Raw genomic sequence first — 55,345 nt, 5'->3', positions numbered from 1 at the left:
GGAGATCGCGACGTACCGGACCTTGCCGTCCTGGATCAGCGAATCGAACGCTGCGAGCGTGTCCACGAGTGGGGCGTCGCCGGAATCGGTATGGGCGAAGTAGACGTCGATGTGATCGCTTTGTAGCCGCCTCAACGACGCCTCGGCCGCGGCGGCTATGTTCTTCGGTGTCAGTCCCTTGAACTCGGGATGTTGGGCGACCTTGGTGGCGATGACGACGTCGTCGCGGTTGCCTCGGGCGGCAGTCCAGTTCCCGATGACGGATTCGGATTCGCCACCCGAGTTGCCGTCGACGAACGCGGTATACGAGTCGGCCGTGTCGATGAAGTTTCCACCACCAGCGGTGAATGCGTCGAGAATCTCGAAAGACGTGCTTTCGTCGCTGGTCCAGCCGAAGGTATTGCCACCGAGAGCCAGTGGGAAAATATCGAGGTTCGAATGTCCGATTGCTACCACCAAATACTCCTTCAGTCGTCCAGAACCAATCGTGCCGGTGACACCGATCAGGTATTACTTACTCCGCTCGGGCGACAACCGGGCTGGAGATACCGATGCCGCTGGCGGTGTCGCTACCGTAGCGCTCGATCTCGGCGTCGAGATCCAGCGGCCGAATCGAAGCGCTCGCCTCGATGGTGTACGCGTCGAGCAGGTTCAGTGGAACCAACCAGACGATCTCGAACTCGAGACCGTCGGGATCCTTGCCGTAGAGGCTCTTGGTGGTGCCATGGTCGGACGCGCCTACGAGTCCGCCTGCAGCCGAGAGCTTCTGGGCGATGTCGGCCAAGTCTGCCAATGTCTGCACTTCCCACGCCAAGTGGTACAGGCCGGCCGTGCTCCCGGTTTTGTGTGCGACTGGTCCACCGGTTGCTTGGAAGAGTCCGAGGTCGTGGTCGTTGGAACTGGCATTCGCCTGCATGAAGGCGGCGGAGGCACCTATCCGCATTGTGGTCCGGAAACCGAGGACGTCGGTATAGAACGTAACCGACCTCTCGACGTTGCCGACGTAGAGGACGGCGTGATTGAGACGTTGGATTGGCATGGGGACCTCGATTACTAGTGAACTTGAAGCTTCAACTAACTGTACGCCACAATGCGGATGATGTCAGTTGCCGGTGTGGTCGACGAGCGGCGTGCGAGGTCCGAACTTCGGTTTGACGGCCTTGCCGCTCACTGCAAGAAGTCGCACCGCCCGAAATCTGTGCGGTGCAAGAGGTTCGAGGTACTGGACCATGCCGGCATCATCGAGAGGGTGTCCCAGTAGCGACCAACCCACGACGGCAGCCAAGTGATAGTCACCCACGGACAACGCGTCGGGATCTCCGAATGCGCGTTGCGCGACCTCGGCGGCAGTCCAGACGCCTACCCCCGGAATCGCCCGCAGCCGACGCGTCCCGTCCGCAGCGGACATCGTCGCAGTCTCTTCGAGCCGGCCTGCCGACTGGGCGCAGCGAACGATGGTCTTCGACCTGGCCGGATCGACGTTTGCCAGATGAAACTCCCACGACGGGATCATGCGCCACACCTCCGCCGCGGGTGGCACGAACATCGGCTTCGGCGTCGGCCCAGGGGCGCGCTCACCGAACTTGGTGACGAGTCGACGCCAAGACGCGAACGCGGAAATTCCGTGCACACGCTGTTCCAGAATGGCCGGCACCAAAGCTTCCATGACGAGGCCGGTACGGCCGAGTCGGAGGTGTGGAAACTCCCGATGCGCCTGAATCAGCGTCGGATGCTCGGGCGCGAAATCGGACGCGTCGTCGTCGATGCCAAGCAGAGCGGGCAGCATGCCCGTGAACTCTGCAGCGCCGGGTCCCCAGGCCTCGCTTCGAACGCTGAACCGTGAAATTTGCGTCAAGCGGTATGTGAGAAGGCCTGTTTTCAGACGTGAGGTTCGCCACACCGAGCCGGCTGAGTCGCGCTCGAAAGTGGGGTCACCTTTGCCTCGACGAAGCGGAGAGAGCGTCATCGCCACGTCCATCGGGTGCTCCGAAACGAACTCGGTCACGACCGAGTTCGAGGCGGCGTGGAGATCGGACGACAACATGTCCGATCGAGCCTAGCGCTAGAACCGACCGGCGACCGAAACGACAGTTCGACCGGTGATCTGTCCCTCTCGGATCTTGTCGAGAGCGGATTGGACGTCGGTAACGGGAATCTCCGTCGTGAGTGCGGCGAGGTGTCTCGGACGCATGTCGGTTTCGAGTTGCTGCCAGATTGCCCGCCTGCGCTCGATCGGCAACTGCACCGAGTCGATGCCGAGCAGTGTGATCCCTCGCGGAGTAACCACCATGTTGCGCGGTGCCGATGTCGTACCCGTGAGCGACCACGGATTGCCCGACAGTGAAGTCACTGCTCGTGGAATATCCGATCATTCCCGCGATATCGATTCCGGGAATGATCGGATATTCGCGTACGACGCCACCTTTCGGAGTGATCGCCAAAGCGTCCTTGAAGTTGACGGACGAATACTCCACAGCGATGGTGACAACGCCCGATCGGTCGGCGTGCGTCGGTAGAAACGACTCGTCCACCGGTTCCTGAGCGAGCACGATCCCGTCGGATTCCCGGGCGACAAGAGCTTTGAAGGACGAGGGCACGGAGTTGCTCACAAGAGACGATCATTCCGATTTCGGTTGCGTACCGACCATATCCAATCCAGCGCGGCGCCTGTTGTTTGTCGGAGGACCGAAGTAGGGTCCTGCTTCGTGATCATTGTGAGTACGGATGGCTCGTGTCTGCGTAATCCGGGAGGCGCAATCGGGTGGGCTTGGGTCGATCACACCGGTCCCAGCAACTCCGGCGGCGAGCCGTCGGGAACCAATCAGATCGCCGAGTTACGGGCTCTCCTCGAAGCAATTCTGGCTCATCCCGGCGATGAGCCATTGTCCATCGAATCGGACTCCCAGTACGCCATCAAGTGTGCATCCGAATGGCTTCCCGGGTGGAAGCGCAAAGGGTGGATAACCTCTTCCGGTTCCCCGGTCAGCAACATCGAGCTCATCAAGAGCATCGATGCCGCGATCACCGAGCGCACCGGGCCGGTCCGGTTTCGTTGGGTGCGCGGACACGTCGGGAATCATTTCAACGAAGCCGCCGACGCGCTGGCCGGCGAAGCTGCGCGCGCAGTTGCTGCTTCCGGAGCAGTTGCGACGCCCGCGAAAGCTGTACCTGCAAAAGCTGCGCCCGCAAAGGTCGCACCGAGCAAGCCGGTTACGAGTAGGCAAGCCAAGCTCGCGCAACCTGCCGACGAGGTCGCGACTCTCTTCTAGTTCACTCCCCGATGTCGACCTGCGCGAGTCTGAGTTTGGTGCACAGTCTTTCGAGAAGGGTCAGTTCTTCGTCGTCGAGTGCCTCGCCGACGTACCGCCGTATTCGGGCAGCGTGTTTGAGGCCGATGGACCGTTGTACCGCAAGCCCTTCGTCGGTGAGTGCGATGACAGTTCCACGCTTGTCGTCCGGATCCTGTTGGCGGGCTACATAACCCAGCTTTTCGAGCCGCTCGCACATCCGGCTCAGCGAGGGCTGGCTGAGTAGAATCTCGTGATTCAGATCGTGCAGCCGAAGCCCCGATTCGGGACACTTGCTCAATGTGAACAGGACGTCGTATTCGCGCAGGCTGATCGGATCCCAGATGTCGTCGGCGGTGAACCGACGCATCAGAGATACCTGGGAGCGAAACAAGGCCTCCCAGGCATCGACTGCCAGCTCGGTGCTAGACGGAGACACTGACGGCATTCTTTTCCGCAAGCATCGTCGAGTGCGTTGGCGGGTTCTCCGGGACTCCTTCGGGGCGACGTGCAGCGAATTCCTTGCGCAGTGTCGGCACCACTTCCTCGCCGAGAAGGTCGAGCTGCTCGAGTACGGTCTTCAGCGGCAGCCCAGCGTGATCCATCAGGAACAACTGCCGTTGGTAGTCACCGAAGAAGTCTGCGAACGCCAACGTCTTCTCGATCACCTGCTGCGGTGAACCGACCGTCAGTGGGGTCTGCTCGGTGAACTCCTCCATGGTCGGGCCGTGTCCGTACACGGGCGCGTTGTCGAAGTAGGGACGGAACTCGTTCACCGCATCCTGACTGTTCTTCCTCATGAACGCCTGGCCACCGAGGCCGACGATCGCCTGGTCTGCGCGGCCGTGTCCGTAATGCTCGTAGCGTTCGCGGTAGAGGTTGATGAGCGCAATGTAGTGCTCCTTCGGCCAGAAGATGTTGTTCGCGAAGAATCCGTCGCCGTGGTACGCCGCGATCTCGGCGATCTCCGGGCTCCGAATCGAACCGTGCCAGACGAACGGCGGAATGTCGTCGAGTGGGCGGGGCGTAGAGGTGAAGTTGTCGAGCGGGGTGCGAAAGTTGCCCTTCCAGGTGACGACATCCTCGGTCCACAGGCGTCGGAGCAGCTGGTAGTTCTCGAGGGCCAGCGGAATGCCCTGACGGATGTCCTGACCGAACCATGGATACACCGGTGCCGAGTTGCCGCGGCCCATGATGAGGTCGACGCGTCCTTCGGAGAGATGCTGAAGCATTGCGTAATCCTCGGCGATCTTCACCGGGTCGTTGGTGGTGATCAGCGTCGTGGACGTGGAAAGAATCAGCTTCTCGGTCTGGGCAGCGATGTATCCGAGCATCGTCGTCGGTGAGGACGGTACGAATGGACGGTTGTGATGTTCTCCCGTCGCGAAGACGTCGAGGCCGACGTCCTCGGCGTGCTTGGCGATGGTGACCATCGCCTTGATGCGCTCATGCTCGGTGGGCGCCTGCCCTGTGGTCGGGTCGACCGTGACGTCGCCGACGGTGAAGATTCCGAATTGCATGTCTGCTCCTAGCACCGAGTTGTCGAAACGAAGTTCATGCGTTTGCATTGACCTCTGCGGTAACCAGGTACCCGTGAGAACTATTCCGTTCGCCAGGTAAAAGAAATTTTCAACCCTGACCCATCCGCCTTCCTACCTGTGGCGAATGAACAATGAGACACCCGCTGCTGCTGTCGCCCCCGACCGCCGTCAGCAGTGGGTGTCTCTCTTACTTTGTTCAGTTGACCTCACTCGACCGGCCCACCGCCGTCGCTGGAAGGTGGGCCAATCTGTCGCCCAGGGTCTACTTCTGGTCCGTCCGCTGGTTGCGGGGAATGCCCCACTGCTTGATAACAGCCCCACCGCATAAAGCGCCGAGAGCGCATTGCCCAACAGGCGCGTCTGGATCACCGCGCCCAATCCCGATAACTCGCTCCTCGAAACTATGTCGTTGGATCACCCATCCACCGTGCCAACAGCGGCGAATGAACAATGAGACACCCGCTGCTGCTGTCGCCCCCGACCGCCGTCAGCAGTGGGTGTCTCTCTGACCTTCTGCAGGCAGCTCGCACAGTCTGCTCGAGATCCTCGCCATGTCGAGGCCGCTACATCCCGCTGTGAAACTCGCCAGCGGGACCATGGCGTGAAAATGCGTCGGAACATCCGCGTCGTACAGCACGTCGATCAGGTTGCAGAAACGCTGGACGGCATTGTCGTCTGCATCCTTCAGCGCCGGAATGCCGCGGACTGTCAGGGATTCGATTCCGTCGATCATCGCCAAATAGTCACCCGTCGATCTGGGTTCGACACAGAGTTCGGTGAACGACCACCCGAACGACGCATCCGCCGTCGACCATGTGCCCGTCGGGAATCTGGTCGAGGAGATTCCATTGACTCGATAGTCGAGCGGTCCATCGACTGCGAGCACATGCATCCGAGATTCCAGCAGCGCGATCGTGGGCGCAAACGCCTCGTGGAACAGTGGATTCGGCAACAAGCCTGCGGGCGGGTAGTTCGACGTCGCCACCAACGTGACCCCGCGAGCGAACAGTTCGTCGAGCGTGCGGGCGAGGAGCCTCGCGTCTCCGATATCGTGCACGTGGAATTCGTCGAAGCACAACACTGCTATGTCTCCCAGCAGTTCGTCCAGAGCCCGCTTCAGCGAGAATCCATGCCGAAAGTACGACGCGTGGAGGTCACGAAAGAAGCTGTGGAAGTGCACTCGCTTCGTGGCGACACCGGTGATGGACGCGGCGCTCGAATTGCCTTCCGGCTCAACCTCGTACTACTTCCGTACCAAGCAGGACCTGATCGATGCGGTGGTCGCACGAATCACGGAGTCATCACGTGCAGCTTTCGAACAAGTGACCTCAGGCGACCCCGTGGAAGTGACGGTTAGCTATCTGGCAGATCTCCTGACCGAACGTGCGGATCAGCTGAGGGCACGGCATGCGCTGACCATCGATCCGACCGTCGAACCCGCGGCGCGCGATCGACTGGCGCGGTGTCTGTTCTCAGCCGAGGGTGCCACTGAACTGCTCGGTGAGGTCCGGCAAGGAGAGGGATTTGTTGCCCTGTGCGAAGGGCTCATCGCCGTTGCGTTGATGCGTGGTTACGACAGAGCGCTGGGTTACGACGTCGAGTCCCTACGTGCCCCGGTAGCCAGATATCTCGACGGCCCCCGGGGCGTAGCGCGGACAGAAACTATTTGGTGAATGCCAACGATTGGACGATCTGCAGGCCGAGTGACTCGTCGCCGAGATATTCGATCCGGTCTACCGCAGCGGAAGCGTCGATCCGGCCACCGCACAGGCGGGTGAAATCTCCGGTCGGAAGCGCGATCGTGACCGTCGCGGGGCCTGCCAGTTCTTCGACGACCTGTGCTCGCCCGGTGACGTCGACGTGTGCTCGGCGGGGCCGGTTACCGGTCAGGTCGAAGGTGACCGACGAGCCTTCGGGTGCTTTGCCTAGTTTGCCGACGATGTATCCGAGTCCTTGGACGATTTCGTCGACGGAATAGTCGGCAGCGACGGTGTCCATTCCTCCGGGCGTTCCGATGGCGTCGCGGATGTCCTGCTCGTGCATCCAGCAGTCGAACACTCGGATACGCATGAATCGTCCGTACGTCGCTTGTCCGGCAGGGGTCCATGATGGCGCTGCGAAGTCCTCGTCCGACATTGCCTCGAGCGTGCGAGCTCGATCGCTCGTGACCGTCCGGAACCGTTCGATCAACTCGGCGGGGCTCAGATGACTGAACGCCTGAATCCACTTTTCGTTGAGCACGCCCATGTCGTTGTGTACGTGCGCGAGTGTGCTGACGTCGATGTCGGATTCCGGAGGCGTTTGCCCGGCGAGCGAGAGTTCGGTGCCGACGATATGCGCGATCACATTGTGGACGCTCCAGCCCGGGCAGGGCGTGGAGGAGGCCCACTGGTCTTCGTCCAGTTCGCGCACCAGCGCGTCGATGGATGCCCACTCCTCGATCAGTGCCTTTACGATGCTGTCCTTGTCGATCACTGTGTGCTCCCGTTCGTTCGAGATTGTCCGGTCGGCCGGTTGTCGCGGTAGAAGTAATTGCTGCACAAGAGCGTTCAGCTACTTCCCGAAGTCGTACGTGATCCCGGTGAGTCTTTCGCTTGCGTGCCAAAGCTTTTCGGCAAGGTCTGCGTCCTGAGCTTTGGACGACATTTTGGCCGGACCGGGGACGCCCCTGGATTCGAACAACGAGGTAGGTCCGCTGTACGAGCCCGGCCCGCCGCTTTCGAGGGCGTACAGCGTAGGAAGAGCACCTGCGCGTGCGGACTGGGATATGAACTTGAGCCCGATCGAAGCGGCGAGGGCGGCGATCTTCGAACTCCCCAAACCGTCCGGGCTGGTGTAGAGCGCAGTCTCGGAAATACCAGGGTGCGCTGCATTGCTGGTGATCGGGATTCCCGCCCTGTCCAGCCTGCGTTGAAGTTCGAGCGCGAACAGTAGATTCGCGAGCTTCGAATTGGCATACATCCGCTGCGGTTGATAGCCCTTGGTCGCTTGCAGGTCTTCGAAGTCCAACTTCGGTCCCTGCTTGTGCGCAACCGAGGAGACGGTCACGACCGTTGCGTGATCTGCTGCACGCAGATTCGGCAGCAGGTGGCCGGTCAAGGCGAAGTGTCCCAGATGGTTCGTTCCGAATTGGAGCTCGAAACCATCCTTGGTTTCCGCTCTCCTCGCAGGCATCATCACGCCCGCATTGTTGATCAGAACGTCGAGAGTCTTCGGGGCGGACTCGGCGAACTCGCGGACCGAACCGAGGTCGGCGAGGTCGAGGTGGGCGGTGTCGACAGTACCTTCGGGTGCCTCCGCGGCGATTTTCTCTGCTGCCCTGTTCGCCTTGTCCAAGTTTCGGCAGGCCAACGTGACGTGGTCGCCCTGCTTGACCAGTTCGAGTGCTGTGAAGTAACCGATACCGGTGTTTCCGCCGGTGAGAATGACATTTCGCTGCTTGTTGTCTGGCACGGGCAAAGGTTACCTTCGGCGAATCGGATCTGCCTATGACCGAAATAGGCGCAGGGTCGACGCAGCGTCGGTCGATTTAGCGCCCGCTAGTTCCAGAGCACAGCGACAAACACATTTACGATCGCCAGTCCACCGGCAGCATGGACCAGGTTAACCACTGGCTCGGAGCGCTTCTGCCGGGCGCGGGCGATCTCGGCACAGGCGACGACGGCCAGGCCGACGAGCAACTTCACGCCGATCTTCCCCATGTTGTAGTCCTTGCCCAGAGAATCCACGCTCTCGCCCAATCCGACGAGGACGATGCCTGCCAAGAACGCGATCCGCGCGCCCCACACCATCACCTCGGTGATGCGCGGTGCCTTGATCACTGTGAGATACCCGCCCACGATGGCAGCCATTGCGACAAGGTGGACAAGAACCACGACGTTGTATATGAATTCCATGCCGTCACCCTATCGGTCACCACCAGCAATAATGAGCAGCCGACGCAATGTCGCACCACGAGGAGTTGCCACTTCGATCAGGCCCGCAGTCGTTCTCGCTGGCTAGTGTGGAGAGATGTTCGTCAACTCAGCCGACACGTTCGTTGCCGACGCCCTCCGCGGCCTGGTGGCTTCCACCGACGACATTGCCTGGCAGCCCGATCCAGGATTCCTTTCCCGACGCGACCGAATCCCGCAGGGTCAGGTCGCGTTGCTGTCGGGCGGTGGATCAGGCCACGAACCGATGCACGCAGGCTTCATCGGCGAAGGGATGCTCACGGCAGTCTGCCCCGGGTTGGTATTCACCTCGCCGAACTCTCTCCAGGTGCATGAAGCGTCCAAGGCGATCAGTGCAGGCGGCGGCGTGTTGCACATCGTCAAGAACTACACCGGTGACGTGATGAACTTCCGCATCGCGCGGGATTTGTTGCGCGAGGACGGTATCGAAACGGATTTCGTTCTGGTCGACGACGACGTCGCGACCGAACGCTCCGATGGGGACGGTCCCGGTCGGCGTGGGACTGCAGCGACGGTCGTCGTCGAAAAGGTATGTGGTGCTGCGGCGCAACGGGGTGACTCGCTCGATGAGGTTGTATCGCTGGGTCGACGGGTGGCATCGAACTCGCGCAGTATGGCGGTGGCCCTGGGGCCGTGCACTCTTCCCGGTTCGGCTGCGCCGTCATTCGACCTGCCCGAAGACGAGATCGAATTGGGCATCGGTATCCACGGCGAGCGCGGAACGTCTCGTGTTCCGACGATGTCGGCGCGAGACATCGTCGCCGAGTTGGCGGGCGCCGTGGTGGCTTCGCTCGCGCTCGAACGCGGCGACACCGTGCTCGCATTCGTCAACGGTCTGGGCGGCACCCATCCGTTGGAACTGCATCTACTGTTCGGTGAGCTGGCAGAGTACTTGTCGGACAAGGGAATAGCTATTGCCCGCACCCTCGTCGGAAGCTTCGTGACGGCTTTGGACATGGCAGGCGCTTCGATCACGCTCGTCCGTGTCGACGAGGAGATCCTCCAACTGTGGGATGCTCCGACATCCGCGCCTGGGTGGCCCAATGCCGCGCAATCGGAGTTCCGCGGCGTCGGCGAACGAGGCGGCTTCGGTCCGAGCTTCACCCCTAGCGTAACGAGCAGTGACACAAGCGTATTCGTTGGCAAGTGGGTGTCGAGTTGGGTGCGGCGGGTGCTCGACGAAGAGCCGGCCTTGACAGATCTTGACCGGAAAGCCGGGGATGGGGACTTCGGAACCAACATGGTGGCCGCGCTCCATCGGCTCGATCTCGCCAACATCCGCGAAGAACTGCCGGCAGCAACGGTATTCGAGGCAGTGTCCGAGGCGTACCTGGGTCACGCGGGCGGAACATCCGGTGCACTGTTCGGGTTATGGTTTCGGCAGTTCTACCGTGAACTCGGTGAGACCGTAGACCTCGACGCCATCGCGCGCGCCGCACGGCACGGGCTGGACAGCATCACCGAACTCGGCGGCGCACAGGTTGGCGACAAGACCATGGTCGACGCCATTGCTCCTGCCGTGGCAGCGTTGGAAGAGGCAACGTCACTGGTGGCCGGACTCCATGCGGCCGCCGTAGCTGCCACGGAAGGTGCCGAATCCACCAGCGAAATGACGGCGAACCGCGGTCGCGCGTCGTACGTCGGCGAGGCGGCCCGCGGTGTCACCGACCCAGGCGCACTGGTGATGGCGTGGTACTTCGAGGCAGCGTCGGATGCTGCAGAGTCAGTGCTCGCCCAGTGAGGAGAGAAACACTAGCGCCAGTGCTTCGAGACCGGCTTGATCGTCGGCATCGAATCGATTCGGTCTCGGGCTGTCGAGGTCGAAGACTCCGATCAACTTTCCATCGCTGCTGAGCGGAACCACCAACTCCGATCGCGTGGCAGCATCACAGGCGATATGTCCGGGGAAGGCATGGACGTCTTCGACACGCTGTGTCTCCAGTGTCGTCGCTGCGGCCCCGCACACTCCTTTGTCGAGTGCGATGCGCACACACGCAGGCTGCCCCTGAAACGGTCCGACGACCAGCTCGACGCCGTCGTACAGGTAGAAACCGACCCAGTTGACCTCGGGGAGCGCGTGATAGACCAGAGCAGAAATGTTGGCGGCATTGGCGATTCGATCCGATTCTCCGGACACCAGCGCTCGAGCCTGCTGTACCAATTGGGCGTACTGCTCGGTCTTGGTACCGGCAAGTGAGGTGGCGGTGAACGACATAGGCCCGAGTCTATTTCTTCGGAACCTTGCGCCCGGCACTGAGGCGACCTGCCGCGAACCCGACAGCGAAGAGCACCAGCAGTATCAACCACAGTGGTGAGGTGACGTTCAGCCAGAACAGCTCGATGGTGGTGCTGTACCGGTTCTGGGCGATGAATACCGCCGCGAGGATCACCAGGATGACGGTGGCCCAATGAGTTCGGACGACGCCCAGTGCTCGATCTTTTCCCGACATACACCGGAAAGCTACCTTCTCAGAGCGACTCTCGGAGGCGAACCGCACACAACTCTCATGTCCACCGAACCCCGTCGCGGCCTACGCTCGCGCCGAGGACGACGAGGTACAGCGACATTCCCCCGACCTGAATTCGCTGCGCGATACCGAGTCCGTACTCACCGGGCAGGTTGTCGGCGATCATCAACCAGGCAGTCGCCACCGACGTGATGATCAGAACTGCGGTGCCGGCAGTGCGCAGAAGCGGCATCGACCGGTACCGAAACGACGCTATCGTGAACGCGAGCATGGCGGTGAACACGGCAAACACTGCGATCGTGCTGGTGAGCGCATGAATGTGGTGTAACTGCGGAAAGAGACCGCTCGGCTCGACAGGGCAGCTGGGGTCGTTCTCGGCCACACACTCGATCGGCAATTGGGAATCTGCGATCGTGGCAATCCCGAAAATGCCGAGGGCGATCCAGCCGAGTGTCGTGAGGCGATGTCGTCGAATCCACCACAGCCCCAGGACCGCGGCGAGAACAAGAAGCAGCCCGGTAATCAGATCGGCTGTGCCGAAGAACTCCTTGTAAGGCTGATCCGCAGCATCGAGCTCACTGAGAAACGAGTGCGCCGGATCCAATCCTGTATCGAGGAAGAACTCTGCCACCCATGCCGAGTACAACAGCCCGGCGACTATCGAAATCACCATCAGCGTGGTGGCTCTCCGTCGCGTCACTCCCGCCACTCTAGTTCTCCGGCGGCGCCGAGCCGTCTTCGTCGAGCACCCGAGCGACCTTGTCGGCTGCGTCTCGGGCCGCCTCGTGCTCCCATACTCGTACTACGGTCCACCCCGCAGCATCCAATCGGGCATCGGTATCACGGTCGCGGATCACGTTGGCGGCAAGTTTGTCGGTCCACCACTGCGCGTTGTTGCGCGGCGAGGTGGCGTGAACAGGGCAGCTGTGCCAGAAACAACCGTCGACGTACACGGCTACTTTGCGTCGCGGGAACACGACGTCGGCGCGCCGACGCAAACCTTTCAGTGGAGCTCGATCGACGAAGTACCGCAGGCCACGGCGATGAAGTTCACGACGCAGCGCCAGTTCGGGGCCTGTATCGCGCCGACGCTGCTTGCTCAGACGCGCGCTGGTTGCGGCATCGGTGCGCGGGCGATCGGCCACGAGTACTAGCTGTCTTCGCTGTCTTCGGGTTCGGACCAGTTGGGCGCAAATCGGTTTCTGCGCTCGACCTCACCGTGCACAAGAGCGACGAACTCCTCGAAAGACAATGTCTGGGCGTCGGAAGGACGTCCATTCCGCGGTGGCGACTCGTCGACGTCGAAGAACCGGACCTCACCGCGATCTGGGCCGTCCGGCTCGTAGAGGCCGATGAACACCTTCTCGAACAGGTCGTAACGAGTGTCCTCGGCGCCCAGATCGACCCACATTTTCCCGGTCCCGCCGACGACCGGACGCTTTCCGCGACCGGACCGCTTGGACAGCGTCGTCACATGATGCGCGAACGAGGACTTGCCGATGTCGCTCGCTTTCGCCGGATCTCCGTCATCACACGTCGACAGGGGCTCGAACATGACCGCGATCAGGACGCTGTAAGGCTGGCGCTGATGCAACACCATCGCCTCACCGCGCAGTTCGTGGTCGTTTCGGACAATGTTCTTGGTCCAACGCCCCAACTTGCCGGTCCTCGGGCTGTAGTCCTGGAAGCTGTACGTCTTGATCGACACACACAAAATCAGGCCCAGCGTCGGGTCGAGCGCCTTGACGTCGAGTCTTTTGCGGCCCTTCGCGACGTCGACCTGCGCTTCCTGGCCCATCCCCATCGCGTCGGGAGTGATTCCCGGATAGTGGGGCCGCAAAGCGTCGGCCACCGTCTGCGCGAGATGGTTCGACAAGCGTTGGGCGTAGTTCTTCTTGTCGCTGCGGTCTGCGCTCGGAGACGGCTTGTCTCCGGCCAACGTCAATGGCCGCGCCAGCGCAGGGGGGTCCGGAAACAAGTGATCGCTCATGCGGCGCGAGGTGTGGGGTGCCCGCCCATGCGGTCGAGGTGGCTCTCCACGTCGTCGAGGAAACCCGGAACGAATCGAAGGTTGCCCATCTTCGCGCGCTTGAGGAAGCCCGCGGTGGCCCGAGCGGACAACAGCCGGGAGTCGTCGAGGAAGTCGCTGAGGTCCTCGTACGGCTCGTGCACTGGCCAGGTGGACCGATGGACTCGGAACGAAGAGCCGTTGCGTCCCCATGCGGCCGTCGGCCAGGCCTGCCCAGGTAGAAGCGGGGTGTCCTCGGAGTCGTCGTGCGGCTGCGGCCGATCCAGCTGCGAGGCGACCCACGACGCCATCCGCACACTGACCGCATTGCCGACGAGCTTCCACCGATGGCCGGCCCGTACCCCGGGCAGCGACAGCGCGGGCGCCGTCCAATCGGGGTCGAAGCCCTGCAGGCGTTCTGCACCGATGATGCCCGGCGTCACGATCTCCCCGGACGGCAAACGGATGGCAGGTGGGCTGGCGATACCGATCGACGATCCGCCCTTGAGCGTCGGGACGGCATTGATCGCCCAACCGAGCCCACGGGTGCCCTCGGTCCAGTAGAAACCACACGGCTGCTCACTCGGGTCGCCCTCGGGCACGGGACCTGCGTCCTGCCCGAACAGAACCTCTCGCGGATCCTCGGTGCGCGAGGCCAGCATCAAAACCCGCTGGCGCCGCTGCGGAAGCCCGAACGATCTGGCGTCGACGACGCGGTAAGCCCACATGTAGCCGAGATCGGACAACGCGTCGGTGATGTGACGCATTGCCGCGCCCCGGCTCAGTTGCAGCATGAAGGGGACGTTCTCGATTAGGAGCCAGCGCGGCCCCTTACGTCGTTTGACGAGGCGAAATACTTCGTCGACGAGCCCGGAACGAGATCCGGTGATACCCGCAGTGAGGCCGGCCTGAGACAGATCCTGGCAAGGGAACCCCGCCGCGACCAACTCGGTGCTCGAAGGCAACGATCGCAACTTCGTCACGTCACCGTGCACGGGAGTATCGGGGAATCGAGCGCCGAGAACGGCCTGTGCTCCCGGGTCGATCTCGCACAGCAGTTCGGTGGACCAGCCTTGCTCCGAAAGCCCCAACTCGAGCCCGCCGATCCCGGCGAACAGCCCGACCATCGATCGTGAACTCACGGGCACCCTTCTGTAACGGATCGAGAACGAAATTCATACAGAAGGTTACTCGAGAACTACGACATGTTCGGCCACCACACCGCAGATGCCTGGTGAGGTCGGTCGGTACGGTCTCACTGGTCCAACCCAGTGACCTCGAACGTAGCGCTGCAACGAAACCTCGGGCAGCTGCGGGCCGGGCTCACCGGCGAGCGACGACGTCGAAGGCGATCATCGGCAGTCGGGTTCCATCCTCATGGATGCTCTTGCCCAGTGTCGTTTCCAGGACGGGTCTCAGATTCGCCCAGGCCCGAGGGAGACGCCCAACCCCCGCATGGGCTCCTCGATGCTGTCCAGCGACACCCTAGGGAGCCACTCGTGACTTCCCGTCTCCAATTTCGCAAAGGAATGCAACGGCAGGAAATTCGGTTGGCTCAGAAGCTGCCGGGTGACAGCATTTCCCACAGGCGAAGGGAAGAATCACGTGTCGACAAGTGTGCTGGAACCGCAGCAGACGGTCGAGGATTTCTCGTCCTCGAATCCTGAGGAACGCAGTTCGTTGGCCCGCTTTCTGCCGTTCATCGCACCGTATCGGTGGTATTTTTTCGTCTCGATCGCCGTGTCGTTGGTGGCGACTCTCACTGGGTTGGCGATTCCACTCGTGATCCAGGGCGTCATCGACGGCCCCATCACCGAGGGCAACGTCGCGGGCGTGTGGTGGCCAGCAGCACTGATCCTGCTGCTGGGCACCATCGATGCCGTGGGTATCTGGATTCGACGCTATCTGGTGTCGGGGCCGTCGAGTCAGTTCGAAATTTCGGCGCGGGCAACCGTCTTCGAGAAGTTGCAGCGGCTGTCGGTGTCCGCGCACGAAGGCTGGGAGTCCGGCCAGCTGCTCTCACGCGCGATAGCGGACCTGTCGGCGCTACGACGGTTCGTCGCTTTCATCGGACCCTTCCTGATCATCAACACGGTGACGCTGGTGGTCGGGCTGGGCGTTCTGTTCGTCCAGTCCTGGCAGCTCGGTCTCATCATGGCCGTGACATCGGTTCCGCTCGTGATCATCTGCGCTCGGTTCGAGTCGCTCTATCGCGTTCTCGCGCGGGATGCGCAGGATCAGGCAGGCGACGTCACGACGACCGTCGAGGAATCCATTCAGGGAATCCGGGTGCTCAAGGCCTTCGGCCGGAGCGCGCATCTTGGCCGTAGATTCCTTTCCGAAGCGTCGACGCTGCGTGGCACCGAACTGCGGAAGGTTCGATATCTCGCGATCCTGTGGTCGTTGATCGTCGGCATCCCGCCGGTCGGAATCGGGCTGATGCTCGCCTTCGGGACCTACTCGATCGTGTCGGGCACGATGACAGCAGGAATGTTGGTCGCGTCGATGGCCATCGTGTCTTTCCTGCTGTGGCCGATCGAATCGTTCGGATTTCTGCTCGCCGAGCTGAACAATGCACGCACGGCCGCAGATCGTTACTGGGAAATCATGGACACACCCGAGACGATCAGCGAACCTGTTGCGCCGGTGCCGCTTCCGAAGGACGTGCATGGGACGTTGGCATTCCATGGCGTCAGCTTCACGTTTCCCGACGCGTCGGCGCCGCTGCTGACCGATGTCGAATTCCGGATCGAACCGGGTGAGACGGTCGCGCTCGTCGGGGTGACGGGTAGTGGGAAGACCGCGCTGACCAATCTGGTGCCGCGACTGTACGACGTGACGGTAGGTGCGATCACGATCGACGGTATCGACATCAGGACATTGGCGCTCGAGGACCTGCGCTCCGTGGTGTCGGTGGCGTTCGAGGATCCGGTCCTGTTCTCGGCGAGCGTGCGCGAGAACATCGCGCTCGGCCGGCCGGGTGCATCGGATGCCGACGTCGAGGAAGCGTTGCAGGTCGCTCACGCCGTCGAGTTCGTGGATCAGCTGCCCTGGGGGCTGAACACCCGCATCGGGGAACAGGGAATGAGCCTGTCCGGTGGGCAGCGTCAGCGATTGGCACTGGCGCGGGCGGTGCTCGGCAAGCCGCGAATTCTGGTGCTCGACGACCCGCTTTCGGCCCTGGACGTCAACACCGAGGCTTTGGTTCAACACGATCTACGACGCGTCCTGACTCATTCGACGACGTTGCTGGTCGCGCACCGGCCGTCGACTGCTGCGCTCGCGGATCGAGTGCTGTATCTGGAGAACGGAAGAATTGTGGAACAGGGAACGCACGAGCGCCTTCTGGCGTCGTCGCCGAAGTACCGCCACGTCATGGGTTCGATCGAAGCAGGATCAGTCGATGGCTGAGCAGCAGCAAGTCGGTGACTGGCGCGGCGTCGGCAATGAGGATTCCGATGTCGATTCGACGGGAAACCTGGTTCTGGCGGCGAGGTCTCGTCGACTGCTGGCGTCGTTGGTTCGGCCGTACAAGAAGCAGGCATTGCTGGCGCTGGCGGTGATCATCGTGGACAACCTGGCGTTCGTCGCCGGTCCATTGTTCATCGCGTACGCGCTCGACAACGGGATCTCCGCTGCACAGGACGGCCGCTGGATGCCGCTGTTGTGGACGGTGCTGGGCTACATCGGATTCGGTGTTCTCGGTGCGATCACCACGTACACGTTTCTGATCGTGTCCGGGCGGCTCAGTCAATCGATCCTGTTCGATCTGCGTAAACGTGTATTCGTGCACGCGCAACAGTTGAGCTTGTCGTTCCACGAGAAGTACACCTCGGGCCGGCTCATATCGCGATTGACCAGCGATGTGGAATCGCTACAGACGTTGCTCGAAAGTGCCTTGAACGACGCCTTGTCCGCGGTTCTGTCGATCGTCACCATCGCGGTCATTCTGGTGTATCTCGATGTGCCGCTTGCGCTTGTGGTGCTGGCAGGCTTCGTTCCGCTGGTTCTGGTGACGCGGTGGTCGCAGCGCAGGCAGCGCACCGGATATCGACGCACACGGGTGGCCATTGCAAAGGTCGTCGTTCATTTCGTCGAGTCGATGGGTGGCATTCGCGCGGTGCAGGTCTTCCGCCGGGAGCAGCGCAACGACGCGATCCTCGAGGTCGAGGACAGTGAATACCGAGACGCGACGACGTCTGCGTTGCGCGGAATGGCGAGCTACACCGGCATTGTTCGGTGGATCGGCAATCTCACGCTCGTGATTATCGTGGTGTTCGGCAGCTATCGAGTGATCAACGGACACATGGAGATCGGCGTGCTCGCAGCATACGTGCTGTATCTGCGCCGCTTCTACGGACCGTTGGACGAATTGGCGCAGGTGTTCAACTCGTATCAGTCCGCAGCGGCCGCACTCGAGAAGATCTCCGGGGTGCTCGAGGAGGAGCCGTCGGTGCCGACGCCGGAAGATCCGGTGTTGCTCCGCTCTGCCCAGGGAGACATCGACTTCGACCATGTTCGGTTCGCGTACAACACGGACCGCATGGTGCTGCCGGAATTCTCGTTGCACGTACCGGCCGGTCAGGTCGTGGCGATGGTCGGCGCAACCGGTGCAGGAAAGTCTACTCTCGCAAAGCTTCTCGCACGGTTCTACGATCCGACAGAGGGCACGGTCAGTCTCGACGGAGTGGACCTACGCAGACTCGACGACGAGAACATGCGTCAGCACATCGTCATGGTGACCCAGGAGTCGTTCCTGTTCTCCGGCTCGGTCGCCGACAACATCAGACTCGGCAGGCCCACCGCCACCGACGAGGACGTGCGGGCAGCAGCAGATGCCGTCGGGCTCACCGAGTTCATCGCCACACTTCCCGACGGAATCGACACCGACGTCCGTAAACGAGGGGGCAGGCTCAGTTCGGGGCAGCGGCAACTGGTCGCGTTCGCCCGTGTGTTCCTGGCCGCGCCAGCGGTGATCGTCCTCGACGAGGCGACCTCGAGCCTCGACATACCGAGCGAGCGATTGGTGCAGCGCGCCCTCGAAACAATTCTGCGGGGGCGGACCGCGTTGATCATCGCGCATCGCTTGTCGACAGTCGCGATCGCCGATCGTGTCCTGGTGATGGAGAACGGCGAAATCGTCGAGGATGGGGCTCCGAATCAACTCATCGCCCAACACGGCAGGTTCGCCGAACTACACGAAGCGTGGGAAACCAGCCTCGTCTAGTCCGCGAAGCGCCCCAGGTCCATGGAGTGATGGGTGAGATAGCTTGGCTGCGTGCAATTCAGTGCGTTCGAGGCCTATGCAGCCGAGGTGGGGTTGACCGCCGCGGTGACTCCGGGGATGCACAACAGTGACTACGAATCGGGCATTGCCCGGATATGCGACGAGGCGTGGCATATCCGGACTGCACGAAACACTCCGACCAAGCCGGGGGCTTTCGTAGCCTTCTGGCAGCGAGACACGGACGGAACGACGATGCCGTTCGGTGATGACGATCTCGCCGCGGGCCTGTTTGTCTTCGTGGAACAACGGGGCCGACGCGGCGTGTTTCGGTTCACCCGCGCGCATCTTGCCGAACTCGTCATCACTTCAGGGAAGCAGCCGGGCAAGCGGGGGTTCCGGGTGTATCCGAGTTGGTGCACAGGGCTGAATACTCAGGCCACGGCTACGCAACGTGCTCAGGTGTCCGCGTTCGAGGAGTATTGAGCTCCGGCCCGACCTAGGACCACGGGGTGATCGGCGGTTTCACCCACATGATCTTCTCGTCGGCATGCTTCGGCTCGGCCGCGGGATGGTTCGGGTTCGCGAGCGCCCACGCGCACTTGCTGTCCACCAACTCGGCCGCGATGGTCCACGTCTCCATCGTGCTCGGCGGAGAAATGTCGGCTGCTCGGGCGAGCTTGCGTCGAGCGGCGTCGGTCAGCCCGAGAAGCTCCCCGGCATCGATGCCGCGTTCCCAGACGAAACGTGCGAGAGCCGTCGCCTTGTCCCGTCTACTTTTCGCGGCCTGCTCGGAGTGCGCGAAATCGAAGTCACCTGCAGTCACGACGACAACCCTAGTGAAGGTGAGCAGTTTCGAACATCCGGTTCGATGTAATCGACACCACCACGAATATGCCCGAAATGTAGGATTACGACGCCTGAAACCGGGTGAAGTGGGAGTCCATCAGGCGGACTCGGAGGAGAAAAATCGCCACCGCTTGTTCTACAGGAGTCCCTGTCGCTTACCGTAGTCGGGTGAGCACTCCAGCCCCGGGTGAACAACGCGTTTCCCCCCAAGCAAACACAGGTCCCTCCGCGGGCTCCACTCCCGAACACACTGCTGTCCCGAGGGGCTCTTCGGCGCAGGCATTCCCTGCCATCCTGACGTGGCGTGCACACGATGCCCCCCGCATGGAGTCGGTACGCGTCCAACTGAACGGCAATCGCATCAAGGCAGCCGGCCGGATCATCGGCGGCGCCTGCGCGGAGCATCCCGCATTCAGCGCGTCGTACGACCTGGTGACCGACGAAAACGGCATCACTCGCAGGCTCTCGTTGCGAACATTCGTTGCGGGCGGCGAGAAGCAGGCTTCGGTGAGTCGCGACGACGAGGGCTACTGGATGATCGAGAACTCGTCCAACCATCAGCGGTCCACCTACAACGGTGCGCTCGATGTCGACGTCGTGTTCAGCCCGTTCTTCAATACGCTGCCGATCCGTCGGCTCGAGTTGCATACCGATGCCTCCGACGTGCAGGTTCCCGTGATCTACGTCAACTTGCTCGACTTGTCCATCCAGCAAGCCGAACTCACCTACAGCAGTGGCGCCGACGGCATCCACGTTCTTTCACCGGTCTCGACATCCACACTGAAGGTCGATTCCGACGGGTTCGTACTCGACTACCCGGGGCTTGCCGAGCGGATCTGACGGATCACGCCGCCTTTTCTTCCCGCGGAGCCGAATTTTTCGCGCCACAGATCATCACCCGGTTCGATGCCGGTGATGTCGAATCGCTCGTGCTCTTCGTAGAGGGTGCGCGCGCGATGCCCGGCTGTCACGAGCGTGCGCGTCGACCCGTCCGTCGCCAGTTCCGCGCGGGCCCGGGTCAGCACGGCGAGCGCTTCGTCGAGTGCGTCGGTGAGGGCGGCGGAGTTCGCCTCGCACATCGCACTGACCAGAGCCGGTGCCGTCGATGCGACGCGCGTCCCGTCACGAAACGAACCTGCTGCCAGACCCAACGCCAGCGGGCTGCCGGAGGCCCCGACGAGAGCGAGAGTCTCGGCCAGGAGATGCGGAAGGTGTGAGATCCGGGCGACAGCGCGGTCGTGCTCGCCGCTTTCGACGGGTACGACGACCGAACCGCAGTCGAGTGCCAGCGATGCCACCTCACGCCACACCTGCGGATCGACGCCGTCGTCGACGCCGACAGCCCAGACCGCGTCGCGAAACAGTTCCGGATCGGCAGCGGACCAACCCGACTGGTCGGTGCCGGCCATCGGATGCCCGCCTACGTACCGATCCGACAAACCCCGTCGTGACACCGCCGCTGCTACCTCGGCTTTGACGCTGACGACGTCGGTGAGCGGATTGTTCGGCGCATGCTCTGCAATGGCAGCGAGGATTGCATCGACGGCGGGCATCGGGACCGCGATGACGATCAATGCACCTGCCTCGGCGGCGCGGGTGAGCACCGCCGTCAGATCGGTATCGGTGTCGTAGCCTGCCTCGACAGAGCCGGCGATTGCGTCAGCGGACCGGTTGTATCCCCATGCGATCCGACCACCTCGAACGGCAGCTTGCAGAACCGATCCACCGATCAGGCCGAGCCCGAGAACGCACACAGGAGCAGTAGTCACCCGAACAGATTGACACATGTCTCGAAACGGCGTCTTGACGGCGGACTTCAGTTTCGGTGGTCCTCACGACTACCGTTGCGCGCATGGCTGAACAGCGCGGGAGCAACAACTCCGCCAAGGCGAAGAACGACGACGGTCCGGATAGCAACAGTTACGACGACCTGGACGGCTTTGGCGTTGCCGTCGTCCGGGAAGACGGCAAGTGGAGAGTGACGCCGCTACCGATGTCGGCACTGACGTCCTTGTCGGCGGCGGAGACCGAACTACGGGAGATGCGCAGCTCGGGCGCCGTATTTGGGTTACTCGACATCGACGACGAGTTCTTCGTCATTCTCCGGCCCGCGCCGTCGGGCACGCATCTGCTGATCTCCGATGCCACCGCCGCGATCGACTACGACATCGCCGCCGAGGTACTCGACGCACTCAACGTCGACATCCCAGATATCGACCCGGACGACCTCGATGACGTCGAGCCCTGGGAAGAGGGCAATCTTGCGTTGCTGGCCGATCTAGGCCTGCCTGAGGCGGTCCTGGGCGTCATCGTGGCAGAAACCGATCTCTATCCGGACGAGCAGCTCGGTTCGATCGCAGAGCGACTCGGCTTCCCCGACGAACTCGCAGCCGTTCTGGACAAGTTTCACCGGTAGTCGGCGTGATCGACGAAGATCTGATCCGGGCGGCACTGGCCGCTGCGGGTGATGCGTCCGACCGTGACGTTCCGGTCGGCGCAGTGATCTTCGACGCCGATGGACGCGAACTTGCACGTGCCGCGAATGCGCGCGAGTCCACCGGCGACCCGACGGCTCATGCCGAGATTCTGGCGTTGCGGGCGGCCGCTGCTGTGCACGGCGACGGGTGGCGGCTCGAAGGGTGCACGCTGGCCGTGACCCTGGAACCCTGCACGATGTGCGCCGGCGCGCTGGTCCTGGCTCGTGTCGAAAGGGTTGTCTTCGGGGCGTGGGAACCGAAGACGGGCGCCGTCGGATCGCTGTGGGATGTCGTTCGAGACCGGCGGCTCACACACCGACCGAAAGTCCGTGGTGGGATTCTCGAGGAGGAGTGCGCTCTCACGCTGCGTAGTTTCTTCGCCCACGAACGCTTATGAAATTCCTATGTTTGACGTCCGCACCCAAGGGATAATCCCTTCATGCAAGGGGCGCGGTACCCGCGCTCAGTAACTCCATTGCCTAGGAGGCACTAATGGGACTCGACGACAAGATCTCGAACAAGACCGAGGATCTGGGCGGCAAGGCAAAGGAAGCTGCCGGTTCGGCCACCGGAAACAAGGACCTCGAGAACGAGGGCAAGGGCGACCAGGTCTCTTCCGCAGTCAAGGACGGCGCGGAAAAGGTCAAGGACGCAGCCTCCAACATCAAGGACAAGCTCACCGGACACTGATCCACCAACGCTGAGCTGGCGATTTAGTGTCGCGCCGTCACTGCGGTACAGTTTTCCGCGGTGGCGTGTCCGAGCGGCCTAAGGAGCGCGCCTCGAAAGCGCGTGACGGGTAACCCCCGTCCGAGGGTTCAAATCCCTCCGCCACCGCCAAAACTCCCCACCTGCTTCATGCAGGTGGGGAGTTTTTTGTGTGTGTAACGCGGCCTTCGAGTCCCTGTCTGACCAATTTTGGCTTGCTGATCCGTAAGCGTCGTTCATGCCTACCGCAACAGCATCAAGGTCGGTATCGAACAGCTCAGCGTATGTATTTAGGGTGACCTTCGCGGACGTGTGCCCGAGCATCCTGGCGAGCGCAAGAACGTTGACTCCCAGTAGTCACCGTGCCAGCTCAGGCCGCAGACTTAGTCGACGGAGTTGAGTCTGAACAGCACGGTGCCACAGCAGTATCGAGTCTTCCCGGATGGACGAAAACCTCGACAACGGCCTACTCGCCGAGCCAGCCGTGTGGACCAGTATCGATCTCTACCTCGCGGACTCCGAGTGGCCACTGAGCGACGTCGCACGCCACCTTGAGTTCCACACCTCGGCGGTGTCGCGGCACATCAAGACCTGGACTCAGATAGAGCAGAACATCGCCAGCGAACGCAGCACCGCCGCCCCCGCTAGTCGACCAGCTGACCGCGACCGACCCCGCAGTCGTCCAAAACACCGACGACGCGGAGACCGACGGAGACTTTCGCGTCCAGTGTCGCCACGCCCCGATGGGCGCCGATCGTGACTTCGTGGGTTCCAGACGGCGACCTAGCAGCGATGGCACGGTTACACCGCGTCCTCAGTACCCAGGCTCACACCGGCGTTATCAGTCGGTAAGCTCTTCGCGAGTCCGGTCACGTTCCGGCATAAATCTGGGAGCTGCGGGCATGACAACGGACACCGAAATCACCTACGAGACTAAGACAGTCCGCGCGGTTCGAGGCATGGAGTCGCGGACGATAGAGAAGCAGGAAGGCGAAGGCTGGGAGGTTGTTTCTCAAGCACCCGGGAAGATCCGGACGGAAATCACGTTCCGACGCCCAGCGCCCAGGTCTCGCCGACTTCTTTGGATCGTTGGTGGCGGCGTGTTGACGCTTGCGCTCGCGACCATCATCACCATCGGTGTGATCGGCGAAAAAAACACAGCTCCAGCAGAATCCGCGAGCCCTGTGACCACCGATGCAGCTGAACCGAGCGAGCAACCGTCCTCTAAAGCGACAGGAACTGCGCAGGCCCCAGCACCGGCGCCTAATGATGACTTTGTTCTCACGCCGGAGAACAACCCGGAGTTCGCGGCCTTGCTCGCATTGACTGACACCTGTTCCCCTGACATCGCAGCGTTCGCTGCGGCTCACCGCGGTCAGACAATCTCGTTCCCTGGCAGCATCGTCGCGATGGGACCCCACGAGGGCGCGAGAACCAGATACGACATCCTCATCAACGCGGGCGACTTCAGTGAAACATTCTCGCAGCCCGGGCCAAGTTTCCAGTTCCGTGATGAGAACACCGTTTCCGATCTGCACTTTGTCGGCTCGGTACCGGACACGATCGGCGTCGGGACGAACCTGGGCGTTACGGCGGAGGTCGATCGCTACGTGGATAAGCAGTGCCTGTTCCTCCTTAACCCGGTTAGCACTGCCGTCCGTTAGCTCCATTCAAACCAACATCAGAGAGTCTTGCGCGCGCAGAACAGGACCCGAGCGCCGCGGCGGAGAAGTGTCAATGCGGGCAACATTTGCACTCGTGCAGCCGTCTTCTGAGAGAAGAGAGAGGCTCACCGACCAGTATGTTTCTGCGGGCAGAGCATTGCTGTGCATGCCTGCGTGCGAGGTATGGGGAGCTCCGCTCGTCGAAGGCCTAGGCGAAACCGAAGGTGGATCCTACGCTCCGACCGACTGTGCCACTGAAGTAATCGTCGGTAGGTGTGTCGTTCAAAAACCTCCGGCGGACACCTCACGGGTCCGTCTGCGCACCGGTTCATTCGGCTTTTGAGGGTCGGCCGTAACCACGATTGTGCGAGGCAACGGTGGGGTGCGCGCCATTTGCGCGAGTGTCGAGGTGTTTGAGGGAGTCGGCGGGATGACGCCGGCCGCACACGCGCTAACACCTCTGGGCCTGGGCTCGATAAAAGTGACAGCACAACCGAAAATCGGCTGGAGCGCCGCTGGAACTGAAGAATCGAGGCATCGATGCCTACCAGGGTGTACACCGCATGCAGGGACTGCAAGAACTGCACCAGTTCAGATCTCGCGCACTTCGGCCGACAGACGGGCCGCAAGACCGCTGCGATTGTGACGATCGGTGTTTCCGAAGCCGCGATGGCGACCAAGAAAAAGTGCCGTCAATGCGGGCATCAGATGAGTCTGCACGGCAGTCTCGACTCTCTTCCCCCGACTTCGGCGACTCCGGTCTATCCGATGGGTCAGTGGCCCCCGCAACCCCAGTACGGCACACCTTCGCCCGGTTGGCAGCAACCCCCACCCTCGACCGTCAACCCGACTGCAGGTGCTTCAGGGCACGTGCCGGCTGGTGGCGGTCAAAAAAAGGAAGGGGTGTTCAAACGCATTCACGCGTTCTACACACACTCTGATCCGGTCACCCGCGGCAAACGTCGGTATGTCACGGCCCTGGTCCTTGTCGTATTCGGTGCTATCGGCGGTGTTGCGAACCTGTTCGATGGCGAGATTGGAGCGGGCTTGTTCGGACTCGCGATCATGGTGGCAGCGGGTATGTGGGTGTTCCGCGAGCGATCGTCTGCAATGCTTCGCGCCGAAAGTAATTCGGACTCAGGGCCCGGACACAATGGACCTCCGGAACCGGAGGCACCAGGCAGTGGAGACCACCCTTTCGAGCAGTGACAGACTCCTCGCTGTCGGCGACGGCAGAGACGAGCGCACGGTCCCCGCAGAGTGCACCGCTTCAGAATCTGGAACGAGATCGACTGCTCGCGGTGCACATGGTGTTGCGTTCGGGTATGAAAGATCCTGATGATCAAAAATCCAGATGCCGAGGTGTGGTTCTGCGTCTCGTGCGGCAGACGGACACGTGTGAATCTGCGAACAGGGCTCGCCTACTCCCACTCCGCGTCTGGGCAGACTCGGACGTGCCCGATGTCCGGCAAACCGGTTGCTCGTTCGGTGTCGGACGAAGCAGCTCCGTACATCGTCGCCGTCGAAGAGCCTGAATCGCAGAGGGCTCGCATCTCGTCCGTCCCGCGGGAGACTCAATCGACGAGCGTTCGAACTGTTTCCGGAGGTGCTCCCGGAACCGGCCGGCGCCGGTAGCTTCCGAGATAGCCGGACAAGCCGTGGCTCGCCGCGACAGCACCAGCGCACCCTGCATCGACCGCGCAATCGAGTTCTCTCGCCCGCCACAATCAGTCGAAAGTATCGGGGAACCGAAGTCGATGCTCAGCGTCTAAGCCGGTATGGAGCACTTCAGAGGGCGCCCTGCGGGTGAGCGATGAGCGAAGCGCAGGCAACACCGGACGATGTGCGCGCAACTGCGTCGAACATCGAGGTCAAGGCAGACGACCTCGGTGAGCGTCTTCGTAGGCTTGACAACACAGTGGGCCGCGAACTTCTCGTCGGATGGCGGGGATCGACAGCATCGGCCTACGACGAAAGCTGGGTTGAATGGCGGCATGGCGCCGAAGTCGTCATCTCGCGCGGCGGGACAAGGCGGGGCTTCTTCGCCTGACCGCAGATGACTACGACAAAACCGACGACGACACTGCACACAGTCTAAACGCTGCTTGAGGTTCACCCCGAAAAGTGGACACCGATAGCGGGATCGAGGGTTCCGCTGGAAAGGATGCCCTCATGTCTCGCAAACGCAGGTCGTTCACGACCGAATACAAGGTCGAGGCCGCCCGCCGGGTGATCGATTTCGGTCGCACCATCGCCGAAGTCGCCCGCGAACTGGGCACCAACGAAGCCCTGCTCGGACGCTGGGTCGCCGCTGAGCGCCCGCATGGACGCCGCCGCCACGTCCGGGGACCGGACTCTCACCGCAGCAGAACGCACCGAACTCGCCAGGCTGCGCAAACAAGTCTCCGAACAAGAGAAGGCATCGCGTTTGGCGAAAAAGCGTCCGCGTACTTCGCTGCAGATTAACAAAAGTAGAGCCCGACGCGTTGATGGCCGCAGAGTACGCGAACTCCGCCGTTGTACGGATCGCACGACTGCTTGAGGTGTCGACCTCCGGATTCTACAAACACCAGGGACGTAGTGTGACAACCCGATTGGGCGAACGACAGCAACGACGTGCAGACTTGGAGGTGAAAATCCTCGATATTCACGGGGAATCGAAAGGCGTCTACGGTTCTCCCCGGATCATTGCAGAACTGCACGACAAGGCGAGGTGATCACCGAGAAAACAGTCGCGAAGATCATGCGGGCGATCGGTGTCGTCGGAATCAGCCCGCGCACGTTCAAGGTCCGCACCACCGTCATCGATCCCTTCGCCACCTTCCCCGGCGATCTGGTGCAACGGCAATCGATCAAGGACGCCTCGACGCGGTGTGGACCTCCGACATTCCCCCAAGCACTTTGTGTAAAAAGGTACCCCCACCCACCTGACCTGCGGTGACGGTGACATGTACCTGTGTGCGATCAAGGACGAGCACTCCAAGAAGGTCCTCGATTGGTCGGTGGCCGATCACATGCGCACCGAACTCGTCCTCGACGCCCTGGACATGGCGGTCACCGAACGCGGCGGCGATGTTGCGGGCACAATTCTGCACTCGGACAGGGGAATTCGATACACCGCGGAGGTCATGAGGCAGGCGTGCGAGCGGTACGGGTTGCGGCGTTCGATGGAAGAAACCGGCATATGCTGGGACAATGCCGACGCGGACTCTGTGGTCGACGTTCAAGCACGAGTACTACTACCGGCACGCCTTCGCCTATGCCACGGAACCGGTTGCTGCAGAGTTTTGTGCGTTCAGCAACTTCCGTTTCCAGCGGCGCTGAGTCCGCGCTCAATTTCCCGCTGATCCTCTACCGACACGGTCGACCAGCTCGGATTCGATTCCATTTTTCCTCTCATCCCCACGACGGACTGTTCCCGGCTAGCTGCGCCTGTCGACTCCAACGCATCGATCGCGGGAAGAAAGCGCTGGCAGATGTCGAGGTACAACGCTTCGCCATGCGGCATATCAGTTCCTTCCGGCGGTAGAGCCACATTCGGCTCCGGTGCCGGAATCGACTCGGGGGATTTGGGCGGCGTCGCGAGCTGAGGTGAATTTGCTCCCTCGGGCACCGGCTTTGGGGACTGCTTCGGCGTCGCCACCGGTGGGCTATCCGCTGCATTCGAGGGGCGGGCGGGAACCGAGGATGCAGTCGTAGTTGCCCCTGCTGTTACCGAAGACATCGCCGAGGTGGCCGAAGCCGATGCCTCACTCGACGAGTTCGATGCCTCCGAACTGCAACCGGTAAGCGCAAGAACCGCGAACACGCCGACCCACATCATCCGCATCATGGGGAAAGTATGTACCAGGGGAGCGGCTCGATCAGTTCAGCGATGCAGCGTGTTCGGCGATGGTGTCGATCGACGTCGACCACGCCAGGGACGTGGGATCGACGAAGTCACTATGCCCCAGGCCAGGCAGGATCTCGAGCTCGGCAGAATCTCCTGCCGACCGAGCGGCCTCGACGTACACCTTGCTTTGATTCACCGACACGGTAACGTCGCTGTCCCCATGAATTGCGGTGACCGCGACATCGGTCGGAAGATGCTCGATCGGCGACGCGATGCGATACCGGTCGGGAACCTGGTCGGGCATGCCACCGAGGAATGCAGGGACGAACCTGTCGTTGCCGATGGTCGCTGCCCGCGCCATGTCGAAGACCCCGGCCATGATCGTCGCGCTGGCTGGACGGATGCTTGGCTGCGCCCCCGGCGCGGACGCGTCGAGTGTGTGCCGGCCGGCGATCCATGCCGCGAGTTGACCGCCCGCGGAGTGCCCTGCAACCTGTACGCGGTCCAGATCCAATCGACCACCGGCGGCTTTCTGAACGGTGTTCGCCAGTGCTTCGGTTGCGTTGTCGACGTCGGCGAGGGTGTCCCGCCAGTCGACGCCGCGGCGATACTCGATGTTCCACACCGCGATTCCGCGATCGGCAATGGCCTGTGAGATGGGAGCGAAGTACGTCATGTCGTACTTCGCCTGCCAACCGCCGCCATGGACCATGACTACAACGGGGAGCCCGTCGACGCCGTTGTCGGGGAGATAGAGGTCGCCGATGTTGTCTTTGTCCGAACCGTACGCAAGTCTGATCGGTGGATCGGACAGCGCGGGAACCAACGCGGGCGATGGTGTTGGAAGTGTCTGCGGCGCTGGGGGCTGCTGGGTGGAGGCGCATCCGGATAGAAGAGCGAGTGTCGTTATGCAAGTGAGGGTTCGGCCGAATCTCACCGAGAACCACCGGCCCAAGCGAGGAGCTCATCGAGTGCCCAAGTGTTGATGATGCGTTCGGCAGGAACTCCCTGGTTCTCGGCTCGGATGCATCCGTAACCCTGCCAATCCAATTGGCCCGGCGCATGGGCGTCGGTGTCGATGGAGAACAGGCAGTCGCGTTCGAGAGCGATGTCGATGAGCCGCTCGGGCGGGTCCTGGCGTTCTGGCCGAGCGTTGATTTCGACCGCAGTGCCGAACTGTTTACAGCCTTCGAACACCACCTCGGCGTCGAACTTCGATTCCGGCCGAGTGCCGCGGCCGCCCTCGACGAGCCTGCCGGTGCAGTGACCGAGCACATCGACGTGGGGGTTGGCGATTGCGTTGACCATCCGGCGCGTCATGGTGTCCGAGTCGGCACGAAGGTTCGAATGCACGCTTGCAACAACGATATCCAGCTCGGCGAGCAGCCCTTCGTCTTGGTCGAGGCTACCGTCGTCGAGGATGTCGACCTCGATCCCGGTAAGGATACGGAACGGCGCCAGCTGCTCGTTGAGTTCGGCGACGACGTCGAGTTGGCGGCGCAAGCGCTCGGCTGTCAGTCCGTGCGCGACAGTGAGTCTCGGCGAATGGTCGGTCAGCGCGCAGTACTCGTGGCCGAGACTGCGCGCCGTTCGCATCATCTCCTCGATCGGGCTTCCGCCGTCGGACCAGTTCGAATGGGTGTGCAGATCACCACGCAGCGCGGCACGTAGATCGTTCTCACCGATCGGTTGGGCCTCGGCGCGCTTCTCCTCGAGATATTCCGGGACCTCTCCTGCGGCGGCCTGCCGGATGATGAGGGAAGTCTTTGCACCGATCCCCGGCAGGGCGGACCACGAGTCGGTTCTGTTGCGCTCCGAACGCGCAGCTTCGTCCAGCGACTCCACGACGTCGGCTGCCCGTCGATATGCCTTGACGCGGTGCGTGTCTGCGCGTGAGCGTTCGAGCCAGTAGGCGATCTCGCGCAGTGCTTCGATCGGGTCCATGTCCCTATTGTCCAGTAGTCGCGTGCGGGTCGACCAACGCGGCGTTCGGCTGCCAGTCGTACACCACCGAGGTGCGCAGCACGATGTCCTGCAGCGAGCGCCTGCGCCCGTCGACAGCCGCCCACAACAGGCCGAAGGCGAATACGACACAGAGCACGGCTCGTAACGCCGCCAACGGCCACTGCAGCACTCTGTGACGAGGAGAGACCAGTCGGACACCCATCAGAAGTGCGCCGACCGTACGACCGGTCGTCGCCCAGCACAGTGTCAGATAGCCGATCGACAACGCAAGAAAGACCGAAATCGACAGGAATACCGCAGGAGACCGGAAGCTGAAGGACTGCGGACTGAACAACAGCTGTATGAAGAGGGAACCGACGTACACCGATCCCATCAGCACCCCGACCACGGCTAGATCTATCAACGCTGCAACTCCGCGCGTGACGATCCCGGCCGCCCGCATGTCCTCGAGCGAAGGTTGCGGATGGCTCATGGGGTCGCCGGACCTTGATCGCGTCCGAACAGCCGTCCGACGAAATGTGTCACTGCATCATCGGCTTGCATTCCCTGACTGCGGACTCCTCGCACGGCCTCGGCCGACAGTGACCCCGTGGACTCGCGAATGATGTCCGGCAGATCGACACCCTCGATCACGAAGTTCGCCAGAGCGATCAGGTCCACCTTGGCGATCGCGGAATCGAGGTTTACTCGCGCGACGGCGCGATCGAGGTCGACGGTGTCGATGATGGCATCGAGATCGACTCGACCGATGACGGCGGCAATGTCGACCCGCGCCACGGCCTTGTCGAGGTCCACTCGTGCGACCACGCTGTCGAGATCTACCCTCGCAACAGCTCGGTCGAGGTCGACGCACTCGACGATGGCATCGATATCGACGTTCTCTCGGATGAGCCGCGTCAGATCGATCTCGTCCAGGGCAGCAGCGACCACCTTGGTGATCGTGACACGAATCAGCGCGTCCACGACTACAGCGGCGGCGGCCACTGCTCGCTCGCCGCGTACGGACAGTGCCTCGGCAGGTCCAGACAGGCCGGGGAGCCGGGTCAGCATGCGCAAGGATCCGCGTACGGCACCTGCTGCCGTCACCGCCATGCCGGCAGCGAGGTTGATCAGTCGTACTTCGTCCGGCATACGCGCCACCACCTTGATCGTCGAACACCAGCATTCCAGTTCGGGAGGAGTTTTGGGACGGCTATCCAGTCCGAGCCCTGCAGGCCGAGACGGACAAATCTCTCAGTAACTTGCCAGGCGCTAGGTCACCCATCGGGTTGAAGGTGCAACTAGCATCGGGCTACATGACCAAGAAACGGTGGAGTGCGCTCGGGATAGTGGTCGTAGTGGCCCTCGTAATTCTCGTCGGGCCCTGGATCTACGGCAAAATTTTCGCCGAGGACGACGCTCCTGCAGCTACCGTGTCCACATCCGGAGCGCAGGCCGCATCGACCGACGACATCGACGGACGGTGGACGGTGGTCGCAGGAGACGCGGCCAACACGACGGCTGCGGGATACACCGTCAAGGAGGTCCTCAACGGGGCCGACGTCACCGTTGTAGGTTCGACCACCGAAGTGAGCGGCAGCGTCACCATCACCGATAATTTTCTCACCGCGGGTGAGGTTGTGGTGCAGACGAATTCGATCAGCACCGACAGTGGGCGACGCGACAGTCAATTCCGCGGGAACATCTTCGACACGGCCACCTACCCGACGGCAACCTTCACCATCGATTCACCCATCGACCTCTCGGCACTCCCGAAGGACGGAACAACCGAAACTGTCACAGCAGAAGGCACTCTGACACTCAAAGACCAGTCGCGGAAAGTCTCGGTTCAGATGGAAGTACTGCAATCCGGTGATGCGCTGATCGCGTCAGGAAGTATCCCGACGACGTGGAGCGACTACGGAATCGAACCGCCTTCACTAGGATTCGTGACAGTCGAAGCAACCGGATCCGTGGACTTTCTGATCAACTCCAGCACTTAGAACACCGATTCGAGGAACGTCGATCATGTAAGTCAACCTCGTGGCAGGATTTGGGGAAGGAAGTTCACCTCGCGGAGGAATTTACATGAAAGTCACCGACATCATCGCCGATATTGCGGTACCAGACATGGGCGAGGCTCGAAGCTTCTACACCGACTACCTCGGCCTGAGCGTCGAAGAGTTCAACTTGGGATGGGTCGCCAGGTACACCTCACCGAACACCGGCGCCCACATCCAAATTCTTACTCACGACGCGTCTGCCTCCGTCAACCCCGTCGTCTCGATCATGGTCGACGACATCGATGCGGCCCTCACCGAGGCGCAGGAGAATGGGTACGACATCGTGCATCCACTGACCACCGAACCCTGGGGTGTTACTCGGTTCTTCGTCCAGGCTCCAGATGGGAACGTCTTCAATATCGTCCAACAGCACTGAGAGAACACTGTTTCGCCCGCGTTATCCGGGTGCGTCGACTCTTACCTCGGTCCGTCGATGTTGATACTCGACGCGTTCTCCCCGTCGGTTGCGGCGGTGCGGACGATGAACTTGCGGAAGACATTTTGCATGGATTCGACCACAAGGATGTGACTGTCCAAGACGTCCACCAGGTTGTTGTCACCGCCCACTGCCTTCAGCGAAAACTTTCGCGCCAGCGCTATGCCGGATTCGAAGTCACCCATGCCTTTGACGTGCGCGAGTTCGTAGGCGCGACTCTTGCAGGTTTTCAGCAAATCCAGATATTGATCGCACGCCACATCGCACGCTCTTGCGGCACCTCCGGTCAAGTAGAGGTGGCCATCGTCTGCTGCGACAGCGAGGTCTTGCCAATGCGTAAGGAGATTCGGTTCGATTGATTTCGGGGGCACGTGTGCTCCTCTTGACGGAAGCTCGATTGTTCACGATGGTGGCAGATACGATTCGACATCTTCCGTATGTCGCCGGACGATCTCGCAAAGGTCCTGTTCAGCAGTGTCACTGGGTCTTTGGCTGTTGGCAAAAATGATGACGACACCCTCCTCGGTGTCGAATGCGAGGTCACAAATTCCCTTGCTGTCGGAAACCCTCAATCGGTAGAGCAGCGCTGCACGAGTACCGACCATGACGTCGGAGAATCCGACGTTGTCTGGATTCTTTCGTACGTCGGCAAGGGTGAATTTTTGCGAAAATAGGATGTGATAGGAGTATCGCGGAACTGTTGACGCGTCCTGCCAGTGGCATCTCTTCCATTCTTTTGTCGAAATCCCGATATCAGCCTCGGCGAGCCGGGAGTCGGGGTCGAGTCCGGTTCGTGCGATGGCGTCGTCGGGGATGGTGCAGGGGTCGAATTGGTTTGCCAGTGAGGGTTCGCCGGCGACCGGGGTTCCTTCGACGGGTTGGCCGCAGCCGGTGAGGAGGGTCAGGGCAGCGGCTGTCGCCAGCATTCCGCGTCGCATCGATCCCCCTTGATTGTTCCGTCGACAGATTAGACGCAGCCGAGGCAGAATCGGTTCCCTTCCGGCGGTGCCTGAGACAGACCGATGATTCCATTCGACCGTCCTGGTCTGCCCACTGGAACAACCAGATTCGAGGAGGGCGCATTACATGCGGCGACTGTTCTATTTCCACGGTGCCGGCGGCTACGTCGACGATCGCCCGATAGCGGAAGGACTTGCGCAGAGACTCGGGTGCGCCGTGGTGATGCCGCACATCTCGGACGAAGATATGTCGTTCGAGGCGTGGGCCACGATTGTTCGCAGGTGTACGGACGCGATGAAGTCCGGGGATAGCGTCGTCGCGCATTCTTTCGGCGCATCGATTCTGCTACGTGTGCTGGCGGAGAAGCGTCGGGCGATACCGTCGAATGCTGTGCTGCTGGCAATGCCGGACTGGACGTCGAAAGGCTGGGACGTCGAGGACTATGCGTTCACCGGACCGCAGCCCGAGATGGCGCTGGCCTTGCATCATTGCCGCGACGACGACGTCGTCCCGTTTACCCACCTGAAGTTGCACGCGGCCCGCCTGCCCTCGGCGTCGGTGCACGAGCACAGATCGGGTGGGCACCAGTTCGTTGGCGTTCTCGACACGATCGCAGCCTGCTGGACGGTATAAGCGCGCACCGTTTTTACCAAGCAAGCCCCCGTATTCGCGTGTGAGAAGAGGTGCGGGCTTACCAAAAAGGGTGTCCGCTCCAAAAGGGTGTCCGCTCCAAAAGGGCGTCCGTACCAAAAGGGTGTCCGCTCAACCAACGAGGAACTGGCTCATTTCCTATTCCAATGATAGGAATTGGGGACATCCTACGAAGGGACCGACGGTGCACATTACCGCCAAGGCGGATTATGCCGTGCGGACGCTACTCGAGCTCGCGGCGGCCGGCGGAGCTCCGGGGAAGGCGGAGGCGCTGGCGACGGCGCAGAACATCCCGCACAAGTTCTTGGAGTCCGTTCTCGCCGATCTCCGGCGAGCCGATTTGGTGCGCAGTAGGCGTGGTCCGGATGGCGGTTACTGGTTGGCCCGTCCGCCCGCGGAAATTTCCGTCGCCGATGTCATTCGAGCGGTCGAGGGTCCGTTGGCGTCGGTGCGGGGTCAGCGCCCGGAGGATGTCGACTATCCCGGTCCTGCTGAACCCCTTCGGTTGGTGTGGCTTGCTGTGCGATCGAATATGCGCGCTGTTCTGGAGGCTGTCTCGTTGGCGGAGATCGCCGACGACGACCTGCCGTCGCTCATCTTCGACTTGACCAGCGATCCGGCGGCGTGGGCACGACGCTGAAGTAGCCCTTAGTGATGTGTCCTAGTTCATAAGCAATAAGCGTTGTGACGCATTCGACATATTTGCAGTCGAGTGCAACATTGCAGAACTCTGCAAAGTCCGTAGTTTGGATGAAGTGACAGCTCCCAGCACCGGCCTTCGTGATCTGAAGAAGGCAGCAACCCGCGATGCTCTCGGTCTCGCGGCCGTCCGTCTCGGCACGGCTCGGGGACTGGACGCGGTCACCGCCGACGCCATTGCTGCCGAGGCCGGCGTCTCCACACGGACATTTCACAACTACTTCGCCAACAAAGAAGAAGCTGTCCTCCATCACATCGAGACATCTGCGCTCGAGTGGTTCGGGATGCTCCGCGCGCGGCCGGTGGAGGAACCGATCTGGGAATCGCTGCGCTACATCGCGGTATCGATCGTGACCGATCCCGAGCGTGATCTCGGCGAGACGTTCGCGGCGGCACAGCTCATCGAGTCCAATCCTGCAGTGATGGCCCGCAAGCTCGAAGTTCACCAGTCGCTCACCCGCGTGCTGGGCGAAGCGATCGCGCAGCGAACCGGCACCGACATCGAGACCGATCTCTATCCGAACCTGCTGCAGATGGCCGTCGGTGCCGCTGTCGTTGCAGCGCTGACCCTCTGGACCAACGACCCCTCGGGGCTGCTCTCGCCCAAAGAGCTCGTCGAGGATGCATTCGATCAACTGCAAGCAGGCCTTCCGGCCCCGAATACAACGAACACGAACTGAGGAACCAACCAGTGGCCACCTATCTATACCGAATCGGCAAGTTCGCTTACCGACGAAAAGGCATAGTCATTGCCCTGTGGCTCGCGATTCTGGTGCTGGCGGGCATCGGCGCGTCGACCCTCTCGGGTCCGACTGCCAACTCGTTCAATATTCCGGGCACACCCGCGCAGTCCGCACTCGACCTGCAGTCCGAGCGATTCGGTGACGCCGAAGACCCGCTGACGGCTGTCTCGGCGAACTACGTTTTCGCAGCTCCTGATGGTCAAAGCCTCGACACGCCCGCGTACACCGCAGCGATCGATGCCACCATCGCCGAGATCGACAAGATCGACGACGTCGAGGCCTCGGCCAAGCCAGGCGGGCAGAAGCCGCTGGTCGGCCCGGTTGCAGCCAACAAGGCAATAGTCGAGCAGTACAACGAGCTCGCAGCCAAGGACGGCACTGCTCCCGATGTCGCGGCCGCCAATGCTGCAGCGCTGTCGCCGTTGAGTCCGGAGGGCAACATCGGCACGCTCGATGTCCCGATTGCCGCCGAACTCGCCGACGTCACCGACGATCTGCGTACTGCACTCGACGATGCTGCTCAGCCGGCACGCGATGCGGGCCTCACCGTCGAACTCGGTGGCAGTGTCGCCCAGGATGCGTCCCCACCGGGCGGGACGTCCGAAATCGTCGGCCTGGCCGTCGCCGCCATCGTGCTGCTCATCATGTTCGGGTCGGCCGCCGCGGCCAGCCTTCCGCTGATCACTGCCATCGTGGGCATCGGTATCAGCAGCCTCGCCATCACCACCGCGTCCGGCTTCGCCGATCTGTCGTCGTTCACCCCGATTCTCGCGGTGATGATCGGCCTTGCGGTCGCCATCGACTACTCACTGTTCATTCTCGCCCGATATCGGCATGAGCTGACGCTCACCGATGATCGGGAGGAAGCCGTCGGACGCTCCGTCGGAACCGCTGGATCGGCCGTCGTATTCGCCGGCGCAACTGTATTGATTGCCCTTGTCGCGCTGCGCGTCGTCGGAATTCCGTTCCTTTCGCAGATGGGTCTGGCCGCGGCCTTCGCCGTGTTCACCGCAGTGCTGATTGCGCTGACCTTCCTGCCCGCAATGCTCGGCCTCTACAAGGGCAAGGCTTTCGCAGGCAAGATCAAGTTCGTCAACACCACCGACCCTGAGGATCCGAACGCGACGCCCACCAACGGTCTTCGTTGGGCACGCTTCCTGGTCAAGCGCCCAGCTCTGGGTCTCATCGGCGGCATCGTGCTCCTCGGCGTCATCGCAGGTCCTACGACCGGACTTTCGCTCGCACTGCCGAGTATCGCCACTGCCGACCCGGCGACATCCGTGCGCAAGGCTTACGACCTCGAAGGTGAAGGATTCGGACCGGGCAAGAGTGGACCGCTTCTGACCATCGCCGACGCCACTGATGTGGCCGACGCCGATCGCACCGCGGCTTTCCAGAAGGTCGTCGACGCGATCTACGAACAATCGGATGTGTCCAACGCTCAGGTCATCGCGGTGAACGAGGCCGGCGATACCGCTCAGATCATCGTGACACCGTCCAGTGGGCCGAACAGTCAGGAAACCAAGGACCTCGTCGAGAACCTGAGGGCCGCGGAATCCGGAGTGAAGGAGAGCACCGGCGTCTCCTACGGCGTGACGGGTCAGACCGCACTCGAGATCGACGTCTCCGAGCGCTTGCAGGACGCATTGGTGCCGTATCTGGCAGTGGTGGTCGGACTGGCGTTCGTGCTGCTGATGCTGGTGTTCCGCTCGATTCTGGTGCCGTTGACGGCCACGATCGGTTTCTTGCTCAGCGTTCTCGCCACGTTCGGCGCCACGGTGTTCATCTTCCAAGAAGGTGGCCTGGGGTTGATCAGTAACCCGCAACCGATCGTGAGCTTCATGCCGATCTTCCTCATCGGTGTGGTGTTCGGGCTCGCGATGGACTACCAGGTGTTCCTGGTGTCTCGAATGCGCGAGGAGTACGTGCATGGCGCAACTGCGAAGGACGCCGTCGTGAACGGGTTCAAGTACGGCGCACGCGTCGTCACCTCCGCTGCCGTCATCATGATCTCCGTGTTCGCGGCCTTCATGGCCGAGCCGGACTCGTTCATCAAGTCGATCGGCTTTGCCTTGGCTGCCGCAGTCTTCTTCGATGCCTTCGTAGTCCGCATGGTCATCATCCCTTCGGTGATGGCGCTTCTCGGCGACAAAGCGTGGTGGTTGCCCAAGTGGCTCGACAAGATTCTTCCCGACGTCGACATCGAAGGCGCCAAGTTGAACGCAGCCAGGCCGACGGCCAAGGAGGAGCAACCAGTCACGGCTTGAGTCGAGATCGGCCGAAGGTTGCCTCGTACACCCCGAAAAGTGTGGAGACTGTTCTATATGTGCACGAGTAACCGTCGGCCGTCATGCTGATTCCACTGCTGAAGACCTATCTGGCCCCGTACAAGCGTTCAATTGTGGCACTGGTGGTGCTGCAGTTCGTGGCCACGGCTGCCTCGCTCTACCTACCGCGACTCAACGCGGACATCATCGACAACGGCGTCACTCGCGGGGACACGGACTACATCGTGTCCACCGGCATGTGGATGCTGGGTGTCTCGCTTGTTCAGATCGTCTGCTCGGTCGCGGCCGTGCTCATCGGTGCGAAGGCTGCCATGGGTGCCGGCCGCGATCTGCGGAAGTCCATTCTGCATCGCGTCGGGACGTTCTCGGCACGTGAAGTCGGGCAGTTCGGCGCGCCGTCGCTCATCACCCGCAACACCAATGACGTGCAACAGGTCCAGCTACTGATCGTCATGGGCTTCACCATCGTGGTGATGGCGCCGATCATGTGTATCGGTGGGGTGGTGATGGCGCTTCGGGAAGACATCGGTCTGGCCTGGATCCTGCTGATCGCGGTCCCCGGACTGGCAATCTCGATGGGACTCATCGTGGTTCGCATGGTGCCGGGGTTCCGGTCCATGCAGATCCGTATCGACGCGGTCAACCGCGTACTCCGTGAGCAGATCACCGGCATCCGCGTCGTCAGGGCTTTCGTGCGTGAGCGATTCGAGATCGATCGATTCGCCGTCGCCAACGACTCTTTGACCGATGCCGCGCTTCGTGTCGGTCGGTTGATGGCCTTGATGTTTCCGACAGTGATGCTGATCAGCAACGTGACCAGCGTCGCGGTGATCTGGTTCGGCGGCCATGCCATCAACGACGGAACCATGGAAATCGGTTCGTTGACAGCGCTTCTCAGCTACATCATGTTGATCCTGATGTCGGTCATGATGGCGTCGTTCATCGCGATGATGGTGCCGCGGGCGTCGGTCTGTGCCGACCGCATCAGCGAGGTGCTTGCCACCGAGTCTTCGGTCGTACTGCCTGCCGCGCCCCGGGCATTCGTGACGACGCCCGGCCGTGTCGAGCTGCGGAACGCCGAATTCTCCTTTCCTGGAGCGCAATTCCCCGTACTGAGCGGTGTCGACCTCGTAGCCGAACCAGGCAAGGTCACCGCCATCATCGGCGGTACCGGATCGGGTAAGACCACACTGATCAACCTGATCCCCAGACTCATCGACGTCACGGCCGGGCAGGTCCTGGTCGGCGGCGTCGATATTCGCGAACTCGACATCGACATCCTGAGATCGGAGATCGGCCTCATTCCACAGAAGCCGTACCTGTTCTCCGGAACAATCGCCACAAACCTTCGGTACGGCAAGTCCGACGCCACCGACGAGGAACTGTGGGAGGCGCTCGAGATCGCGCAGGGTGCGGATTTCGTCCGAAAGATGCCCGACGGCCTCGAGACCGCCGTCGCGCAGGGGGGAACAACCGTATCCGGTGGTCAGCGTCAGCGGCTCGCGATCGCACGGGCCCTCGTGCGACGCCCGAGCATCTACCTGTTCGACGACTCGTTCTCCGCGCTCGACCTCACCACCGATGCCAACCTCCGAGGCGCGCTGAAACCCGTCATGAAGGATGCCTGCATGATCGTTGTTGCACAACGCGTCTCGACCATCGTCGACGCGGATCAGATCCTTGTGCTCGACGACGGCAGACCGGTCGGGCTCGGTACGCACGAAGACCTGGTCATCACGTGCCCCACCTACGCCGAGATCGTCGACTCGCAGCATGCGGTGGCAGCATCGTGACGAAGCCTGCTACACAGCCTGTACTGACGAAATCCCCATCGGCGGGGCCGGCAGCAGGACGTCCTGGCGCGCCTGTAGCGCCCGGAACGAAGGCGCTGAACTTCAAGTCCTCGCTCAAACGACTACTCGGACTTCTGAAGCCGGAGAAGACGTTGCTGTCGCTGATGCTGGCGTTCGCCGTCGTGAGCGTTGTTCTCACCGTTGCCGGTCCGAACATCCTCGGGCATGCCACCAACTTGATCTTCAACGGTGTGGTCGGGAATCAGCTCCCGGCCGGCCAGACCAAGCAGGAAGCGATCGACGGACTTCGTGCGCAAGGGCAGGGAACCTTCGCAGACCTGGTGTCCGGAATGGACGTCACCCCTGGCGTCGGGATCGACTTTTCGGCGGTCGGGAAGGTTCTGCTGTTCGTACTCGCGCTGTATCTGGCGTCGGCGGTGCTCGCCTGGGCCCAGGGATACATCCTCAACATCGCGCTCCAGCGCACCGTGCGCAATCTGCGTGACAGTGTGGAGCGCAAAATCCACCGACTTCCCTTGAAGTACTTCGACTCTCGAACCCGCGGCGAGCTGCTCAGTCGCGTCACCAACGACATCGACAACGTCTCCACCAGCCTGCAGCAGACCTTGAGTCAGTTGATCACCTCCGTGCTGACAGTGTTGGGCATCTTGGGGATGATGATCTGGATCTCGCCGCTGCTCGCCTTCGTTGCGGTGCTGACGGTTCCGGCGTCGTTCGTTGTCACAGCCGTCATCGCCAAAAGATCGCAGCCGCACTTCGTCGCCCAGTGGAAGCACACGGGGCGGCTCAACGGGCAGATCGAGGAGACCTACACCGGTCATGAACTGGTCAAGGCATTCGGCAGGCAGGCGGAGGTCGAGCAGGAGTTCGGCGACCGCAACGACAAACTGTTCGAGTCGAGCTTCCGGGCACAGTTCATCTCCGGAATGATCATGCCCGCCATCATGTTTCTCGGAAACATCAACTACGTGATCATCGCCGTCGTGGGTGGGCTGCGAGTTGCATCGGGCACGCTGAGCCTCGGTGAAGTACAGGCGTTCATCCAGTATTCGCGTCAGTTCACCCAGCCACTGACGCAGGTCGGTTCGATGGTGAACCTTGTCCAGTCCGGCGTCGCTTCGGCCGAGCGGATCTTCGACCTGCTCGACGCCGACGACGAGGACGCAGATCCAGTCGAACCTGTCGTCCCCGTATCGAATCTCGGCCGCGTCGCCTTCGAGAACGTCTCGTTTCGGTACAACGAGAGTCAGCCACTGATCGAGGACCTTTCGCTGGTCGCCGAGCCCGGGCATCTCGTTGCAATCGTCGGCCCGACGGGAGCCGGCAAGACGACATTGGTGAACCTGATCATGCGGTTCTACGAACTCGACTCGGGCCGAATCACCATCGATGGCGTCGACGCCCGCGAGATGAGCCGCGACGAGTTACGTGGACGGACCGGAATGGTGTTGCAGGACACCTGGCTCTTCGGCGGAACGATTCGCGACAATATCGCCTACGGAGATCCGAATGCGTCGGAGGAAGAGATTCTCGAGGCGGCGCGAGTGAGCTACGTCGACAAGTTCGTGCACTCTCTGCCCAACGGCTACGACACGATCATCGACGAGGAAGGAAACAATGTCAGTGCCGGTGAGAAGCAGCTCATCACCATCGCTCGCGCGTTCCTGGCCAAGCCGCTGATCCTGATTCTCGACGAGGCGACGAGTTCGGTCGACACGCGCACCGAGTTGCTGGTGCAGAAGGCAACAGCAGCCCTGCGTAGCGACCGCACCAGTTTCGTCATCGCCCATCGACTCTCGACCATCCGCGACGCCGATCTGATCGTCGTCATGGAGGACGGCCGGATCGTCGAGCAAGGCAATCACGACTCGCTCGTCGAGTCGGGCGGGGCGTACAACAGGCTGTATGCGTCGCAGTTCGCCTAAGGTTGGTCGAGTGAGCGCTCCAAACGACCCCTTCTTCGACATCGACAGCCGCCTCGACGGTCAGCTCGGTCGAACCGGTACCATCCACACCCCGCACGGCGACATCGCTACCCCGGCGTTCATTGCCGTCGGCACCAAGGCAACCGTCAAAGCGGTTCTGCCAGAAGCGATGAAGGAGCTCGGCGCCCAGGCCGTACTCGCCAACGCATACCACTTGTACCTGCAGCCGGGCTCGGACATCATCGACGAAGCAGGTGGCCTCGGTAAGTTCATGAACTGGGACGGGCCGACCTTCACCGACAGCGGGGGCTTTCAAGTGATGTCGCTCGGCGTCGGTTTCAAGAAGGTCATCTCCATGGACGCGAGCCGCGTGGAGTCCGACGACGTCATCGCCGAAGGCAAGGAACGCCTCGCCCACGTCGACGACGACGGAGTCACCTTCAAATCACATCTCGACGGTTCGAAGCATCGATTCACGCCCGAGGTGTCGATGCAGATCCAACACCGCCTCGGCGCCGACATCATGTTCGCCTTCGACGAGCTCACCACGCTGATGAACACCCGTGGCTACCAGGAACTATCGGTCGACCGAACCCAGGCATGGGCCGTCCGCTGCGTCGAGGAACACGAAAGACTCACCGCAGAACGCGTCGGGAAGCCGTATCAGGCGTTGTTCGGTGTGGTGCAGGGCGCGCAGTACGAGGATCTACGACGCAAGGCCGCACACGATCTGGAGACGATCACCGGTGAGACCGGGCGAGGTTTCGACGGTTACGGCATCGGCGGCGCTCTCGAGAAGCAGAATCTCGGGACGATCGTGCGGTGGGTGAACGAGGAACTGCCCGAACACAAGCCGCGCCACATGCTCGGCATCAGTGAGCCCGACGACTTCTTCACCGCGATCGAGAACGGCGCCGATACCTTCGACTGCGTCAACCCTTCTCGTGTCGCACGTAACGCAGCAATCTATGTCCCAACAGGACGTTTCAACATAAATACGGCAAAGAATCGTCGTGATTTCACACCGATCGACGAACACTGCGACTGCTACACATGTGCGCACTACACGCGGGCCTACATCCACCACCTGTTCAAGGCGAAGGAAATGTTGGCCTCGACGCTGTGCACCATCCACAACGAGCGATTCACTGTGAAACTGGTCGACGATATCCGAGCGTCGATAAACGAGGGACGGTTCGAGGAGTTCAAGACCGAATATCTCGGTCGTTTCTACGGAAGTGCTAACCGGTAGTCCGTTTCTGTTGGGCGAGTTGCTCTTCCAGATCTTCGATCCGCCGGAGCAGCTCTGATTCCAGTTCGGCCGCCTTGCGTTGGTACACCTTGGACAACTCGGTGAGGTACGCCTGGTTGTATCGCGGAATGATGCTACGCGAGCAGTTCCAGTCGAACGCCTCGACGTCGATGACGATGCTGCGCGCGGACTTCGCGGCAACTGTTCGACTTCCCAGATCCTCGAGCCTTGCCTGCAGTTCGGGGTCGGCGTCGGCCTCGATCACGCGTGCTCTGCCGTAGAGCTTGAGGCGCTGGCGCAGTGGATAATTCACCAAAAATAGTGCAACGCGGCCGTCGTGATCGATATTCGACGCGGTCACATATTGGTTGTTGCCGGCGAAGTCAGAGAAACCTAGCGTCGAATCGTCGAGTACCTGAAGGAAACCCTGTGGGCCACTGCGATACTGAATGTAGGGCCAGCCGGATTCGGCGACGGAGGCGATGTGAAACTGATCGGCCTCGCGGATGATGAGTTTCTCTCGGGTATCGAGCGGCATGGGGCCGTCGTCGGGGCGTTCGGTCTGTGACCCGTACGCGGTGTAGCTCCCCGTCGCTTTCTGCCGCTCGATTGCTGAGGGCCCGAACATCAGGTGGTGATAGTGATTGTTGGGCATGGCTCAGTCCTGGTCCTCAGCTTTTGGTTCCAAAGCTTGCGCAAGTTCGTCGATCCGATACTCCACCGAAGATCCTTTCGCCTACCCGACTGCTTCGTACACCGTAGCGCGGCTGATTTTTGCGGAGATCGATGCCTGTGATGAGTAGTCGACGGTGGTACTGACCGCACATCACCCGGATGGTGTGAGGTGGACATCCATCGCAATTCGTACTGTCGAACGAGGTCCTGTTTCACTCTTCGGTCCCGACCGCACTGGTATGCCATCACCACGGTCGAGGTCCTACGGAAGCAGGAGATGGTCGTACCGAAAGGAAGCCATGTCCACTGATACCGGCGTTACACCGACGGTGCGAGCCGTGCACGAAGACGCATTGCGCACCCTGCCCTTCTCCGACGAGCAGGACTTCGCGGATGCTGATCGGGGGTTTGTCGCTGCGCTGCAGCCCGGCGCCATCACCGACGCTTCCGGGTCGGTTGTCTGGGACTGCGATTCTTTCGCGTTCCTGAAGGACTCGTGTCCACCGACAGTGCATCCCAGCTTGTGGCGTCAATCGCAGCTGTGCGCCAAACAGGGCTTGTTCGAAGTGAGCGAGAAAATTTACCAGGTTCGAGGGCTGGACCTTTCGAACATGACACTGGTCGAAGGAGATGCGGGGGTCATCGTCATCGATCCACTGATCTCGGTGGAGACTGCGGCCGCAGGGCTGGCGCTGTACCGCGCCCATCGCGGCGAACGGCCGGTGACCGGGGTGATTTTCAGTCATTGTCACATCGATCATTTCGGTGGCGTCAAGGGTGTCACCACCGTGGAGGACGTCGACGCCGGCCGGTGCCCGGTAGTTGCACCGGCAGGTTTTGTCGAGCATGCAGTGGAGGAAAACGTCTATGCGGGAACAGCAATGTCCCGCCGTGCCGCTTATATGTACGGAGCAGCGTTGCCGCGAGGCCCGCTGGGCGCAGTGGGGGCAGGTCTAGGACTGACGACGTCTACGGGTACGCCCACACTGATTGCGCCGACCGTGTACATCGACCAGACCAGCCACACGGAGACGATCGACGGGGTCCGGATCGAATTTCAGCTCACGCCGGGAACGGAGGCTCCGGCGGAAATGAATTTCTATTTCCCGGACCTGCGTGCCCTGTGCATGGCAGAGAACGCGACCCACACCTTGCACAATCTATTGACGCTGCGTGGCGCTCTCGTACGCGATCCGCATGTGTGGTCGGTATACCTCACCGAAGCGATCAATCGGTATGCATCCAAGTCCGATGTGCTGTTCGCTTCGCACCATTGGCCCACCTGGGGGACGGAGCGGCTGACCGAATTTCTGGCACTCCAACGCGATCTGTACGGATATCTTCACGACCAGACGGTGCGGCGGATCAATCAGGGGTTGACGGGTACTGAGATCGCCGAGGAAATCGCATTGCCTCCGGCCATAGACAAGGCGTGGCACACCAAGGGTTACTACGGATCGGTCAGTCACAATGTCAAAGCGATCTATCAGCGGTACATGGGATGGTTCGAGGGCAATCCGGCCCTGCTGTGGCCGCACACACCGGTGGATTCCGCGAAAAGACACGTCGAATTCATGGGTGGTTCCACAGAGGTATTGCGAAAGGCCCGAGAAACCTTTGCTGCCGGTGACTTTCGTTGGGCGGCACAAGTTCTCAACTATGTACTGTTCGCTGAGCCGGACAACGCCGAAGCGCGCGCCCTCCAGGCCGATACCTTCGAACAACTCGGGTTCGGTTGTGAGAACGGTACTTGGCGAAACTTCTTCTTGATGGGTGCATACGAGTTGCGCCAAGGAAATGTCGGTACACCAACCGCCACTGCTGCCCCCGACATTCTCGGGGCACTCACGGTAGGGCAGCTCTTCGACGCCATCGCGCTGCGTGTCGACGGGCCACGGGCGTGGTCGGCCGACATCGTGCTGGACTGGGACATCACGGACGAAGAGCTGGTGCACCGAACGGCGTTGCGTAACGGCCTTTTGGTTCACTTCAACCTTGATCACGATGCACCTCGAGGAGACACCGTTTTCCACCTGACCCGGCCTGACCTGATCGGAATATTGCTCGGCGGGATGGACCTCAGTGCAATGATCTCGGACGGAAAGGTACGCGTCGACGGCGATCCGAGCCGGCTGGCGGAATTGGCAAGTTACCTCGACGCACCCGATCCGGACTTTGCGATAGTGACGCCGTGACAGGTAGGTCGTCGCTGCTATTCGGAAGTTATATCTACGCTGCTCAGTTGTCGAGCTCCGTAAAGATACGGTCCGACAGTTCCTGATTGTCGACGCCGAGGATCTGGTTCCAGAAGTAGACCGCTTCCGGGCCGTAGGCGTGGCCGTGGCCGTAAGGAACCTCGGCAGCGAACACCATGTCCAGGGTGACCTGCCAGAAAGACACGAACGGCACCCAGTTCATCCCCTTGTCGATGTCTTCGCCGCGTGGCTCGTCGAGCCAGTCGGGTTTGTTGAGGAGCAGACTCGGTGACCACCACACGATGGGATCGCTTGCATGCTGCCAGTACACGATGCGCGGCGTATCCCACTCGCCGAGGCCCGGTGCCTCGAGGTCGGCTGGAGTCGAGGCAAAGCGCACATTCTCGCCACCGTAGACAACGGGCAGGATTTCACGACTACCGGGATCTCGGGAATCGGTGATCCGCCGCCACTGCTCGGTGAAGTTCGGGGTGCCTACGAACAGAGCACCGTCAGTTCGGGCGATGATGTCCTGAGCGCCGGAGAATGCGTCCTGCGCGCCATATGAACCCAGGGACTCTCCGAAGACCAATAGTTTGGGTCGCTGCTCGGGAGGTTGCTCACTCCACCGGGCGTACACCGCCTCGAACAACGCGCGTCCGGCAAGCTTGGGCGTCTTGCGGTCGGCAAGAAATGCCAAGGGGCTCGGCAGGAAGGAATACTGCATCGACGCAATCGCAGAATTGCCGCCGGACAGGTATTCGAGCGAGGCGGCCACATCCTGATTCACCCAACCACGCCCGGTGGTGGTGGCCACGGCAAGGTACTCACGATCGAACGCGCGGGTCCGATCGAGCTCGGCGACAACATTGTCGGCAAGCGCGTCGACGACGTTTTCGCCGTCCTCGAAACCGTCTGCATCTACTGAAATTCGACCCGAATATACCCGGATCGGTTCCTGCGCAGGTGCTCCCGTCATCTCGGTGATCTGTGCGGCATCCGGTCCGCCTGCCACGAATGTCCGGCCTTCACGCCCGAGCGAATCCCAGCTTCGAGCGAATCCGGAGACCCTGAGCATTCTGGCGAAGTAGGCTGAACCACTCCGTCGGCTGTGCCCTTGTCTGCTACGGCGGCAGAACCATTGGCGATACGCGTGATTCCCGTCGAGAGAATGCCTTCGATCATGAGCACCACGATCACAGTTACGACGAGCGCACTGACGCCCAGCGCAATGGGTGCGGGTAGGAATCGATCGACGAATCGGTCGAGTAGGTGCACGAGCAGCCGAAGGCCGCGTCCGATGAGTAAGCAGAGCAGGAAGACCACGGCGCCGACGGCAAATACTCCAAGGTAGTCCCAGTTGCTGCCAGGCTCGACACCAACAAGTTCTCGGGAGATGTCCTGCCACCACGATCCGAGTACGAGGAAGGTGGGGATCACGACCAGAGCCACGATTCCGATCGTGATCCAACCGGCCCGCTGCCATCGCGGTGACCACTGTCGGGTCAGCCCACATTTGTGGAGGAGCCAAAGAACCAGGGCTCCTACTCCGTAGCCGATCGCCGCACTCACGCCGCTGGCCACGGCCTGGAGATGCCAGGGGCGCGGTAGCAGTGACGGGGACATCGACCAGCAGTAGAACGCCAGGGCGAATATCAGACCTATCGGATTGAACCTGGCCAGCCAGTGTCGAACTCGTCCGAAGCGAACCTTGTTCGGTGGTGGGTTGCTTTCATCGAGGGGCGAGTGCTCTGAGTTCGGAGCTTCTTCTGTGGAGGCGGACATCTCTTGGCTCCCTGATCGTTCTCGCGTAGGACATCGTGCGGGTTCCGAAGTGACGCCATCACGAGAATGAGAAAGAACGTCGTCGGCCGGACTTTACCCCCCGATTTCAGCTGGTGTTTCGGCAATCTCAGGGGAAAGCGAAAAACTTGGTTGAACGCATTTATCCGATTACACAGACATTCCCTCTACTGAGTGGTGTTTTTGGTTAGCTTCTGATGTCTGCACAGACAGAGCTCTGCCACGAGCGAAAGAAGGAAGTCATGACCAAACACCACACCAATGCACGACAAACCACCAACCTCGGTGACGTGCTCTCTTTGAACACGGTGTTCGTCAGGCCGGGTGAGGCCACCGAGCTACCGAAATTCAGGATTCCAGACGACATGAGCCTGCCGGAGACGGCGTATCAGATCGTGCACGACGAGGCGATGCTCGACGGCAACGCGCGGCTGAATCTCGCCACCTTCGTCAGTACCTGGATGGACGACGAGGCCAAGAAGCTCTACAGCGAGACCTTCGACAAGAACATGATCGACAAGGACGAGTACCCACAAACAGCCGCAATCGAGGAGCGCTGCTGGAAGATATTGGGCAACCTGTGGCACAGTCCCGACATCGACAACGCTATCGGTACCTCGACCATCGGTTCCTCGGAGGCGTGCATGCTGGGTGGACTCGCACTCAAGCGGCGTTGGCAAGGTCGTCGTAAAGCGGAGGGGAAGTCGACCGAGACCCCGAACATCGTGCTGTCCACTGCAGTTCAAGTGTGCTGGGAGAAGTTCTGCAATTATTTCGAGGTCGAGCCGCGGTGGGTTCCGATCAGCAAAGACCACATGGTTCTCGACGGGTACGAACTCGAGAAGTATGTAGACGAGAACACGATCGGCGTGGTTGCGATCATGGGGCAGACATACACCGGCATGTACGAGCCGGTCGCCGAGATCGCCAAGAAGCTCGACGAAATTCAAGCCGATACCGGGCTTGACGTTCAGATCCACGTAGACGGCGCATCCGGCGCCATGATTGCCCCGTTCTGTCAGCCCGATCTCGAGTGGGACTTCCGAGTAACCCGGGTGGCGTCGATCAACACCTCCGGGCACAAGTTCGGGCTCGTGTACCCCGGCGTCGGCTGGATCGTCTGGCGCGATGAAGAAGCCTTGCCCGCGAGCATGGTCTTCCACTGCAGCTACCTCGGGGGAGACATGCCCACCTTGGCGCTGAACTTCTCGCGTCCAGGAGCTCAGGTATTGCTGCAGTACTACATGTTCCTTCGATTGGGGTTCAAGGGCTTTCGTCAGGTGCAGCAGGGTTCACTCGATGTGGCACAGCATCTTTCGTCGAAGATTGCGCGACTGGATGCTTTCGAACTGGTCAGCAAGGGAGACACGATCCCCGTCTTCGCTTGGCGACTGAAAGAGGGGTACACCGACAAGTGGAATCTGTACGACCTCTCCGATCGGTTGAGGATGAAGGGATGGCTCGTTCCTGCCTATCCGATGGCCGACAATCTGGGTGAGATGACAGTTCAGCGCATCGTGGTACGTGTCGGGTTGAGCGAGGATCTAGCAGACGCACTGTTCAGAGACCTCGAAGGCGAGGTTACTTTTCTCGACAGCCTTTCTGCGCCTATGCCGCGAGTGGGCGAAGGATCCCACTTCCATCATTGAATAGACCGGAGGCGGTTGCATGAGTATTGCTGCGGAAACACCGCGTTGGCACGCTGTGCTCCTGACGCCCACTTTGTACAAGCAGTGTGTGAGCTTCATGATCGGCTCTTCACTGTTCGCCTTGGGTTCTGCCCCAGGGTTCGGTACCTGGGCCGGTGCCTCGGCGTCCAATATCTGTTATTTCATCGGCGCATGGTTCTTCACCGCGGCTGGATTCATTCAGCTGGTCAGAAGTGGCGCGGTCACGACAGAGGTCTCGTACGGATCCGGCTTCATGGTGCGGGCCGAGTGGTTGGCCGCCGCAACGCAATTCGTCGGTACGTTGTTGTTCAACGTCAGCACCACCGCTGCGTTGCAATCACGATCGGTCACCCAAGAGAAACGCCTCGTCTGGAGTCCGGATGCGGGAGGCTCGGTCGCTTTCCTCATCAGCGGGGTACTGGTGATCATCGCGTATACCCACGCCCGAAAGTTCTGGGATCCGAGCGCGGCCGACTGGTGGTCCGGGCAGATCAACTTGATCGGGTGCGTCGCATTCGGCGTGTCCGCGGTGGCTGCCTTCGTCACCCCGGACGGTGTCACGGTCGACTCGACCCTCGCCAACACTGGCACCTTCGTCGGTGCGCTGTGCTTTTTCTTCGCGTCGTTCCTGGTTCTACCGCGGTGGAGTCGAGGTCGAGATCTCGACTCCACCCGGTAGTCTACCGTCGTGCGGTACCCGGATATCGGCTCAGGGGTTGAGCGATTCCTGGTAGCTGGGCTCGCGTTTCTTGATGTACGCGATGACCCGGTAGGTGATCGGCATGACGATGATCTCGGCAATCGTCTTCCACAGGAATCCGACGATGACATAGTTGATGAAGTCCGCCCAGGTGCTGATCCCGATGACCCCGGCCGCGATAGAGCAGAAGATGAGGGTGTCGAAGAATTCACCGACGATGGTCGAACCGATGAGGCGCGCCCAGAGGTGCTTCTCTTTGGTGCGCTCCTTGATGGCCACGAGCACGAGTGAATTGAGCATCTGGCCTACGAAATAGCCGGCCAGCCCGGCAACGACCAACCGCGGAACCACACCGACGACGGTTTCCAACGATTCCTGATTTTCGTAGAAGCTGGCGGCAGGAAGTTCGATGGTGAGCCAGAAACAGACTGCGGCCAGAACTATCGACCCGAAGCCGAGATAGATTGCACGTCTCGTCGCCTTGAACCCGTACACCTCGCTGAGCACGTCGCCGAGGATGTAAGCCAAGGGGAACAGGAAGAAAGCCCCGTCGGTATTGATCGGGAGAATCTGGAAGGGGCCGAGGAAGACGTCGCTGTCACCGAAGAATGCGACGCCCTTGCTGGCGGACACATTCGAGATGATCAGGGTCGCCACGAACAAGGCCACGATCGTTGGATAGTAACCACGGCTCACGTGCGCGAACTGCGCTACGGTATCGGGTTCGTCTGGGGTCTGCGGAGCTGTCACGTGCCTTATCCAAACACGCGTAATCCCCAGGTCCGAATCGCTGTCGAGGGAATATCCGTTATGTCTCGAATATCCACGGCGTGCGCGGGAGCGACTTCGGATTCCAACGCGCCAGCAGTTCGGTCATCGTCACCGGTTCGTTGGGGCCTGCCAACTCCAGCGATTGCGCCAGAACTGCCAGTACATCCTGTGGGCCGAGGCCGAGTGCAGCTTGATCCTCCAATGTCACCGCACCGTCGCGTTTGGCGAGCCTGCGCCCCTGAGCATTGAGTGCGAGCGGCACATGCACATAAGTGGGAGTAGGTAATTGGAGCAGTGAAGCAAGGTAGGCCTGGCGCGGCGAGGACGTCAACAAGTCATCACCACGTACAACCTGGTCGATGCCCTGCTCGCCATCGTCGACGACGACAGCAAGGTTGTACGCCGCAACTCCGTCCGCTCGGCGGAGCACGAAATCGTCGACGAGCCCGCGAAATCGGCCGAGTAACGCGTCGTCGACAGAGAAGTTGGTCACCTCGGAGCGCAATCTCAGCGCGGGAGTGCGCGAGATCGACGCTTTCTCGGTCGAGGTGAGGTTTCGGCACGTCCCCGGGTATGCGCCGTCCGGGGCGTGGGGTGCCGATGCCGCCTCGAGGATCTCTCTGCGGGTGCAGAAGCACTCGTAGGTCCGCCCCGACTCCTGCAGCCGAGTGATCGCGTCCTCATACAACGCGGTGCGTTGAGACTGGCGGACGACAGTGCCGTCCCAGTCCAGGCCTATCGCGTGCAGATCGGCGAGTTGGCGCTCCTCGGCGCCGGAGCGGACGCGATCGAGATCCTCCATCCGCATCAGAAACTTCCGACCGGTCGATCGAGCGAACAACCAGGCCAGAAGTGCAGTGCGCAGATTTCCCAGGTGTAGATCTCCCGACGGACTGGGAGCGAAACGTCCTGCACCCGTGCTCATGAGACCACTCTAGTTTCGGTGCATCGATCGACGAAGCTCGGTCGCGTCGGGGATCGATCAGGAAGTAGCTTCGGCTGCCAATCGACCCAGGGTGTCCGACAGCTGCTCCTTTGTGACGAGCGGGAACTTGACCTGCTCGAGCAGCTTCTTGTCGGTCACCTTCGACCAGTCGTAGGTGTGGCGCACCAAGGTCTCGTTCGGCCCCTGCGATTCCAGTTCCCACAGCCACTCCCATCCGGGAGGCTCGGTGCCCGCGGGCGCGGTCTTCCAGGCCAGCAACTTGTCTTTCGCGTATCCCGAAACATGATTGTCGGTTTGGTAATCGCCGCCCATGTGATCGCCCGCCATGTTCATCGTGAACACCTCGCCGACCTTCTGGATCCGGTCGGCATGGTCCACGCCGCGAATGAAACCGGAGCCGTCGAGCGCTTGATGTCGCTCGGGATTGGACAGGACATCGAATACCGCGTCGACGGGAGCCTCGATGGTGCGTTCGACTGTGATCTTTGCGTTGTCGGTCATACCTCCACCATGCCTAAGGTCTTTTCGCTCGGCAACCCTGACTGCCCCCTGGATGTCGACGTGACCGTTTCGGGTACGCGCACACTGGAACGATGAACAGTGCGCAGCGGGTTACCTGACCGTGAAGACATCGAGGCCGACTATGTGGAAAAAAGCGCGGGCCTACGCGCGTCGGATCGAGCTTCGCTACCGGCCGGTCGACCCGAGAACCCGTTCTGCATTGGACGCGAGATGGGCGGCCCTTCCCGAGACGGCACGAACACCGGCACAGACGCTCGGTCGGCATGCCGTCGGATGCGAGGGCACTCACGGAGTGTTTCCGAAGTGCAATCTCACATGTAGCCCGTGCTACCACAGCGCCGATGCGAACAAAGTCCGCGTCGACGGCGAGCACACCCTCCGTGAGATAGGGGCGCAACTGAAATTCCTGGCATCGCGCCGAGGCCCGCGGGCACACGCACAGTTGATCGGCGGGGAGGTCAGCTTGCTGGCTCCCGATGACCATGCTGCAGCGTTGCAGATCATGCGGGACTACGGGCGCGAGCCGATGTCGTTCACACACGGTGACTTCGACTACGAGTATCTGCGGGCGGTCGTCTTGGATCCCGACGGTAACGCCAGGTTCGGGCGAGTTTCCTTCGCTGCACATTTCGACAAGCTGATGCGTGGACGAAGCGGAATCCCTCGCCCACGAACGGAAGCCGAGCTCACGCCCTATCGTCGCCGATTCGCGGAGATGTTCACTCGGTTGAAAAGCGAACACGGCATTGCGTCTTACCTCGCGCACAACATGACCGTCACCCCCGACAACATCGACGAGGTTGCAGCTGTCGTGGGCGAAGTGGTGGACATGGGCGGTTATTCGATGGTCTCTTTTCAGCCTGCGGCGTTCGTCGGCGACGAGCGACGGTGGCACGGTGACTACCGCGAGATCGACATCGACACGGTCTGGGAGCAGATCGAACTCGGCATGGGGCAACCTATTTCGTACTCGGCGATCCAGTTCGGTGATCCGCGTTGTAACCGAACAGCTTTGGGGTTCATGGTCGGGCGTCGGTGGCATCCGTTTCTCGAGGTGACGTCGAAGGTCGAGGAGCGTGCCCGCGAAGAATTCTTCACCCATCTGGGGGGTGTGAACTTCGGCGGCTCGGGTTCGCTGGCCTTGGTTCTAAAATTGCTCCGGGTGCTGGTGGGTCATCCGCACGGTGTTGTCGTGGCGGTGAAGTGGGCTGCGAGCGTACTGCGGCGATGCGGCGGCCGAACGGTGGTTGTGGCTTTGCTCCGCAAGGAAGTACGCCCGATGACGTTCGTCGTGCATCGCTTCATGGATGCCGAGAATGTGTCTCCTGCATGGACGTTGATGCAGTCTGGGGTGGCAGCCACCGATCCCGTGATTCTCGAAACGCAGGAGCGGCTGGCAGCGTGCACCTATTCGATGGCACATCCCGAGACCGGTGAACTGGTGCCGGCGTGTGTTCAACATTCGGTGCTCGATCCGGGTGAGAATCAGGAACTACGCCGACTGCTTCCCGTGACGGTGGCACATTCGCCCGGATGCTGTGGCTGAGGATCAGCGAAAAACCACGGCTCTCGCCTCGGGAGGAATCTCCAATGAAATCTCCTCGCCTACTCGCGTCTCCGCCCCGGCGGGTAGCTCGACCTTGACGCTGCCCCCGCCGATTCTCACGTCGGCGATGTTCCGGAAGCCGGTTGGACGCAGTGCCGCCACAACACCGCGAACCTCGGAAGTATCCACCACACGGATCATTTCGTGACGCAGTAAAAGCACCGCAGACCCGTCACCGGGGGCGACATCGACCTCGAAATCCCCGATCACTGAATGGTGAACTCCGCTTTCCAGGTGCCCGTCGATCTCGTTGATCCCGCCCATGAGCCGGTTGACGGCCAGCGTGCTGGGTCGGGTGTAGGCGGATGCGACATCGGAATGGTGTTGTAATTCGCCGTCGATGAGTACGGCTACCGAATCGGCCAGTGCGGCGGCTTCCTGCTGATCGTGAGTGACCAGTACGAGCGTTTGGTCGAGTTCGGTGCGAATCTCCCGAACGAGGTCGTGCATCTCCGTGCGCAGTAGGGGATCGAGCGCACTGAAAGGCTCGTCGAGTAGCAGCACCCGCGGTGAACCGGCGAGGGATCTGGCCAACGCCACTCGTTGTGCTTGACCACCCGAGATGTCGGATACCGATCGATCGCCGATGTCACCGAGATGGACCAACTCAAGGTACCTGTGTGCCTGTTCGCGGGCATGGCTCCGCTTGTGGCCTGCGGCGCGGTAGGCGAAGCCGATGTTGTCGACGACGGACATGTGTGGAAAGAGCATCGGGCGCTGGAATACCATCCCGACGCCTCTTTCCTCTGCTGGGACTCCGGTGACGTCGACGCCATCGATGCGGATGGTTCCCGTCGTCGGTGCATCGAGGCCGGCAATCAACCGAAGTACGGTGCTCTTGCCAGAACCGGACGGGCCGAGTATCACCGTGCACGTACCTGGTCGAACAGTCAGATTCAACGAAGTCAATGCTGAACTCGTCTGGCCTGAATGAACTTTGGTGAGTCCGTGAACAGATAGTTCGACGCTCATCGGGCCGTCCCTCTTCCGAGACGCGAGAGCAGCGTAATCAGTACGAGAGGGGGCACTATGGCTGCGATCGACAATGCGGCTACGACGGCGTCGTTTCCGGTCCCTGCAGCGAACGAGGCTACCAATATCGGTACCGTCACCAGCCTGCCACCGCCGACCAACAATGTGATCACGTAGTCGCTCCATCCCACGAGAAAAGCGAGCAAAGCGGATCCGGACAGCGCCGGTGCCAGCAACGGAATTCTGATCTGCCACAGGATCATCGACTTCGAAGCACCCAGCATTCGCGCTTCCTCCTCGTACCGTGAGTCGTATGCACCGAAGGCCACCCGCATCAGATATGTGGTGTACGGAATCGCGGCCACGGAGAGCAGTACGATCACCGCGAGCGTGCTCGGAATTCGTGCACGCAGAATCACTACATTCAAACCTAGCGCTACCGCGAAGGGTGGCAGTGCCAGCGGAGCGAACAGTATTGCCGCGACGACGCCAGGGAAATGCACATCGCCACGCGCGAGGGCCCGGGCCGCACATGCTCCCAACGGCGTTGCGATCGCGGCGACAGTCAGGGCGAGACCCGTAGATCTCATGAAGGCTTCTGTTCCGCCGGCCGCGACGGCGCTACGAACTCCGTCCACTCCCCATTCCTGCGGCAGTACATCGGGAAACGACCACTGATTGCTCACCGCCCACAGAGCT

General features: G+C 61.4%; 62 protein-coding genes, 1 tRNA gene and 2 pseudogenes (2 of these 65 only partly in view). 31 read left to right on the top strand and 34 right to left on the bottom strand.

The annotated features are described in order from the left end of the window. The 5 genes and pseudogenes from H2510_RS05315 to H2510_RS21190 all read right to left on the bottom strand — a co-directional run. A protein-coding gene (locus H2510_RS05315; RefSeq protein WP_186627313.1) for an aldo/keto reductase crosses the window boundary here: on the bottom strand, positions 1-456 show its start. Its footprint begins 495 nt before the window's first position; only the first 456 of its 951 coding nucleotides appear in the window; the start codon lies at positions 454-456; its stop codon lies beyond the left edge, outside the window. Positions 457-514: 58 nt separating this feature from the next. Continuing rightward, positions 515-1,039, bottom strand: coding sequence for a VOC family protein (locus H2510_RS05310; protein ID WP_186627312.1), 525 nt, complete (start codon positions 1,037-1,039; stop codon positions 515-517). A gap of 63 nt (positions 1,040-1,102) precedes the next feature. After that, the gene (locus tag H2510_RS05305) at positions 1,103-2,044 is read right to left on the bottom strand and encodes a DNA-3-methyladenine glycosylase family protein (protein WP_397517320.1); all 942 of its coding nucleotides are present in this window, start codon (positions 2,042-2,044) and stop codon (positions 1,103-1,105) included. 18 nt (positions 2,045-2,062) lie between these two features. Continuing rightward, positions 2,063-2,350, bottom strand: a complete 288-nt coding sequence (locus H2510_RS21195; protein ID WP_397517329.1) for a hypothetical protein — start codon at positions 2,348-2,350, stop codon at positions 2,063-2,065. After that, a pseudogene (locus tag H2510_RS21190) lies at positions 2,277-2,597 on the bottom strand (alcohol dehydrogenase catalytic domain-containing protein); the annotation flags it as partial. The pseudogene H2510_RS21190 and the gene H2510_RS21195, both read right to left, overlap by 74 nt. A 108-nt stretch (positions 2,598-2,705) precedes the next feature. Between H2510_RS21190 and H2510_RS05295 the strand changes: the two are divergent. Next, the gene (locus tag H2510_RS05295; RefSeq protein ID WP_186627311.1) at positions 2,706-3,269 is read left to right on the top strand and encodes a ribonuclease H; all 564 of its coding nucleotides are present in this window, start codon (positions 2,706-2,708) and stop codon (positions 3,267-3,269) included. A 1-nt stretch (position 3,270) separates the two neighbouring features. Here H2510_RS05295 and H2510_RS05290 read toward each other — a convergent pair whose 3' ends face one another. From H2510_RS05290 to zapE, 3 genes are all read right to left on the bottom strand, one after another. Beyond that, positions 3,271-3,735 carry a MarR family winged helix-turn-helix transcriptional regulator gene (locus H2510_RS05290; RefSeq protein WP_186627310.1) on the bottom strand — a complete coding sequence of 155 codons (465 nt, stop codon included), beginning with the start codon at positions 3,733-3,735 and terminating at the stop codon, positions 3,271-3,273. Next, entirely contained in the window at positions 3,713-4,807 is a 1,095-nt protein-coding gene (locus tag H2510_RS05285) for an LLM class flavin-dependent oxidoreductase (protein ID WP_186627309.1), read from the bottom strand. The genes H2510_RS05290 and H2510_RS05285 overlap by 23 nt, the downstream gene beginning before the upstream one ends. A 508-nt stretch (positions 4,808-5,315) precedes the next feature. Continuing rightward, positions 5,316-6,008 (bottom strand): cell division protein ZapE, encoded by a 693-nt coding sequence (gene zapE, locus H2510_RS21070; RefSeq protein WP_315901252.1) that lies wholly within the window; start codon positions 6,006-6,008, stop codon positions 5,316-5,318. Positions 6,009-6,015: 7 nt separating this feature from the next. Here zapE and H2510_RS05275 point away from each other — a divergent pair, with 7 nt between their 5' ends. Beyond that, complete coding sequence (locus H2510_RS05275) at positions 6,016-6,501, top strand: TetR/AcrR family transcriptional regulator (protein ID WP_186627308.1); 486 nt, start codon at positions 6,016-6,018, stop codon at positions 6,499-6,501. On the opposite strand, the gene H2510_RS05270 is transcribed toward H2510_RS05275, so the two are convergent. From H2510_RS05270 to H2510_RS05260, 3 genes are all read right to left on the bottom strand, one after another. Beyond that, positions 6,491-7,303, bottom strand: coding sequence for a maleylpyruvate isomerase family mycothiol-dependent enzyme (locus H2510_RS05270; RefSeq protein WP_186627307.1), 813 nt, complete (start codon positions 7,301-7,303; stop codon positions 6,491-6,493). The genes H2510_RS05275 and H2510_RS05270 overlap by 11 nt on opposite strands. Positions 7,304-7,381: 78 nt before the next feature. Beyond that, on the bottom strand, positions 7,382-8,281 hold the full coding sequence (locus H2510_RS05265; RefSeq protein WP_186627306.1) for an oxidoreductase: 900 nt from the start codon (positions 8,279-8,281) through the stop codon (positions 7,382-7,384). An 86-nt stretch (positions 8,282-8,367) separates the two neighbouring features. Beyond that, a complete protein-coding gene (locus H2510_RS05260; RefSeq protein ID WP_186627305.1) occupies positions 8,368-8,724 on the bottom strand; it encodes a hypothetical protein in 357 nt (118 codons plus the stop codon). A 115-nt stretch (positions 8,725-8,839) separates the two neighbouring features. Between H2510_RS05260 and H2510_RS05255 the strand changes: the two genes are divergently transcribed. Beyond that, positions 8,840-10,522 (top strand): dihydroxyacetone kinase family protein, encoded by a 1,683-nt coding sequence (locus H2510_RS05255; RefSeq protein WP_186627304.1) that lies wholly within the window; start codon positions 8,840-8,842, stop codon positions 10,520-10,522. On the opposite strand, the gene H2510_RS05250 is transcribed toward H2510_RS05255, so the two are convergent. The 6 genes from H2510_RS05250 to H2510_RS05225 are packed head-to-tail and all read right to left on the bottom strand — an operon-like array spanning position 10,505 to position 14,384. Next, on the bottom strand, positions 10,505-10,996 hold the full coding sequence (locus H2510_RS05250; protein ID WP_186627303.1) for a GAF domain-containing protein: 492 nt from the start codon (positions 10,994-10,996) through the stop codon (positions 10,505-10,507). The genes H2510_RS05255 and H2510_RS05250 overlap by 18 nt on opposite strands. Positions 10,997-11,006: 10 nt before the next feature. Continuing rightward, complete coding sequence (locus H2510_RS05245; protein ID WP_186627302.1) at positions 11,007-11,231, bottom strand: hypothetical protein; 225 nt, start codon at positions 11,229-11,231, stop codon at positions 11,007-11,009. A 55-nt stretch (positions 11,232-11,286) separates the two neighbouring features. Next, positions 11,287-11,949 (bottom strand): DUF998 domain-containing protein, encoded by a 663-nt coding sequence (locus H2510_RS05240; RefSeq protein WP_186627301.1) that lies wholly within the window; start codon positions 11,947-11,949, stop codon positions 11,287-11,289. A 10-nt stretch (positions 11,950-11,959) separates the two neighbouring features. Further along, positions 11,960-12,394 carry a very short patch repair endonuclease gene (locus tag H2510_RS05235; protein WP_186627300.1) on the bottom strand — a complete coding sequence of 145 codons (435 nt, stop codon included), beginning with the start codon at positions 12,392-12,394 and terminating at the stop codon, positions 11,960-11,962. Between the two features lie 5 nt (positions 12,395-12,399). Next, positions 12,400-13,239 carry a hypothetical protein gene (locus H2510_RS05230; protein WP_186627299.1) on the bottom strand — a complete coding sequence of 280 codons (840 nt, stop codon included), beginning with the start codon at positions 13,237-13,239 and terminating at the stop codon, positions 12,400-12,402. Further along, positions 13,236-14,384 (bottom strand): DNA cytosine methyltransferase, encoded by a 1,149-nt coding sequence (locus H2510_RS05225; RefSeq protein ID WP_186627630.1) that lies wholly within the window; start codon positions 14,382-14,384, stop codon positions 13,236-13,238. Before H2510_RS05225 ends, H2510_RS05230 begins: the two co-directional genes overlap by 4 nt. Before the next feature lie 478 nt (positions 14,385-14,862). Between H2510_RS05225 and H2510_RS05220 the strand changes: the two genes are divergently transcribed. The 3 genes from H2510_RS05220 to H2510_RS05210 are packed head-to-tail and all read left to right on the top strand — an operon-like array spanning position 14,863 to position 18,967. Beyond that, positions 14,863-16,668: an ABC transporter ATP-binding protein gene (locus tag H2510_RS05220; protein ID WP_186627298.1), complete on the top strand. Its 1,806-nt coding sequence runs from the start codon at positions 14,863-14,865 to the stop codon at positions 16,666-16,668. Continuing rightward, complete coding sequence (locus H2510_RS05215) at positions 16,661-18,484, top strand: ABC transporter ATP-binding protein (protein ID WP_186627297.1); 1,824 nt, start codon at positions 16,661-16,663, stop codon at positions 18,482-18,484. Before H2510_RS05220 ends, H2510_RS05215 begins: the two co-directional genes overlap by 8 nt. Before the next feature lie 51 nt (positions 18,485-18,535). After that, positions 18,536-18,967 (top strand): MepB family protein, encoded by a 432-nt coding sequence (locus tag H2510_RS05210; protein ID WP_186627296.1) that lies wholly within the window; start codon positions 18,536-18,538, stop codon positions 18,965-18,967. A gap of 13 nt (positions 18,968-18,980) precedes the next feature. Here the strand turns inward: H2510_RS05210 and H2510_RS05205 are convergent, their stop codons facing one another. Next, the gene (locus H2510_RS05205; RefSeq protein ID WP_186627295.1) at positions 18,981-19,307 is read right to left on the bottom strand and encodes a hypothetical protein; all 327 of its coding nucleotides are present in this window, start codon (positions 19,305-19,307) and stop codon (positions 18,981-18,983) included. 347 nt (positions 19,308-19,654) lie between these two features. Here H2510_RS05205 and H2510_RS05200 point away from each other — a divergent pair, with 347 nt between their 5' ends. Then, positions 19,655-20,170 carry a putative glycolipid-binding domain-containing protein gene (locus H2510_RS05200; RefSeq protein ID WP_261392777.1) on the top strand — a complete coding sequence of 172 codons (516 nt, stop codon included), beginning with the start codon at positions 19,655-19,657 and terminating at the stop codon, positions 20,168-20,170. Here the strand turns inward: H2510_RS05200 and H2510_RS05195 are convergent. Beyond that, on the bottom strand, positions 20,143-21,117 hold the full coding sequence (locus tag H2510_RS05195) for a prephenate dehydrogenase (protein WP_186627293.1): 975 nt from the start codon (positions 21,115-21,117) through the stop codon (positions 20,143-20,145). The genes H2510_RS05200 and H2510_RS05195 overlap by 28 nt on opposite strands. A 65-nt stretch (positions 21,118-21,182) precedes the next feature. Here H2510_RS05195 and H2510_RS05190 point away from each other — a divergent pair, with 65 nt between their 5' ends. The 4 genes from H2510_RS05190 to H2510_RS05175 all read left to right on the top strand — a co-directional run bounded on the left by H2510_RS05190 (position 21,183) and on the right by H2510_RS05175 (position 22,647). Next, positions 21,183-21,746 carry a tRNA adenosine deaminase-associated protein gene (locus H2510_RS05190; RefSeq protein ID WP_186627292.1) on the top strand — a complete coding sequence of 188 codons (564 nt, stop codon included), beginning with the start codon at positions 21,183-21,185 and terminating at the stop codon, positions 21,744-21,746. 5 nt (positions 21,747-21,751) lie between these two features. Further along, on the top strand, positions 21,752-22,204 hold the full coding sequence (locus H2510_RS05185) for a nucleoside deaminase (RefSeq protein WP_186627291.1): 453 nt from the start codon (positions 21,752-21,754) through the stop codon (positions 22,202-22,204). 95 nt (positions 22,205-22,299) lie between these two features. Then, the gene (locus H2510_RS05180) at positions 22,300-22,497 is read left to right on the top strand and encodes a CsbD family protein (RefSeq protein WP_088942613.1); all 198 of its coding nucleotides are present in this window, start codon (positions 22,300-22,302) and stop codon (positions 22,495-22,497) included. Between the two features lie 59 nt (positions 22,498-22,556). After that, positions 22,557-22,647: transfer RNA gene (locus H2510_RS05175), tRNA-Ser, on the top strand. 111 nt (positions 22,648-22,758) lie between these two features. Here H2510_RS05175 and H2510_RS05170 read toward each other — a convergent pair. After that, a pseudogene (locus H2510_RS05170) lies at positions 22,759-22,869 on the bottom strand (integrase); the annotation flags it as partial. A gap of 605 nt (positions 22,870-23,474) precedes the next feature. On the opposite strand from H2510_RS05170, the gene H2510_RS05165 reads away from it, so the two are divergent. The 7 genes from H2510_RS05165 to H2510_RS05140 all read left to right on the top strand — a co-directional run bounded on the left by H2510_RS05165 (position 23,475) and on the right by H2510_RS05140 (position 27,526). Next, positions 23,475-24,179 carry a DUF4839 domain-containing protein gene (locus H2510_RS05165; protein ID WP_186627290.1) on the top strand — a complete coding sequence of 235 codons (705 nt, stop codon included), beginning with the start codon at positions 23,475-23,477 and terminating at the stop codon, positions 24,177-24,179. A gap of 540 nt (positions 24,180-24,719) precedes the next feature. Then, positions 24,720-25,388, top strand: a complete 669-nt coding sequence (locus H2510_RS05160) for a DUF4229 domain-containing protein (protein WP_186627289.1) — start codon at positions 24,720-24,722, stop codon at positions 25,386-25,388. 604 nt (positions 25,389-25,992) lie between these two features. After that, complete coding sequence (locus H2510_RS05155; protein ID WP_186627288.1) at positions 25,993-26,229, top strand: WXG100 family type VII secretion target; 237 nt, start codon at positions 25,993-25,995, stop codon at positions 26,227-26,229. Between the two features lie 122 nt (positions 26,230-26,351). After that, positions 26,352-26,645 (top strand): transposase, encoded by a 294-nt coding sequence (locus H2510_RS21185; RefSeq protein ID WP_186627287.1) that lies wholly within the window; start codon positions 26,352-26,354, stop codon positions 26,643-26,645. Positions 26,646-26,761: 116 nt separating this feature from the next. After that, entirely contained in the window at positions 26,762-26,896 is a 135-nt protein-coding gene (locus H2510_RS20715) for an IS3 family transposase (protein ID WP_261392750.1), read from the top strand. Continuing rightward, positions 26,893-27,120, top strand: a complete 228-nt coding sequence (locus H2510_RS05145) for a hypothetical protein (protein ID WP_186627286.1) — start codon at positions 26,893-26,895, stop codon at positions 27,118-27,120. Before H2510_RS20715 ends, H2510_RS05145 begins: the two co-directional genes overlap by 4 nt. A 7-nt stretch (positions 27,121-27,127) precedes the next feature. Beyond that, positions 27,128-27,526: a DDE-type integrase/transposase/recombinase gene (locus H2510_RS05140; RefSeq protein WP_186627285.1), complete on the top strand. Its 399-nt coding sequence runs from the start codon at positions 27,128-27,130 to the stop codon at positions 27,524-27,526. Between the two features lie 516 nt (positions 27,527-28,042). Here H2510_RS05140 and H2510_RS05135 read toward each other — a convergent pair. From H2510_RS05135 to H2510_RS05120, 4 genes are all read right to left on the bottom strand, one after another. Further along, entirely contained in the window at positions 28,043-28,837 is a 795-nt protein-coding gene (locus H2510_RS05135; protein WP_261392749.1) for a S9 family peptidase, read from the bottom strand. Positions 28,838-28,944: 107 nt separating this feature from the next. Next, positions 28,945-29,955 (bottom strand): PHP domain-containing protein, encoded by a 1,011-nt coding sequence (locus H2510_RS05130; protein ID WP_186627283.1) that lies wholly within the window; start codon positions 29,953-29,955, stop codon positions 28,945-28,947. A gap of 4 nt (positions 29,956-29,959) precedes the next feature. After that, positions 29,960-30,448: an RDD family protein gene (locus tag H2510_RS05125; protein WP_186627282.1), complete on the bottom strand. Its 489-nt coding sequence runs from the start codon at positions 30,446-30,448 to the stop codon at positions 29,960-29,962. Further along, positions 30,445-31,107, bottom strand: coding sequence for a hypothetical protein (locus H2510_RS05120; protein ID WP_186627281.1), 663 nt, complete (start codon positions 31,105-31,107; stop codon positions 30,445-30,447). Before H2510_RS05120 ends, H2510_RS05125 begins: the two co-directional genes overlap by 4 nt. Positions 31,108-31,271: 164 nt before the next feature. Between H2510_RS05120 and H2510_RS05115 the strand changes: the two genes are divergently transcribed. Together H2510_RS05115 and H2510_RS05110 are read left to right on the top strand one after the other, a co-directional pair. Next, complete coding sequence (locus H2510_RS05115; RefSeq protein WP_186627280.1) at positions 31,272-31,958, top strand: YceI family protein; 687 nt, start codon at positions 31,272-31,274, stop codon at positions 31,956-31,958. Positions 31,959-32,043: 85 nt separating this feature from the next. After that, positions 32,044-32,394, top strand: coding sequence for a VOC family protein (locus H2510_RS05110; protein WP_186627279.1), 351 nt, complete (start codon positions 32,044-32,046; stop codon positions 32,392-32,394). A gap of 41 nt (positions 32,395-32,435) precedes the next feature. Here the strand turns inward: H2510_RS05110 and H2510_RS05105 are convergent, their stop codons facing one another. Then, entirely contained in the window at positions 32,436-32,825 is a 390-nt protein-coding gene (locus H2510_RS05105) for a hypothetical protein (protein WP_222438342.1), read from the bottom strand. A gap of 30 nt (positions 32,826-32,855) precedes the next feature. Continuing rightward, positions 32,856-33,392: a DUF3558 domain-containing protein gene (locus H2510_RS05100; RefSeq protein WP_186627278.1), complete on the bottom strand. Its 537-nt coding sequence runs from the start codon at positions 33,390-33,392 to the stop codon at positions 32,856-32,858. Positions 33,393-33,540: 148 nt separating this feature from the next. On the opposite strand from H2510_RS05100, the gene H2510_RS05095 reads away from it, so the two are divergent. The 7 genes from H2510_RS05095 (at position 33,541) to tgt (ending at position 42,786) form a co-directional block, all read left to right on the top strand. Continuing rightward, a complete protein-coding gene (locus H2510_RS05095) occupies positions 33,541-34,047 on the top strand; it encodes an alpha/beta fold hydrolase (protein ID WP_186627277.1) in 507 nt (168 codons plus the stop codon). A gap of 202 nt (positions 34,048-34,249) precedes the next feature. Beyond that, positions 34,250-34,705, top strand: a complete 456-nt coding sequence (locus tag H2510_RS05090) for an Rrf2 family transcriptional regulator (protein ID WP_186627276.1) — start codon at positions 34,250-34,252, stop codon at positions 34,703-34,705. Positions 34,706-34,811: 106 nt separating this feature from the next. Further along, positions 34,812-35,444, top strand: coding sequence for a TetR/AcrR family transcriptional regulator (locus H2510_RS05085; protein ID WP_186627275.1), 633 nt, complete (start codon positions 34,812-34,814; stop codon positions 35,442-35,444). An 11-nt stretch (positions 35,445-35,455) separates the two neighbouring features. Continuing rightward, a complete protein-coding gene (locus H2510_RS05080) occupies positions 35,456-37,774 on the top strand; it encodes an MMPL family transporter (RefSeq protein ID WP_186627274.1) in 2,319 nt (772 codons plus the stop codon). Positions 37,775-37,857: 83 nt separating this feature from the next. After that, a complete protein-coding gene (locus tag H2510_RS05075; RefSeq protein WP_186627273.1) occupies positions 37,858-39,588 on the top strand; it encodes an ABC transporter ATP-binding protein in 1,731 nt (576 codons plus the stop codon). Between the two features lie 23 nt (positions 39,589-39,611). Then, complete coding sequence (locus H2510_RS05070) at positions 39,612-41,534, top strand: ABC transporter ATP-binding protein (protein WP_186627628.1); 1,923 nt, start codon at positions 39,612-39,614, stop codon at positions 41,532-41,534. Further along, positions 41,515-42,786, top strand: coding sequence for a tRNA guanosine(34) transglycosylase Tgt (gene tgt / locus H2510_RS05065; protein ID WP_084345712.1), 1,272 nt, complete (start codon positions 41,515-41,517; stop codon positions 42,784-42,786). Before H2510_RS05070 ends, tgt begins: the two co-directional genes overlap by 20 nt. On the opposite strand, the gene H2510_RS05060 is transcribed toward tgt, so the two are convergent. Then, positions 42,776-43,441 (bottom strand): pyridoxamine 5'-phosphate oxidase family protein, encoded by a 666-nt coding sequence (locus tag H2510_RS05060; protein ID WP_186627272.1) that lies wholly within the window; start codon positions 43,439-43,441, stop codon positions 42,776-42,778. The two genes, tgt and H2510_RS05060, sit on opposite strands and share 11 nt — an antisense overlap. 319 nt (positions 43,442-43,760) lie before the next feature. On the opposite strand from H2510_RS05060, the gene H2510_RS05055 reads away from it, so the two are divergent. Continuing rightward, a complete protein-coding gene (locus H2510_RS05055) occupies positions 43,761-45,656 on the top strand; it encodes an alkyl/aryl-sulfatase (protein ID WP_186627271.1) in 1,896 nt (631 codons plus the stop codon). A gap of 43 nt (positions 45,657-45,699) precedes the next feature. Here H2510_RS05055 and H2510_RS21065 read toward each other — a convergent pair whose 3' ends face one another. Then, positions 45,700-46,671, bottom strand: coding sequence for an alpha/beta-hydrolase family protein (locus H2510_RS21065; protein ID WP_315901251.1), 972 nt, complete (start codon positions 46,669-46,671; stop codon positions 45,700-45,702). Beyond that, entirely contained in the window at positions 46,632-47,441 is an 810-nt protein-coding gene (locus tag H2510_RS21060) for an alpha/beta-hydrolase N-terminal domain-containing protein (RefSeq protein WP_315901250.1), read from the bottom strand. Before H2510_RS21060 ends, H2510_RS21065 begins: the two co-directional genes overlap by 40 nt. Before the next feature lie 260 nt (positions 47,442-47,701). Here H2510_RS21060 and H2510_RS05045 point away from each other — a divergent pair, with 260 nt between their 5' ends. Together H2510_RS05045 and H2510_RS05040 are read left to right on the top strand one after the other, a co-directional pair. Further along, positions 47,702-49,108 (top strand): glutamate decarboxylase, encoded by a 1,407-nt coding sequence (locus H2510_RS05045; RefSeq protein WP_186627270.1) that lies wholly within the window; start codon positions 47,702-47,704, stop codon positions 49,106-49,108. A 19-nt stretch (positions 49,109-49,127) separates the two neighbouring features. Continuing rightward, entirely contained in the window at positions 49,128-49,808 is a 681-nt protein-coding gene (locus H2510_RS05040) for a hypothetical protein (RefSeq protein WP_084345709.1), read from the top strand. 30 nt (positions 49,809-49,838) lie between these two features. Here H2510_RS05040 and H2510_RS05035 read toward each other — a convergent pair whose 3' ends face one another. From H2510_RS05035 to H2510_RS05025, 3 genes are read right to left on the bottom strand one after another with little or no spacing between them, the layout of a single operon-like run. Then, the gene (locus tag H2510_RS05035) at positions 49,839-50,588 is read right to left on the bottom strand and encodes a queuosine precursor transporter (RefSeq protein WP_397517326.1); all 750 of its coding nucleotides are present in this window, start codon (positions 50,586-50,588) and stop codon (positions 49,839-49,841) included. 49 nt (positions 50,589-50,637) lie between these two features. Then, complete coding sequence (gene gluQRS, locus H2510_RS05030) at positions 50,638-51,525, bottom strand: tRNA glutamyl-Q(34) synthetase GluQRS (protein WP_186627268.1); 888 nt, start codon at positions 51,523-51,525, stop codon at positions 50,638-50,640. 57 nt (positions 51,526-51,582) lie between these two features. Further along, complete coding sequence (locus H2510_RS05025) at positions 51,583-52,047, bottom strand: SRPBCC family protein (protein WP_084345706.1); 465 nt, start codon at positions 52,045-52,047, stop codon at positions 51,583-51,585. Positions 52,048-52,189: 142 nt separating this feature from the next. On the opposite strand from H2510_RS05025, the gene H2510_RS05020 reads away from it, so the two are divergent. Further along, on the top strand, positions 52,190-53,614 hold the full coding sequence (locus tag H2510_RS05020; protein ID WP_186627267.1) for a radical SAM domain-containing protein: 1,425 nt from the start codon (positions 52,190-52,192) through the stop codon (positions 53,612-53,614). 3 nt (positions 53,615-53,617) lie between these two features. On the opposite strand, the gene H2510_RS05015 is transcribed toward H2510_RS05020, so the two are convergent. Together H2510_RS05015 and H2510_RS05010 are read right to left on the bottom strand one after the other, a co-directional pair. Continuing rightward, positions 53,618-54,646, bottom strand: coding sequence for an ABC transporter ATP-binding protein (locus H2510_RS05015; RefSeq protein ID WP_186627266.1), 1,029 nt, complete (start codon positions 54,644-54,646; stop codon positions 53,618-53,620). After that, on the bottom strand, positions 54,643-55,345 hold the 3' portion of the coding sequence (locus H2510_RS05010) for an ABC transporter permease (RefSeq protein WP_261392748.1). The gene runs 68 nt beyond the window's last position; 703 of the gene's 771 nt are visible here — the last part of the coding sequence; the start codon falls outside the window, past its right edge; it ends in the stop codon at positions 54,643-54,645. Before H2510_RS05010 ends, H2510_RS05015 begins: the two co-directional genes overlap by 4 nt.

Source organism: Rhodococcus sp. BP22 (assembly GCF_014281965.1).
GTDB lineage: Bacteria > Actinomycetota > Actinomycetes > Mycobacteriales > Mycobacteriaceae > Rhodococcoides.
The sequence above is the reverse complement of the archived record's forward strand: the minus strand, read 5'-3'. Positions and strand labels throughout refer to the sequence as shown.

What these genes read in the sequence shown, in the direction of transcription:
- gluQRS (WP_186627268.1), bottom strand. Translation starts at nt 51,525, where the DNA reads ATGAGCACGGGTGCAGGACGTTTCGCTCCCAGTCCGTCGGGAGATCTA.
- H2510_RS05075 (WP_186627273.1), top strand. Translation starts at nt 37,858, where the DNA reads ATGCTGATTCCACTGCTGAAGACCTATCTGGCCCCGTACAAGCGTTCA.
- H2510_RS05190 (WP_186627292.1), top strand. Translation starts at nt 21,183, where the DNA reads ATGGCTGAACAGCGCGGGAGCAACAACTCCGCCAAGGCGAAGAACGAC.
- H2510_RS05285 (WP_186627309.1), bottom strand. Translation starts at nt 4,807, where the DNA reads ATGCAATTCGGAATCTTCACCGTCGGCGACGTCACGGTCGACCCGACC.
- H2510_RS05290 (WP_186627310.1), bottom strand. Translation starts at nt 3,735, where the DNA reads ATGCCGTCAGTGTCTCCGTCTAGCACCGAGCTGGCAGTCGATGCCTGG.
- H2510_RS05230 (WP_186627299.1), bottom strand. Translation starts at nt 13,239, where the DNA reads ATGAGCGATCACTTGTTTCCGGACCCCCCTGCGCTGGCGCGGCCATTG.
- H2510_RS05040 (WP_084345709.1), top strand. Translation starts at nt 49,128, where the DNA reads ATGAGTATTGCTGCGGAAACACCGCGTTGGCACGCTGTGCTCCTGACG.
- H2510_RS05095 (WP_186627277.1), top strand. Translation starts at nt 33,541, where the DNA reads ATGCGGCGACTGTTCTATTTCCACGGTGCCGGCGGCTACGTCGACGAT.
- H2510_RS05015 (WP_186627266.1), bottom strand. Translation starts at nt 54,646, where the DNA reads ATGAGCGTCGAACTATCTGTTCACGGACTCACCAAAGTTCATTCAGGC.
- H2510_RS05120 (WP_186627281.1), bottom strand. Translation starts at nt 31,107, where the DNA reads ATGCCGGACGAAGTACGACTGATCAACCTCGCTGCCGGCATGGCGGTG.
- H2510_RS05255 (WP_186627304.1), top strand. Translation starts at nt 8,840, where the DNA reads ATGTTCGTCAACTCAGCCGACACGTTCGTTGCCGACGCCCTCCGCGGC.
- H2510_RS05125 (WP_186627282.1), bottom strand. Translation starts at nt 30,448, where the DNA reads ATGAGCCATCCGCAACCTTCGCTCGAGGACATGCGGGCGGCCGGGATC.
- H2510_RS05115 (WP_186627280.1), top strand. Translation starts at nt 31,272, where the DNA reads ATGACCAAGAAACGGTGGAGTGCGCTCGGGATAGTGGTCGTAGTGGCC.
- H2510_RS05250 (WP_186627303.1), bottom strand. Translation starts at nt 10,996, where the DNA reads ATGTCGTTCACCGCCACCTCACTTGCCGGTACCAAGACCGAGCAGTAC.
- H2510_RS05025 (WP_084345706.1), bottom strand. Translation starts at nt 52,047, where the DNA reads ATGACCGACAACGCAAAGATCACAGTCGAACGCACCATCGAGGCTCCC.
- H2510_RS05130 (WP_186627283.1), bottom strand. Translation starts at nt 29,955, where the DNA reads ATGGACCCGATCGAAGCACTGCGCGAGATCGCCTACTGGCTCGAACGC.
- H2510_RS05020 (WP_186627267.1), top strand. Translation starts at nt 52,190, where the DNA reads ATGTGGAAAAAAGCGCGGGCCTACGCGCGTCGGATCGAGCTTCGCTAC.
- H2510_RS05225 (WP_186627630.1), bottom strand. Translation starts at nt 14,384, where the DNA reads ATGGTCGGGCTGTTCGCCGGGATCGGCGGGCTCGAGTTGGGGCTTTCG.
- H2510_RS05200 (WP_261392777.1), top strand. Translation starts at nt 19,655, where the DNA reads ATGGAGTCGGTACGCGTCCAACTGAACGGCAATCGCATCAAGGCAGCC.
- H2510_RS05140 (WP_186627285.1), top strand. Translation starts at nt 27,128, where the DNA reads ATGTACCTGTGTGCGATCAAGGACGAGCACTCCAAGAAGGTCCTCGAT.
- H2510_RS05215 (WP_186627297.1), top strand. Translation starts at nt 16,661, where the DNA reads ATGGCTGAGCAGCAGCAAGTCGGTGACTGGCGCGGCGTCGGCAATGAG.
- H2510_RS05310 (WP_186627312.1), bottom strand. Translation starts at nt 1,039, where the DNA reads ATGCCAATCCAACGTCTCAATCACGCCGTCCTCTACGTCGGCAACGTC.
- H2510_RS05060 (WP_186627272.1), bottom strand. Translation starts at nt 43,441, where the DNA reads ATGCCCAACAATCACTATCACCACCTGATGTTCGGGCCCTCAGCAATC.
- H2510_RS21060 (WP_315901250.1), bottom strand. Translation starts at nt 47,441, where the DNA reads ATGTCCGCCTCCACAGAAGAAGCTCCGAACTCAGAGCACTCGCCCCTC.
- H2510_RS05160 (WP_186627289.1), top strand. Translation starts at nt 24,720, where the DNA reads ATGCCTACCAGGGTGTACACCGCATGCAGGGACTGCAAGAACTGCACC.
- H2510_RS05195 (WP_186627293.1), bottom strand. Translation starts at nt 21,117, where the DNA reads ATGTGTCAATCTGTTCGGGTGACTACTGCTCCTGTGTGCGTTCTCGGG.
- H2510_RS05305 (WP_397517320.1), bottom strand. Translation starts at nt 2,044, where the DNA reads ATGTTGTCGTCCGATCTCCACGCCGCCTCGAACTCGGTCGTGACCGAG.
- tgt (WP_084345712.1), top strand. Translation starts at nt 41,515, where the DNA reads ATGCGTCGCAGTTCGCCTAAGGTTGGTCGAGTGAGCGCTCCAAACGAC.
- H2510_RS05245 (WP_186627302.1), bottom strand. Translation starts at nt 11,231, where the DNA reads ATGTCGGGAAAAGATCGAGCACTGGGCGTCGTCCGAACTCATTGGGCC.
- H2510_RS05165 (WP_186627290.1), top strand. Translation starts at nt 23,475, where the DNA reads ATGGAGTCGCGGACGATAGAGAAGCAGGAAGGCGAAGGCTGGGAGGTT.
- H2510_RS05180 (WP_088942613.1), top strand. Translation starts at nt 22,300, where the DNA reads ATGGGACTCGACGACAAGATCTCGAACAAGACCGAGGATCTGGGCGGC.
- H2510_RS05100 (WP_186627278.1), bottom strand. Translation starts at nt 33,392, where the DNA reads ATGCGACGCGGAATGCTGGCGACAGCCGCTGCCCTGACCCTCCTCACC.
- H2510_RS05260 (WP_186627305.1), bottom strand. Translation starts at nt 8,724, where the DNA reads ATGGAATTCATATACAACGTCGTGGTTCTTGTCCACCTTGTCGCAATG.
- H2510_RS05110 (WP_186627279.1), top strand. Translation starts at nt 32,044, where the DNA reads ATGAAAGTCACCGACATCATCGCCGATATTGCGGTACCAGACATGGGC.
- H2510_RS05045 (WP_186627270.1), top strand. Translation starts at nt 47,702, where the DNA reads ATGACCAAACACCACACCAATGCACGACAAACCACCAACCTCGGTGAC.
- H2510_RS05055 (WP_186627271.1), top strand. Translation starts at nt 43,761, where the DNA reads ATGTCCACTGATACCGGCGTTACACCGACGGTGCGAGCCGTGCACGAA.
- H2510_RS05155 (WP_186627288.1), top strand. Translation starts at nt 25,993, where the DNA reads ATGAGCGAAGCGCAGGCAACACCGGACGATGTGCGCGCAACTGCGTCG.
- H2510_RS21185 (WP_186627287.1), top strand. Translation starts at nt 26,352, where the DNA reads ATGTCTCGCAAACGCAGGTCGTTCACGACCGAATACAAGGTCGAGGCC.